The sequence below is a fragment of the Microbacterium sp. C23T genome, from assembly GCF_053345975.1.
The window spans coordinates 1-56,469 of record NZ_JBKFBD010000019.1 but is presented as its reverse complement, the minus strand read 5'-3'; the positions used below and the strand labels follow the sequence as shown (position 1 = coordinate 56,469).

52 protein-coding genes and 1 pseudogene (1 of these 53 only partly in view) are annotated in these 56,469 nt (G+C 70.4%); 21 read left to right on the top strand and 32 right to left on the bottom strand.

Features of this window, described 5'->3' with window-relative positions:
- Both ACLBXX_RS12240 and ACLBXX_RS12235 read left to right on the top strand, forming a co-directional pair.
- On the top strand, window positions 1-92 hold the 3' end of the coding sequence (locus tag ACLBXX_RS12240) for a transposase (RefSeq protein ID WP_447658238.1). Its footprint begins 748 nt before the window's first position; only the last 92 of its 840 coding nucleotides appear in the window; the start codon falls outside the window, past its left edge; it ends in the stop codon at window positions 90-92.
- Between the two features lie 75 nt (window positions 93-167).
- Window positions 168-965: a GTP pyrophosphokinase gene (locus ACLBXX_RS12235; RefSeq protein ID WP_447658237.1), complete on the top strand. Its 798-nt coding sequence runs from the start codon at window positions 168-170 to the stop codon at window positions 963-965.
- Window positions 966-994: 29 nt separating this feature from the next.
- On the opposite strand, the gene ACLBXX_RS12230 is transcribed toward ACLBXX_RS12235, so the two are convergent.
- Window positions 995-1,585, bottom strand: a complete 591-nt coding sequence (locus ACLBXX_RS12230; protein ID WP_447658236.1) for a TetR/AcrR family transcriptional regulator — start codon at window positions 1,583-1,585, stop codon at window positions 995-997.
- Between the two features lie 65 nt (window positions 1,586-1,650).
- Here ACLBXX_RS12230 and ACLBXX_RS12225 point away from each other — a divergent pair, with 65 nt between their 5' ends.
- The 5 genes from ACLBXX_RS12225 (at window position 1,651) to ACLBXX_RS12205 (ending at window position 6,698) form a co-directional block, all read left to right on the top strand.
- On the top strand, window positions 1,651-2,799 hold the full coding sequence (locus ACLBXX_RS12225) for a hypothetical protein (protein WP_447658235.1): 1,149 nt from the start codon (window positions 1,651-1,653) through the stop codon (window positions 2,797-2,799).
- 115 nt (window positions 2,800-2,914) lie between these two features.
- Entirely contained in the window at window positions 2,915-4,114 is a 1,200-nt protein-coding gene (locus ACLBXX_RS12220; RefSeq protein ID WP_447658234.1) for a lipase family protein, read from the top strand.
- 31 nt (window positions 4,115-4,145) lie between these two features.
- Complete coding sequence (locus tag ACLBXX_RS12215; RefSeq protein WP_447658269.1) at window positions 4,146-5,339, top strand: cation:proton antiporter; 1,194 nt, start codon at window positions 4,146-4,148, stop codon at window positions 5,337-5,339.
- Window positions 5,336-5,821, top strand: a complete 486-nt coding sequence (locus ACLBXX_RS12210) for a glutaminase (protein ID WP_447658233.1) — start codon at window positions 5,336-5,338, stop codon at window positions 5,819-5,821. The genes ACLBXX_RS12215 and ACLBXX_RS12210 overlap by 4 nt, the downstream gene beginning before the upstream one ends.
- Window positions 5,822-5,897: 76 nt before the next feature.
- Window positions 5,898-6,698: a tryptophan-rich sensory protein gene (locus ACLBXX_RS12205; protein WP_447658232.1), complete on the top strand. Its 801-nt coding sequence runs from the start codon at window positions 5,898-5,900 to the stop codon at window positions 6,696-6,698.
- Here ACLBXX_RS12205 and ACLBXX_RS12200 read toward each other — a convergent pair whose 3' ends face one another.
- A complete protein-coding gene (locus ACLBXX_RS12200; RefSeq protein ID WP_447658231.1) occupies window positions 6,699-7,442 on the bottom strand; it encodes a glutamine amidotransferase-related protein in 744 nt (247 codons plus the stop codon).
- A 124-nt stretch (window positions 7,443-7,566) separates the two neighbouring features.
- Between ACLBXX_RS12200 and ACLBXX_RS12195 the strand changes: the two genes are divergently transcribed.
- The 4 genes from ACLBXX_RS12195 (at window position 7,567) to ACLBXX_RS12180 (ending at window position 13,243) form a co-directional block, all read left to right on the top strand.
- Complete coding sequence (locus ACLBXX_RS12195; RefSeq protein ID WP_045301345.1) at window positions 7,567-8,184, top strand: RNA polymerase sigma factor; 618 nt, start codon at window positions 7,567-7,569, stop codon at window positions 8,182-8,184.
- Window positions 8,174-8,641, top strand: a complete 468-nt coding sequence (locus ACLBXX_RS12190; RefSeq protein ID WP_056372401.1) for a hypothetical protein — start codon at window positions 8,174-8,176, stop codon at window positions 8,639-8,641. The genes ACLBXX_RS12195 and ACLBXX_RS12190 overlap by 11 nt, the downstream gene beginning before the upstream one ends.
- 74 nt (window positions 8,642-8,715) lie before the next feature.
- A complete protein-coding gene (locus ACLBXX_RS12185; protein WP_447658230.1) occupies window positions 8,716-10,680 on the top strand; it encodes a S8 family peptidase in 1,965 nt (654 codons plus the stop codon).
- Window positions 10,681-10,753: 73 nt separating this feature from the next.
- On the top strand, window positions 10,754-13,243 hold the full coding sequence (locus ACLBXX_RS12180; RefSeq protein WP_447658229.1) for a CHAT domain-containing protein: 2,490 nt from the start codon (window positions 10,754-10,756) through the stop codon (window positions 13,241-13,243).
- Between the two features lie 210 nt (window positions 13,244-13,453).
- On the opposite strand, the gene ACLBXX_RS12175 is transcribed toward ACLBXX_RS12180, so the two are convergent.
- A complete protein-coding gene (locus ACLBXX_RS12175) occupies window positions 13,454-14,212 on the bottom strand; it encodes a LysR substrate-binding domain-containing protein (protein ID WP_447658228.1) in 759 nt (252 codons plus the stop codon).
- Between the two features lie 35 nt (window positions 14,213-14,247).
- On the opposite strand from ACLBXX_RS12175, the gene ACLBXX_RS12170 reads away from it, so the two are divergent.
- Window positions 14,248-14,646, top strand: a complete 399-nt coding sequence (locus ACLBXX_RS12170; protein WP_447658227.1) for a DUF1304 domain-containing protein — start codon at window positions 14,248-14,250, stop codon at window positions 14,644-14,646.
- 21 nt (window positions 14,647-14,667) lie between these two features.
- Here ACLBXX_RS12170 and ACLBXX_RS12165 read toward each other — a convergent pair whose 3' ends face one another.
- The 4 genes from ACLBXX_RS12165 to ACLBXX_RS12150 all read right to left on the bottom strand — a co-directional run bounded on the left by ACLBXX_RS12165 (window position 14,668) and on the right by ACLBXX_RS12150 (window position 18,848).
- Window positions 14,668-15,234: a thermonuclease family protein gene (locus tag ACLBXX_RS12165; RefSeq protein WP_447658226.1), complete on the bottom strand. Its 567-nt coding sequence runs from the start codon at window positions 15,232-15,234 to the stop codon at window positions 14,668-14,670.
- A gap of 42 nt (window positions 15,235-15,276) precedes the next feature.
- Window positions 15,277-15,684: a transferase gene (locus ACLBXX_RS12160; RefSeq protein ID WP_056372272.1), complete on the bottom strand. Its 408-nt coding sequence runs from the start codon at window positions 15,682-15,684 to the stop codon at window positions 15,277-15,279.
- 146 nt (window positions 15,685-15,830) lie between these two features.
- Entirely contained in the window at window positions 15,831-17,213 is a 1,383-nt protein-coding gene (locus tag ACLBXX_RS12155) for an aminotransferase class III-fold pyridoxal phosphate-dependent enzyme (protein WP_447658225.1), read from the bottom strand.
- Between the two features lie 81 nt (window positions 17,214-17,294).
- Entirely contained in the window at window positions 17,295-18,848 is a 1,554-nt protein-coding gene (locus ACLBXX_RS12150; protein WP_447658224.1) for a CoA-acylating methylmalonate-semialdehyde dehydrogenase, read from the bottom strand.
- Window positions 18,849-19,016: 168 nt separating this feature from the next.
- Between ACLBXX_RS12150 and ACLBXX_RS12145 the strand changes: the two genes are divergently transcribed.
- Window positions 19,017-20,600: a PucR family transcriptional regulator gene (locus ACLBXX_RS12145; protein WP_447658223.1), complete on the top strand. Its 1,584-nt coding sequence runs from the start codon at window positions 19,017-19,019 to the stop codon at window positions 20,598-20,600.
- A gap of 5 nt (window positions 20,601-20,605) precedes the next feature.
- On the opposite strand, the gene ACLBXX_RS12140 is transcribed toward ACLBXX_RS12145, so the two are convergent.
- Both ACLBXX_RS12140 and ACLBXX_RS12135 read right to left on the bottom strand, forming a co-directional pair.
- Complete coding sequence (locus tag ACLBXX_RS12140; RefSeq protein ID WP_447658222.1) at window positions 20,606-21,019, bottom strand: PIN domain-containing protein; 414 nt, start codon at window positions 21,017-21,019, stop codon at window positions 20,606-20,608.
- Window positions 21,016-21,240 carry a FitA-like ribbon-helix-helix domain-containing protein gene (locus ACLBXX_RS12135; RefSeq protein ID WP_447658221.1) on the bottom strand — a complete coding sequence of 75 codons (225 nt, stop codon included), beginning with the start codon at window positions 21,238-21,240 and terminating at the stop codon, window positions 21,016-21,018. Before ACLBXX_RS12135 ends, ACLBXX_RS12140 begins: the two co-directional genes overlap by 4 nt.
- Before the next feature lie 67 nt (window positions 21,241-21,307).
- On the opposite strand from ACLBXX_RS12135, the gene ACLBXX_RS12130 reads away from it, so the two are divergent.
- Entirely contained in the window at window positions 21,308-21,658 is a 351-nt protein-coding gene (locus tag ACLBXX_RS12130; RefSeq protein ID WP_447658220.1) for a DUF2695 domain-containing protein, read from the top strand.
- An 8-nt stretch (window positions 21,659-21,666) separates the two neighbouring features.
- Here the strand turns inward: ACLBXX_RS12130 and ACLBXX_RS12125 are convergent, their stop codons facing one another.
- The 9 genes from ACLBXX_RS12125 to ACLBXX_RS12085 form a co-directional block, all read right to left on the bottom strand.
- Window positions 21,667-22,008 (bottom strand): cupin domain-containing protein, encoded by a 342-nt coding sequence (locus tag ACLBXX_RS12125; protein ID WP_447658219.1) that lies wholly within the window; start codon window positions 22,006-22,008, stop codon window positions 21,667-21,669.
- The gene (locus ACLBXX_RS12120; RefSeq protein WP_447658218.1) at window positions 22,005-23,435 is read right to left on the bottom strand and encodes an NAD(P)/FAD-dependent oxidoreductase; all 1,431 of its coding nucleotides are present in this window, start codon (window positions 23,433-23,435) and stop codon (window positions 22,005-22,007) included. The genes ACLBXX_RS12125 and ACLBXX_RS12120 overlap by 4 nt, the downstream gene beginning before the upstream one ends.
- A gap of 112 nt (window positions 23,436-23,547) precedes the next feature.
- Window positions 23,548-24,105 carry a cysteine hydrolase family protein gene (locus ACLBXX_RS12115; RefSeq protein ID WP_447658217.1) on the bottom strand — a complete coding sequence of 186 codons (558 nt, stop codon included), beginning with the start codon at window positions 24,103-24,105 and terminating at the stop codon, window positions 23,548-23,550.
- Window positions 24,106-24,133: 28 nt separating this feature from the next.
- Entirely contained in the window at window positions 24,134-25,054 is a 921-nt protein-coding gene (locus ACLBXX_RS12110) for an ABC transporter permease (protein WP_447658216.1), read from the bottom strand.
- Window positions 25,051-26,001 carry an ABC transporter permease gene (locus ACLBXX_RS12105; RefSeq protein WP_447658215.1) on the bottom strand — a complete coding sequence of 317 codons (951 nt, stop codon included), beginning with the start codon at window positions 25,999-26,001 and terminating at the stop codon, window positions 25,051-25,053. Before ACLBXX_RS12105 ends, ACLBXX_RS12110 begins: the two co-directional genes overlap by 4 nt.
- Complete coding sequence (locus ACLBXX_RS12100) at window positions 25,994-27,178, bottom strand: ABC transporter substrate-binding protein (protein ID WP_447658214.1); 1,185 nt, start codon at window positions 27,176-27,178, stop codon at window positions 25,994-25,996. The genes ACLBXX_RS12105 and ACLBXX_RS12100 overlap by 8 nt, the downstream gene beginning before the upstream one ends.
- A 110-nt stretch (window positions 27,179-27,288) precedes the next feature.
- A complete protein-coding gene (locus tag ACLBXX_RS12095; protein WP_447658268.1) occupies window positions 27,289-28,485 on the bottom strand; it encodes an ABC transporter ATP-binding protein in 1,197 nt (398 codons plus the stop codon).
- A 307-nt stretch (window positions 28,486-28,792) separates the two neighbouring features.
- Entirely contained in the window at window positions 28,793-29,581 is a 789-nt protein-coding gene (locus ACLBXX_RS12090) for a DNA-formamidopyrimidine glycosylase family protein (RefSeq protein WP_447658213.1), read from the bottom strand.
- Window positions 29,574-34,415, bottom strand: a complete 4,842-nt coding sequence (locus ACLBXX_RS12085) for a DNA glycosylase AlkZ-like family protein (RefSeq protein WP_447658212.1) — start codon at window positions 34,413-34,415, stop codon at window positions 29,574-29,576. The genes ACLBXX_RS12090 and ACLBXX_RS12085 overlap by 8 nt, the downstream gene beginning before the upstream one ends.
- 111 nt (window positions 34,416-34,526) lie before the next feature.
- Here ACLBXX_RS12085 and ACLBXX_RS12080 point away from each other — a divergent pair, with 111 nt between their 5' ends.
- Window positions 34,527-34,994 (top strand): hypothetical protein, encoded by a 468-nt coding sequence (locus ACLBXX_RS12080; RefSeq protein ID WP_447658211.1) that lies wholly within the window; start codon window positions 34,527-34,529, stop codon window positions 34,992-34,994.
- Window positions 34,995-35,106: 112 nt separating this feature from the next.
- Window positions 35,107-36,120 carry a hypothetical protein gene (locus tag ACLBXX_RS12075; protein WP_447658210.1) on the top strand — a complete coding sequence of 338 codons (1,014 nt, stop codon included), beginning with the start codon at window positions 35,107-35,109 and terminating at the stop codon, window positions 36,118-36,120.
- A 9-nt stretch (window positions 36,121-36,129) separates the two neighbouring features.
- Here ACLBXX_RS12075 and ACLBXX_RS12070 read toward each other — a convergent pair whose 3' ends face one another.
- From ACLBXX_RS12070 to ACLBXX_RS12055, 4 genes are all read right to left on the bottom strand, one after another.
- Window positions 36,130-36,312, bottom strand: a complete 183-nt coding sequence (locus ACLBXX_RS12070; protein WP_310288204.1) for a PspC domain-containing protein — start codon at window positions 36,310-36,312, stop codon at window positions 36,130-36,132.
- A 39-nt stretch (window positions 36,313-36,351) separates the two neighbouring features.
- The gene (locus tag ACLBXX_RS12065; protein WP_387144863.1) at window positions 36,352-36,534 is read right to left on the bottom strand and encodes a PspC domain-containing protein; all 183 of its coding nucleotides are present in this window, start codon (window positions 36,532-36,534) and stop codon (window positions 36,352-36,354) included.
- 115 nt (window positions 36,535-36,649) lie between these two features.
- Entirely contained in the window at window positions 36,650-38,305 is a 1,656-nt protein-coding gene (locus ACLBXX_RS12060; protein WP_447658209.1) for an ABC-F family ATP-binding cassette domain-containing protein, read from the bottom strand.
- 251 nt (window positions 38,306-38,556) lie between these two features.
- Entirely contained in the window at window positions 38,557-39,225 is a 669-nt protein-coding gene (locus tag ACLBXX_RS12055) for an alpha/beta hydrolase (RefSeq protein ID WP_447658208.1), read from the bottom strand.
- Window positions 39,226-39,313: 88 nt separating this feature from the next.
- Between ACLBXX_RS12055 and ACLBXX_RS12050 the strand changes: the two genes are divergently transcribed.
- From ACLBXX_RS12050 to ACLBXX_RS12040, 3 genes are all read left to right on the top strand, one after another.
- Window positions 39,314-39,901, top strand: coding sequence for an NUDIX hydrolase family protein (locus tag ACLBXX_RS12050; protein ID WP_056372309.1), 588 nt, complete (start codon window positions 39,314-39,316; stop codon window positions 39,899-39,901).
- 62 nt (window positions 39,902-39,963) lie between these two features.
- On the top strand, window positions 39,964-41,877 hold the full coding sequence (locus ACLBXX_RS12045) for a M3 family metallopeptidase (RefSeq protein ID WP_447658207.1): 1,914 nt from the start codon (window positions 39,964-39,966) through the stop codon (window positions 41,875-41,877).
- 215 nt (window positions 41,878-42,092) lie between these two features.
- The gene (locus ACLBXX_RS12040) at window positions 42,093-43,718 is read left to right on the top strand and encodes a hypothetical protein (protein WP_447658206.1); all 1,626 of its coding nucleotides are present in this window, start codon (window positions 42,093-42,095) and stop codon (window positions 43,716-43,718) included.
- Window positions 43,719-43,932: 214 nt separating this feature from the next.
- On the opposite strand, the gene ACLBXX_RS12035 is transcribed toward ACLBXX_RS12040, so the two are convergent.
- From ACLBXX_RS12035 to ACLBXX_RS12025, 3 genes are all read right to left on the bottom strand, one after another.
- Complete coding sequence (locus ACLBXX_RS12035) at window positions 43,933-45,003, bottom strand: threonine aldolase family protein (RefSeq protein ID WP_447658205.1); 1,071 nt, start codon at window positions 45,001-45,003, stop codon at window positions 43,933-43,935.
- A 41-nt stretch (window positions 45,004-45,044) separates the two neighbouring features.
- On the bottom strand, window positions 45,045-45,758 hold the full coding sequence (locus ACLBXX_RS12030) for an SDR family NAD(P)-dependent oxidoreductase (protein ID WP_447658204.1): 714 nt from the start codon (window positions 45,756-45,758) through the stop codon (window positions 45,045-45,047).
- 74 nt (window positions 45,759-45,832) lie between these two features.
- Complete coding sequence (locus tag ACLBXX_RS12025; RefSeq protein WP_447658203.1) at window positions 45,833-47,266, bottom strand: DUF6421 family protein; 1,434 nt, start codon at window positions 47,264-47,266, stop codon at window positions 45,833-45,835.
- A gap of 108 nt (window positions 47,267-47,374) precedes the next feature.
- On the opposite strand from ACLBXX_RS12025, the gene ACLBXX_RS12020 reads away from it, so the two are divergent.
- Together ACLBXX_RS12020 and ACLBXX_RS12015 are read left to right on the top strand one after the other, a co-directional pair.
- Window positions 47,375-47,830 carry an Lrp/AsnC family transcriptional regulator gene (locus ACLBXX_RS12020; protein ID WP_447658202.1) on the top strand — a complete coding sequence of 152 codons (456 nt, stop codon included), beginning with the start codon at window positions 47,375-47,377 and terminating at the stop codon, window positions 47,828-47,830.
- A 101-nt stretch (window positions 47,831-47,931) separates the two neighbouring features.
- The gene (locus ACLBXX_RS12015; protein WP_447658201.1) at window positions 47,932-48,900 is read left to right on the top strand and encodes a diacylglycerol/lipid kinase family protein; all 969 of its coding nucleotides are present in this window, start codon (window positions 47,932-47,934) and stop codon (window positions 48,898-48,900) included.
- A gap of 118 nt (window positions 48,901-49,018) precedes the next feature.
- Here ACLBXX_RS12015 and ACLBXX_RS12010 read toward each other — a convergent pair whose 3' ends face one another.
- From ACLBXX_RS12010 to ACLBXX_RS11980, 7 genes and pseudogenes are all read right to left on the bottom strand, one after another.
- Window positions 49,019-50,536 carry a CoA-acylating methylmalonate-semialdehyde dehydrogenase gene (locus ACLBXX_RS12010; RefSeq protein ID WP_056372320.1) on the bottom strand — a complete coding sequence of 506 codons (1,518 nt, stop codon included), beginning with the start codon at window positions 50,534-50,536 and terminating at the stop codon, window positions 49,019-49,021.
- Window positions 50,537-50,582: 46 nt separating this feature from the next.
- Window positions 50,583-51,917, bottom strand: coding sequence for an aminotransferase class III-fold pyridoxal phosphate-dependent enzyme (locus tag ACLBXX_RS12005; protein WP_447658200.1), 1,335 nt, complete (start codon window positions 51,915-51,917; stop codon window positions 50,583-50,585).
- Window positions 51,918-51,986: 69 nt separating this feature from the next.
- On the bottom strand, window positions 51,987-53,165 hold the full coding sequence (locus tag ACLBXX_RS12000; RefSeq protein WP_387144821.1) for an ABC transporter substrate-binding protein: 1,179 nt from the start codon (window positions 53,163-53,165) through the stop codon (window positions 51,987-51,989).
- 51 nt (window positions 53,166-53,216) lie between these two features.
- Window positions 53,217-53,990, bottom strand: coding sequence for an ABC transporter permease (locus ACLBXX_RS11995; protein WP_447658199.1), 774 nt, complete (start codon window positions 53,988-53,990; stop codon window positions 53,217-53,219).
- A 62-nt stretch (window positions 53,991-54,052) separates the two neighbouring features.
- On the bottom strand, window positions 54,053-54,895 hold the full coding sequence (locus tag ACLBXX_RS11990) for an ABC transporter ATP-binding protein (protein ID WP_447658198.1): 843 nt from the start codon (window positions 54,893-54,895) through the stop codon (window positions 54,053-54,055).
- Window positions 54,892-55,821, bottom strand: coding sequence for an ABC transporter permease (locus ACLBXX_RS11985; protein WP_447658197.1), 930 nt, complete (start codon window positions 55,819-55,821; stop codon window positions 54,892-54,894). Before ACLBXX_RS11985 ends, ACLBXX_RS11990 begins: the two co-directional genes overlap by 4 nt.
- A gap of 10 nt (window positions 55,822-55,831) precedes the next feature.
- Window positions 55,832-56,275 (bottom strand): annotated as a pseudogene (locus ACLBXX_RS11980) (LLM class flavin-dependent oxidoreductase); the annotation flags it as partial.
- Window positions 56,276-56,469 lie beyond the last annotated feature (194 nt).

Genomic DNA, 56,469 nt, shown 5'->3' with positions numbered 1-56,469 from the left:
CGGTCGAGGACGAACGGTCGGTTGCGGCGGCGAAGGCCCGCGACGCCGCGCAGGCGAACGAGCGTGCCCAGCGCGCCCTCGACGACGCCTGACCCTCCTGCCGCGCCGCAGGCGCAGCATCCAGTCCTCACAGGACTCTCGTAGAACCGCCGCCTAGCGTGAACGGCATGGCGACTCCTGCACCTCTGGTGCCCGCGACGGCGTCCGACGAGGGTGAGATCACGGTCTCCCCGAGCGAGCTCCGGGAGCTCCGGGACGAGCTGCAGCGCTTCATGATGGAGTACCGGTTCGGCCTGCAGGAGGTCGAGACGAAGATCGGCATCCTGCGCGACGAGTTCCTGCTGACCCACGACTACAACCCGATCGAGCACGTCTCGAGCCGCGTGAAGTCGCCCGACAGCCTCGTCGAGAAGGTGCAGCGCAAGGGCATCGACGGGGACTTCGCCTCGATCCGCCGGAGCATCACCGACATCGCGGGCATCCGCATCACGTGCAGCTTCACGGCCGACGTGTACCGCCTCTTCGACCTGCTGACCGCGCAGGACGACGTGCGGGTCCTGCAGGTCAAGGACTACATCGCGTCGCCGAAGTCAAACGGCTACAAGAGCCTGCACGCGATCCTCGAGGTGCCGGTGTTCCTATCGACCGGGCGCATCGAGGTGCCCGTCGAGGTGCAGTTCCGCACCATCGCGATGGACTTCTGGGCGAGCCTCGAGCACAAGATCTACTACAAGTACGCGACGCGCGTGCCCGACGAGCTGCTCGAGAGCCTCAAGGACGCCGCCGAGACCGCGGCCGAGCTCGACGCCCGCATGGAGCGCCTGCACCGGCAGATCCGAGGCGGCGGCGCGGGCCAGACCGCACCCGTGGCTGTGCGCGAGATCATGGCCCCGCTCGCTCCCGCCGAGTCGTCGACGGATGCTGCGCCCCGCCCCGGCGACGACTCCGAGGTCCGTGCCGTCTGACGTGGGGCGGGTCCGACGGGAGAGCGCGGTCAGACCTCCAGGATCGTCGCGGCTCCCGCGAGATACTCGGCGGGCTCGCGGGGTCCGAACACCGCCGTGTGCGCGATGTAGCCCTGCGCCAATGCCGCGATCGAGCGGGCGAGATCTTCGGCTCGCGCCTCGGCGGCGGCATCGGAGTCGGTTCGTCCACGAACCCACGGCGTGATCGCGGTCGCGAGCGACGAACGCAGCTGTGCGACGGTGCGCAGCATCGATTCGTGGAGGTCGGAGTCGACCATCGCCTCCGCCCAGAACTGCAGGATGAGTCCGGGGGAGAGACCGACCTCGCCGATCACCGTGAGCATCCGCTGCAGCACGTCGCGGGGTGAGATCACGACACCGCGCGCCCCGGTCGCCTCGAGGGCGTCGATCCGAGGCAGGAGGAACCTGCCGGCGACATAGCGTGCCAGTTCCGCCTTGTTCGAAAAGTGGGAGTAGATCGCACCCGTCGACAGACCCGACTCCTCGACGATGTCGGCGATCGACGTGTCGCGTACGCCCTTGCGCTCGAGGCAGCGCACGGCGGCACGGGCGATCTCGTCGCGGCGGGCTTCGCGGTACTCCTTCGTCACCTTGGGCATGGAAAGAGAATAGCCGTTCTGTTATTCTTACAAACAGAACAGACATTCTCTTTAAGGAGGCCGCGATGTCACTCCATCGCGAAAACCCGGACGCACCCGTGCGTCCCACCCGCTGGATCGTCGCGGCGGGGTTCGGCATCATCGGCTCGCTGATCGTCGCCGTCATCGTGATGGCGTTCGTGTGGCCCGCCGCCACGTCGCAGCCGCAGAACCTGCCGGTCGGCATCTCCGGCCCCGAAGCCGCCGTCACCGCCGTCGAAGACAAGCTCGCCGAGCAGGACCCCGCGCCGTTCGATCTCCACGAGGTCGACTCGCGCGACGACGCCGTGTCGCAGATCGAATCGCGGGAGCTCTACGGCGCGATCCTCCTCGGCGACGAGCCCGAGGTGCTCATCGCGACGGCGGCGAGCCCGGCCGCCGCACAGGCCCTGCGCGCCGTCGCGACCCAGCTGCAGTCGCAGATCGACACCGCCGCCAAGACCGCGCTCACCGATCAGCTCACTGCGATCGTCGGCGCGCTGAAGTCCGGGCAGATGCCCCAGCTCCCCGAGGGGGCGGCCGGCGGTGCGCCTGAGATCCCGACCGTCACGGTCAGCGACATCGTGCCGCTCGCCGACGGCGACAGCACGGGCGCGGGGCTCGCGGCATCCGTGTTCCCGATGGTGCTGGGCGGCATGCTCGGCGGCATCCTGCTGACGCTCCTCGTGCAGGGCGTGGTGCGCCGACTGGTCGGGCTCGTCGTCTTCGGCATCGCCGCCGGCGCGCTGATCGCCCTCGTGATGCAGACGTGGTTCGGCATCCTCACCGGTGACTGGCTGCTCAACGCCGCCGTGCTCGGCCTCGGCGTGAGCGCGACGTCGGCGCTCATCATCGGGCTCGCGGCGCTGATGGGCCCTCCCGGCATCGCGGTCGGTGCCGTCATCACCATGTTCATCGCCAACCCGATCGCCGGTGCCGCCCTGCCGCCGCAATTCCTGCCGGAGCCCTGGGGTGCGATCGGCCAGTTCTTCGTGCCGGGTGCGTCGGCGAATCTGCTGCGATCGGTGATGTACTTCCCGGATGCCTCCACCTGGGCGCAGTGGACGATCCTGGGCGCGTGGCTGGTCGGCGGCGTGGTCCTCGCGCTCATCGGCCACCAGCGCACCCGGGCCGAACTGACGCCTCCGGCGCGTCAACTCGACCCCGCGCCTGATCGCGAGGCCGCGCTGGCCTGACCGGGCCGAGGAACCGCGAAAGGGTGGGTTCGAGCGCGCTGCACCGCGCGGAAATCCGCCCTTCTGCGATTCGGAGCGCCGCGCGCTCGACGCGGGACGCGATACGGTCGCAGCAATGGGGATCTCGACGCGCCGCGCGCGCCGGCAGCGATTCGTCTTCGCCTTCGTGGCGGCGACGCTCGCCGTCGTGGGCGGAGTCGTCGCGGCCGAGGAGGTCCGGCTCGTCGGTGACGCGCTCGAGCGCCCCGGAATCGACGCGTTCTACGCCCAGCCCGACGACGCCGCCGACGGCGACCCGGGCTCGCTCGTGAAGGTCGATGCGCTCCTCGGCGCTCCGCTCGCCGCGCGGGCGTGGCGGATCATGTATCGCACCACCGACGTGCACGGCGATGCGGCGGTCGCAACCGGCGTGCTCGTCGCGCCCCTGACGCCGGCGCCGTCGTCGGGGCGCACCGTCGTGTCGTGGGGGCATCCCACGACCGGGGCGGCCCGGGACTGCGCGCCGTCGTACGGCTTCGACCCGTTCGTCGGCATCGAGGGGCTGAGGTTCCTGCTCGACCGCGGGTACGCGGTCGTCGCGACCGACTACGTCGGCATGGGCACGGCCGGTGTCGACTCGTACCTCGTCGGCGTCACCGGCGGCAACGCCGTGCTCGACGCCGTGCGGGCCGCCCGTGCCGTCCCGGACGCCCGCGCGAGCGAGCGGGTCGTGCTGTGGGGCCACTCGCAGGGTGGTCAGGCGGTGCTCTTCGCCGCTCAGCAGGCGGCCGACTACGCGCCCGAGCTCGACATCCAGGCCGTCGCCGCCGCGGCGCCGGCGGCAGACCTGCCGGGCCTCATGAGCGCACACCTCGACGACATCTCGGGGGTCACGATCGGGTCCTACGCCTTCACGGCCTACGCGGACGTCTACCCCGAAGCATCCCTCGACGCCATCCTCACGCCGGCCGCGCAGGAGATCGTGCCGCGCATGAACCAGCTGTGCCTGCTCACCAACATCCCGAAGCTCCACGAGATCGGCCAGCCGCTCGTGGGCGACTTCACCACGAGCGATCCCACGAAGACCGAACCGTGGGCGAGCCTGCTGGAAGCGAACTCGGCGGGGGCGACCGCGTTCGACGCTCCGCTGTTCCTGGCCCAGGGGCTCGCGGACGAGCTCGTCGTGCCGTCGGACACGACGGAGTTCGCGCAGCACGAGGTGGACCTCGGCATGGACGTGACGTACCACGAGATCCCGTTCGCGACCCATGGGACGGTGGCCTATCTGGCACTGCCGGCGATGCTCCGCTGGCTCGACGGGGTCTCGGCGGGGTGACCTAGCTGGCTAGTCTGTTCGCGTGGACGGTATGACACCCTCGACGCTCCTGCTGATCCCGCTGATGGCCGTGCTCGCGCCCCTGCTCGCGCGCGGGATCGGCCATTGGGTGCGGGTTCCGGTGGTGGTGTTCGAGCTGTTGCTCGGCATCCTGATCGGCCCGGCGGTGCTGGGATGGACGGGGCCCAACGCCTTCGTCGACACACTCGCGAACTTCGGCCTGGCGATGCTGTTCTTCGTCGCCGGCACCGAGATCGAGTTCGGGTCGTTCCGCGGGCGGCTCGGCGTGCGCGCGTCGCTCGGCTGGCTCATCAGCCTCGCAGCCGGCGTCGCGGCGGGATGGCTGCTCGCCCCCGGCGAGGCCGCCATCGTGATCGGCGTGGCGCTGTGCTCGACGGCGCTCGGCACCCTCCTGCCGATCCTGCGGGATGCCGGCGAGCTCCCCACCCCGTTCGGCAAGGCGGTCGCGGCGATCGGCGCCGTCGGCGAGTTCGGGCCCCTCATCGCGATCTCGATCTTCCTCGGCGGACGCGAGCCGGGTCTGTCGACGATCGTGCTCGCACTCTTCGCCGTGTTCGCCGGCCTCGCTCTCTGGCTCGCCTTCCGCGTGCCCCGCGGCGCCATGCACTCGTTCGTCAACTCCACGCTGCACACGTCGGGGCAGTTCGCGATCCGCGTCGTGTTCGTGATCCTCGCCGCGCTCGTCGCGCTGAGCGTCATCCTCGACCTCGACATGCTGCTCGGCGCCTTCACCGCCGGCATCATCTGGCGCCTGCTGATGCGCGACGCTTCCGAGCACGACCGCCACGCCGTCGAGAGCAAGATCGAGGGCGTCGCGTTCGGGTTCCTCGTGCCCATCTTCTTCGTGTACACCGGCATCACATTCGACCTGCAGGGGCTGCTCGACGACCCGGCCCTCTTCTGGCTGGTGCCGCTGGTGCTCGTCGCGCTGTTCGTGGTCCGCGGTCTGCCGTCGACGCTCGCGGCGCCGGCAGGATCCACACGCCGTGAGCGGCTGTCCGTCGCCCTGCTCGGGGCGACGGGGCTTCCGATCATCGTCGCCGTGACCCAGATCGGCGTCGACGAGAAGATCCTCGACACGACGCAGCAGACCGTGCTCGTCGCGGGCGGCATGCTGTCGGTGCTGCTCTTCCCGCTGGTGGGCATGGCGCTGCGCGGCGAGAGGCTGAAGGCCAGCCCCTCACTCCTGGACGACATGGCGTGACCGCCCTCGACCTGCTCGACGCCGCGCGCTCGCGGCTCGCCGATGCGCCCAGGGAGGCGCTCGGCGAACTGATCGTGCCCAAGCGTTTCCTAGGGGTGGCACGCGCTCCCCGCATCGAACGGCGCGGGGAGGCTTGGCACCTGGGAGTGCTGCTCCTCACCGACGATGCGGTCTTCGCGACCGGCGACATCCTCCGCGCGCGCCACGAGGCCCGGCGCGGCTACACCGCCGAGTCCCAGCGGCAGCGCGCCGAGCTCGCCGCCGCCGCACGTCGCGGCGGTTTCGCGGAGGGCGAGACCGTGCACATCGGATGGCGGATGCTGCAGCCCGGCGCGGTCGACAGGGGCGAGGCATCCGCCCCGCTCTTCTCCTCCGACGGCGTGCCCGGCGTGCGGTGGAGCACCGCCGGAGGGCTCATGCCGCTCGAGACGTATCTCTCGGAGCGGGTCGCCCTGCTGCTCGATCCGCCGGGCGGCGCATGAGAGCGCTCGATATCCGCCGTGGGACGGGATGTCAAGAGCCCTCGTGGCGGGGTGACGCGCGCCCTACCGTGTGAGCATGACCGCCAAGGACCTCGCCCGGCAGATCATCGTCATCAGCGCGTTCTGCTTCATGATCGTGGCCGCCATGGTCGGAACCGGCCTGTTCGGCGGCACGCCGGTGCAGGCGCTGCAGGACGGCGCGCTCGACCAGGACGGCTCGTACCTCGCGCCGGCGCGACCGGCGTTCTCGATCTGGACTGCGATCTACGTCGGCCTGTTCGCCTACACGGTGTGGCAGGCGCTGCCGAGACAGCGCGCCAGCGAGCGGCAGCGGGCGCTCGGGTACCTCATCGCCGGCACGATGGCGCTCAACGGGCTGTGGCTCGTGACGGCGCAGTTCGGCTCGCTCGCGCTGACGGTGCTCGCGATCATCGTGCTGCTCGCGCTCCTGGGCGTCACGTTCAGCCGCACCGTGATCGAGCCCGCCGACGGCTGGGCCGATCGGCTGCTGGTCGACGGGGTCACGGGCCTCCACCTCGGCTGGGTGACGCTCGCCACCGTCGCGAACGTCGCGGCCTGGCTGACCTCGATCGGATCGCCCGAGTGGGAGGCCTCGGCGGACCTGTGGGGCGTGGTCGTCCTCATCGCCGTCGCCGTCATCGGACTCGGAATCGAGGTCGCGAGCCGCTGGCGCCTCGGGCCGGCGCTCGCGCTCGCGTGGGGGCTGATCTGGCTCGCGGTCGGCCGGCTCGAGGGCGAGCCGCACAGCACCGCGATCGGGGTGACGGCGATCGTCGTCGCCGCGCTGATCCTCGGCACGGCGCTCATCGGCACCGCGGCGCGCGAGCTGACCGCCGTCCGCAACGCCGAGGTGTGATCACGCGGGCGCGAAGCGGTCGGCGAACGCCCGCAGCAGACGCGTGGGCTCCGTGACGGATGCCGCGAGCACGCGTCCGGCGATCGCGTCGTAGTCCGCGGAATCGAAGTAGCCGTCGTCGCGGTACACCGCCATGCGCTCTGTGAACGCCTTCGTGGTCGGCTCGGGGTGGAACTGGGTCGCGTAGAGCCGGTCGCCCACGCGGTACGCCTGGACGGGGCATCCGTCGTTCCTCGCCAGGAGGACCGCGCCCTGCGGCAGGCTCTCGGTCCCCTCCTTGTGGGCGGTGAGCGCCGTGAAGCGATTCGCGAGGGCGCCGAACAGCGGGTCGGCCGACGCCTGCTTCGTGAGCGCCACCGCCACGGGGCCGGTGTCCTCGGGGAAGGCACGGCTCACCGTGCCGCCGAGCGTGCGGGTCGCGATGCCGATGCCGTAGCAGGTGAACAGCGCCGCCGGACCGTCGCCGGCCGCGGTGCGTTCGGCGATGCGCGCGAGACCCGCCTCGAGGCGCCGCTGTGCGTCGGTCTTGGTCGACTCAGGGTCGGTGACGTTGAACGGACTGCCGCCGACGAGGAAGCCGGAGTAGCGCTCGAAGGCGTCGTCGGGAAGCGGATCGCGCACCAGGTCGTGGTGGGCGAGGCGGCTCTCGTCGAGGTGCATCGCGCTGCGGAAGGACTCGTATTCGGCGGCCGCCGCACCCAGCTGCGGGCGCACGCAGACATAGAGCAGCGGCGCGGTCGTCATGCAGGAAGTCTAGGTCTCCGCTCCCCGACGCTGCGAGAGGGCCGAAATGGTCGGTATTCGCCAGGTATCCGTGTATCAAATCGCCACTACCGCGCTCGGGCATGGTGTGGACAGAATGGGCGCTATGACGCAGGCTGGCGCCGAACCATCCGTCGACTCCGTGGAGCCGGCGCGATGGGAGCGCGCCGCCGCACTCTTCGTGCGGTGGCGTGAAGGCGACAGCCGTGCGATGGACGAACTCGTCCGCCTGATGACGCCGCCGCTATGGCACGTCGTGAGGGCGTACGGGCTCGATCATTCGTTGGCGCAGGACGTCGTGCAGACGACCTGGCTGACGCTCGTACGCCGTCACGAGACCATCAACGACCCGCTCGCGGTGTCGGGGTGGCTCACGATGTGCGCGCGCCGTGAGGCGTGGCGGGTCGGCAAACAGCATCGGCGTGCCGATGCGACAGAGGCCGAGTCGCTCGAACCGCACCTTCCGGTCCACGAATCCGCCGAGCAGACCGCCGCGCAGGACGACGAGACCCGTCGCCTCTGGACAGCGGTCGGAACGCTCAACGAACGATGCCAGCGCCTGCTGCGGATCGTCGCGTTCGAGGACCGCCCCGACTATGCCCGCATCGCCGAAGACCTCGCGATGCCCATCGGATCGATCGGACCGACCCGCCAGCGCTGCCTCGCGAAGCTACGCGCCGTACTCGAGGGAGACGGATGGAGAGGTGACGACGATGGAAACTGAAGACTTTGCGGCCGACGCCGCGCTCTTCGCACGGATGCGGCGCATGTGGGAGGACGTCGACCCCGTGCCGGCCGACCTGGTGGACCAGATGGTCGCCGCGGTCGCCGTCGAGGATCTGTCGCGGGAGTACGCCCTCCTGACACTCGTCGAGGGGACGTTCGCGGCCGTGCGCGGAGAGACCGACACGGCGACGCTCCAGTTCAGCGACGGCACGACCAGTGTGCTGCTGCACGTGACAGCCACCGAGGGCGGCGACCGGCGCGTGGACGGATGGGTGGATGCCACAGCCCTCGCCATCCGTCTCATCCAGGGCGACCGCGAGTGGTCGGCCGAACCGGGCGAGCACGGACGCTTCGCCTTCGACGAGGTCACGCCCGGGATGGCGCGGCTTCGCCTGGTGGTGCGCGACGCCGACGGCGCGCTGCGCGACTTCCAGACCCCGCAGTTCGAAGTCTGACAACCAGTTCGAGATACGAAGAAACGGATGCCGCGGCCTGGGGGCCGCGGCTCCCATGTGTGTGAGGAGAAGTCATGGCCGAAGATGAGACTGCCGGCGGATCGTGGCGTAAGCGGGTGAAGGCGGGCGCACCGCTCGGCGTTCCGCTCGATCCCAGTCGGGACGTTGTGCCCGGAGTGGAGGCGTTCCCCTCGGCGTACGCGCCAGGCCATCTCGTGATCTCAGGAGAGACCTCCGACGCGAAGGGTGCGCTGCTCGCTGCGGGCCAGGAGCTCGGGTGGGAGGTGGACCTCGATGAGATCCGGCCGTCTGCGGAGGACAAGCCCGCACTCACGAGGGCGCGCATCATCCAGCTTCCGAGCGACAAACGGGACGACGAACCGGTTCCCGCCGTCGACGCATGGCGGCTGCTGCAACACGCGCGTCGAGTGGCCCTCGAGGAAGCCGAATACCAGCGACGGCTGGCCGCTGAGCAGCGGGCCGCTTACGGACAGGCGGGGTCGTCGCAGCGCCCTGAGTCCGCAGCGCGCGGCCTCGCTGAACAAGACGCCACCGGCGAGGTGAGCGAGGAACGCCGTCAGGAGATCCGCCGCGAGGTGCGTCGCGACGTTGCCAAGACAGCGGCGCGGGCTGCGGAACCCATTCGGGCGGAGTCCCGATCGCGGGCCCCTGAGCAGCCGCTGGTGGAGGTGCCGTCCGTCGACATCGATGCACTGCGCAACGTCGGGCTGGATCACGTGCTCACGATCGATCCAGTGGGCGTCAATCCGCACGGCATGACGAACCCCCACGGCATGACGAATCCGCACGGCATGACGAACCCCCACGGCATGACGAACCCGCACGGAATGACCAACCCCAGCGGAACCGCGGGATACGCCTATCCAGGGACGGGCGGCCTCGAGCTCGTGTCGTTCCTGGGGACAGCGCCACGCCGAACTCGTGTCGTCGCCGAAGGTGGTCGCCGGCCGGTCGTCGCCGTCGTGGATACCGGGTGCGGCGTCCACCCGTGGCTCCCGGCCGAGACCACGCCGGGGCACCCGGCCGCGGCCGCGCCGTCGACGCTGGAGCGCTTCGACGACCTCGACGACGAGCCCGAGGATGCGATCGACACCGTCGACCCCGTGATCGTCCGGCGTAGGCTCCCCTGGCCGAGCCGAACTGGGGACGTGATCGGTGTCGAGGATCCGCTCACTGATCCGGAGACCCACGGCGACCAGTCCGGACCTCTCGACGGGTTCCTCGACGCCGCTGCCGGGCACGGCACTTTCGTCTGCGGCATCATCCGTCAGGTCTGCCCGGAGGCGGATCTCATCTCGATCCGTGTCGCCGACAGCAACGGCGCGGTGCTCGAGAGCGAGCTCATCGATGCGCTCGAAGACCTCGCGCTCTGGATGGACTCGGACAAGAAGAACGTTGTCGACGTCGTCAACCTCTCGCTCGGGTACTACCACGAGACTCCCGAGGATGGACGCTTCAGCCTCCGACTCCACAAGGCGCTCGTGGCGCTGCGCGGACGGGGCTGCGTCGTCGTGTGCTCCGCCGGAAACGATGCGACGGAACGACCGGCGTTTCCCGCCGCTCTGTCCAAGGCCGGTGATCCCGAGCTGAAACTCGAGGAGCCGCAGGGGCTTGCCCGGCACATCGCCGTCGGGGCGCTGAATCCTCAGGCGACATCTGTCGCGCTGTACAGCAACATCGGCGATTGGGTGACGACCTTCGCTCCCGGCACCTCTGTCGTGAGCGCGTTCCCGCAGTTCGAGGGTGGCGTGCAGGCCGGCACCCGCGCCGACCGCGACAACCGTCGACGGCAGAGCCTTGACCCGGACGATTTCTCCGGTGGCTACGCGATCTGGAGTGGGACTTCGTTCGCTGCACCATACGTCTCGGGTCGGATCGCACGGGCTCTCGCTCCGTCCCTGATGGATCCCGGTGCGGCCAAGACCGCGGCTCCCGGGCAAGACCCCGTCACAAAGGCGCTCGAATGGGTGAAGGCGCGGGACAAGTCGACACCGCTGCCGGTTCAGACAGCACCCTAGACGCGGAGAGAGGAGTTCGACCGGCCGGGCCCGCCGGTCGCACTCGTCTGCCGGGTGGGTCCATCATGGCTGTGTGGCGGCGACCGGTGAACAGCTCTACCAGCGGGGGTGGCATCTCGCGACCCGAGGGAGCTTCGTAGACGCTCGGCGCGTGCTCGCCGCCGGTGCCGCCCGCGCCGAAGCCGAGGGCGACATCGAGCTCGGTGCGCGTATCGCGGGCACGACGGCCTATGTGCTGGCTCGCCTCGGCGATGTGGATGGTGGCGAGCAGCTGTGCCTGGATGCGCTCGGACGGGACGGTCTGTCGGAGGCCGCGATCGCCCAGTTGCACGGTCAGCTCGGGTCGCTCGCGCTGGAACGCGGGCTGCTCGATGATGCGGCAGCGTGGCTGGACAAGAGCATCCGCGGGCTCAGCGATCAGCCGGTGCGTCAGGCCAACATGCGGATGAACCGCAGTCTCGTCGACATGCAGCGAGGCCGTCTCGACGCGGCGGTATCTGACCTCCACCTTGCGGAGGGCGCCTATCGGGCAGCGGGCATGGACACCGAGGCGAACCTCGCCGTGCACAACCGCGGTTATGCGCTCATGCTCGGCGGGGATCTCGTGGCAGCACTGCAGACGATGCAGTCCGTCCGTGAACCGCTGGACGGGGAGTCAGCGATGTGGGCGGCCGTGAACGAGCTCGACCGCGCGGAAGTGCTCCGCGAAGCGGGCTTGGTGACAGAGGCCGAGCGGAGCCTCGCGGCGGTGTCGGAAGCGTTCGGTCGCCATCGTGCTCCGCGCGACCGTGCCACCGCGGACTACAACCTCGCTCGATCGTTGCTCAGCCACGATCCGGTGCGCGCGGCACAGGTTGCCGCAGCATCGGCTCGGCGTTTCGCCACGATCGGCAGCTCGGGCTGGGCTGTGCGTGCGGAGGCGATCGGTCTGCGTGCCAGGCTCACCGTCGGGCGGGTCGACCGCGCCGGGGGTCCGGTGAGGGCGGGGCAGCGGCTGCCCGCGCGCACGAGAGTGTTGGATGTCACGGCTGGCCTCAAGGCCCACGGGTTCACCTCTGAGGCGGAGGCGCTCCGGCTCACTGACGCGTTGGCGCGCGTCAGGAGCGGCCGAGGCGACGCTCAGCCGGTCACGCGTGTCGGGCGCCGTACTCCGCTGGAAGTCGGACTCCTCGCGCATGAACTGCGCGCTGCACACGCCGCCACCGAGGGCCGCGAGGCCGACACCCGTCGCCACGCTGCCGCCGGGCTCGATCTGTTGGATCGCACGCGCCATGCGGTGGGGAGCCTCGATATACAGGTCTCCGCGGCGATGAAAGGTGCAGGACTGATCACGACCGGGCTCGCCTCGGCCCTCAGGTCAGGCAACCATGCCGCCGTCTTCGAATGGTCTGAGCGCGCACGCTCGGTGATGGGATCCTTCCCTCCGCTGCGCCCGCCGCCAGACCCCGAACTGGCGGCTGATCTCGCCGAGCTGCGGGTGCTGCGCACTGCGGCGCCGGACGGTGAATGGCTGGCCACACCGCGGGCCGCTCTCCTCAGCGACCGCGCGCGTCAGCGGCAGTGGTCGCACACGGCCGCCGGTGAGCTCAGAGTCCGCGCGACGCTCGACGACGCCGTCGCCGAGCTGGGTGACGGCGATGCGCTCGTGTCCTACGTGTTCGACGGAGTCGAGCTCGCTGCACTCGCCATCACACGCGGGAGCAGGGAACTCATCGCGCTGGACTGGAATGCCGTGAGGCTCGCGCTGCGGGGCCTGCGGGCCGATCTCGACATGGCGGCGACGGTGACGACCGGGCCGATGGCGGCGGTCGTCCGCCGAGGGCTCGACGAGCGGCTCGCGACCCTGTCGCGCATCCTCTGCGCTCCCGTTCGTGCGCTCTCGGGCGCGGAACGGATCCTCGTCACGGCCGCGGGGGTCCTCTCCGGTGTCCCGTGGATGATGCTCCCCGCGATCGGCGGCCGGCCCTTGTCGGTGGCGACGTCAGTCACCTCCTGGATCGCACAGCGCTCGAGCGCCGCTCGCGCGCCGAGGTCCGCCGGCTTCGCGGCTGGCCCCCGCGTCGCCCGCGGCGAGGAGGAGGTGTCCGCGGCCTCGACGGCGTGGAGCCGAGCCCAGGTGAGAACCGGCGCCGAAGCGACAGTCACGGAGGTCACCGCTCTGGCCTCCGAGGTCGACGTGCTGCACGTCGCCGCGCACGGCAGGCACGCGCTGGACAATCCGATGTTCTCAGGCCTCGAACTCGCCGACGGCACCCTGTTCGGGTACGACATCGACCTCATCCCGGTCGTTCCCGACACCGTCGTGTTGTCGGCGTGCGAGGTCGGTCGTTCCTCGGTGAGGTGGGGTGAAGAAGCGTTGGGCATGACGAGGGTGTGGCTGCACGCGGGTGTTCGCAACGTCATCGCCGCGCCGGTCATCGTCGCCGACGACGCGGCCTGCGAACTCCTCGCGGCCATGCACGAGGGCCTCGCCGCGGGCGTCGCCCCTTCGGAAGCGCTGGCCGCGGCATCCGTCCGCACCGGCATCGTCGCCCCGTTCCAGGTGCACGGCGCCGGCTTCTGAAGATTCTTCGCGTTCCGTGTATCAGGACGGATGCTGCATGCTCCTGGTCATCGGAACGGCTTGCGCTCGGCCGACGGGGGGTCGGGGGCGCTGACAGAAGACCTTCTTGGGGAACGCAGAATCGGCTGTGGGTCTTCGCCGCCGATCCTCGAGGGGTGCTGCATGGGACTGGGGCGGCACCCCTCAATCCATGCTTCGGCTCAGCCGCGCTCAGCCACGCGATGAGTTGGCCGTGCGCCCGCGCACGATGCCGACGAAGGCCTCGACCGCGGGAGTGGTCCGCTCAGCTGCCCACGCGAGTGCCACCGTCGAGATCGGGCCCCCGCTCAGCGGACGGTATTCGACGTCCTTGCGACGGTGCAGTCGTGCGACCGACATCGGCACCACCACGATCCCGACACCCGCCGCGACGGTGGCGATCGCCTCGCCGGTGTCGGCAGGTGGGGCGAACCGCGGCGCGACGGTGCCGGGGAGCTGGACGGCGAGCACGTCGTCCTGCGGCACGATGAGCACCTCGCCCACGAGGTCCGCCGGGTCGAGCTCGTCCTCGGCAGCGGTCAGGTGCGAGTCCTTCGCGCACACGACGACCGGAAGCTCGTCGTACAGCGGGATGACGTGAAGGCCGTCCTTGTCGAGCGGCAGCCGCACGAGCGCCGCGTCGACTTCGCCGTCGAGGAGCACGCGACGCTGATCGGCGACGATCAGGGGCACGAGCTCGAGGGTGGTCTGCGGCATCCGTTCTTTCCAGGTGTCGATCCACTTGCCGGGCGTCGCGCCCGGGATCGCACCGAGTGTGAAGGTCGCGGGCATGGTGGGCTCGACGGGAGGCGTCGGCGACGGCCCGGGCGACGGCTGCGGCCGCCGCGACTTGGCGGGCTTCGCCTTCGAGGACGATCCGGATGCCGCGCCCGGACGCTTCCCCGATGCGCCGCGTCCTCGTCCGCCTGTGCGCGACCCGCCCTTCGCCATGCTGTTCAGCGTAGTCGGGGCGATATGGTTCGCTCATGGTGGCGATTCTGGCAACGGTCTTCGCGGCGCTCGCCGCGCTGCTGCACGTCTACATCTTCGTGATGGAGAGCGTCCAGTGGACGCAGCCCAAGATCTGGAAACGGTTCGGCGTGGCCGACCAGGCGGCTGCCGACACGACGAAGCCGATGGCGTACAACCAGGGCTTCTACAACCTGTTCCTCGCCATCGGCGTCGTGATCGGGCTCGTGCTGCTCTTCGCGGGAAGCGACACCGCGCCCGTGCACGCGGCGGGGCTGGCGCTCGTGCTGTTCGCCCTGGGCTCGATGGTGGCCGCAGCGCTGGTGCTGCTCACGACCGGCCTGCGGTACCTGCGGGCGGCTCTCATCCAGGGCACGCTGCCGCTCATCGGGTTCGTGCTCTTCCTCTTCGCTTGACCGCCCCACCCGCGTGACGGCTCAGCCGCACGCGCCCCACTGCCCGGAAGCCTCGGCGACGGCCGCGGATTCGAGTGAGCGCAGCAGGGTCTCCTGGCTGCGGTTCGGCGAATAGACCTCGACCCGCGCATCGCCCTGCGCGACGAGCTCGCCGTTCACGAACCGGCCGTCGGGCGTCCAGACGTAGAGCAGTGTTCTGCCGTACTGGTCGTGCACCTCGACGTCGGCGGCGACCCAGATCGTCGATCCCACCGGGACGAGTGACGTCAGCTTCGCCGTCGCCTCCGCACCCCAGCAGTCGAGTTCAGGCGAGATCTCGGGGGTGTCGATGCCCAGCAGGCGGACGCGCGTGGATTCGAGATCGCCGACGACGTCGTTCGGAGTTGAGACGCGGGCGCGCAGCGTGTCGCCGTCGTGGACGCTCTCGACGGTCATCTCGAAGGCGTCCGCCGGGATCGCCGGCATCGTGGCGGACATGCCCGCCGCCGGCTGCGCGACCTCGGCGCCCGCGTCGCGCCCGATGAACCACCAGTAGGCGGTGCCCGCGATGACGAGCAGCAGGATTCCGATGAGGACGCGTCTGAGCACGACGCGAGCCTATGGGGTGGCGCCGACGCGCCACCGCGATGATCAGGCAGCCAGGCGCAGTCCGCGCTTGTCGGTGGCGACGCGCTCGCCGTCGGCGATCGTCTCGTCGTCGCCGATGAGCGAGCCTCCGGCGACACGGGCGTCGTGCCCGACCTGGGTGCGCACGCCGATCTTCGCGCGCGGGCCGATGGCCGCGCGCGGCCCGATGTGGGCGTGCGGTGCGATCTCGGCGTCAGGCCCGATGACGGCATCCGTCTCGACCCATACGCCCCGGCCGACGTGCGCGCCTGCGGCGATCTGCACGCCCGGTTCGACATACGCCCCCGCTTCGACGATGGCGCTGGGGTGCACCTTCGCTCCGTGCGCGATCAGGCCCCGACCGTTGACGTGCTTGCGGTAGCGCAGCATCTCGCCCTGGTCGTTCTCGATGTCGATGTAGTTCTTTCCCACGGTCCCCTCCTGGAGCAGCACATGGTGCTGAGTACAGAAATAACGATGGGGAGGGGTGATTCATTCCCGCGCATCGGAACGATTCGGAGCCCGGCGTGGAGCGGCCCCGCGTCCGGAGTGGACGCGGGGCCGGAAAGGGATGCTGATCAGCGCGTGACGTACTCGTCGGCGGTCGAGAGCGCCCGGTCGATGACGTCGAGGCCACGCACCAGTTCGTCCTCGGTGATCACCAGCGGAGGCGCCACGTGCACGCGGTTGAAGTGCGTGAAGGGCCACACGCCTTCCCGCTTGCACGCCGCGGCGACCGCGGCGATGGGTGCAGCATCCGTCCCGCTCGCGTTGAAGGGGACGAGCTGCTCGCGGGTCTCGCGGTCTTTGACGAGCTCGATCGCCCAGAAGAGGCCCATTCCCCGCACATCCCCGACGGATGGATGCCGCGAAGCGAGGTCGCGCAGACGCGGCTCGACGACGCGCGACCCGAGGTCGCGCACGCGCTCGAGGATGCCGTCGCGTTCGAACACCTCGAACGTGGCGACGCCCGCCGCGCACGCCAGGGGGTGGCCCGAGTACGTGAGCCCGCCGGGGAAGGAGACGGTGTCGAAGTGCGAGGCGATCCGGTCGGAGATGACGACGCCGCCGAGCGGCACGTAGCCCGAGTTCACGCCCTTCGCGAACGTGATGAGGTCGGGGCGCACGTCGAACGCCTGGAACGCGAACCACTCGCCCACGCGACCGAACCCGACCATGACCTCGTCGGCGATGTAGACGATGCCGTAGCGGTCGCACAGCTCGCGCACGCCGGCGAGGTAGCCGGGGGGAGGCACCAGCACGCCGTTCGTGCCCACGATCGTCTCGATGATGATCGCGGCGATCGTCGTGGCGCCCTCGAGCACGATCGTCTGCTCGAGGTGCTCGAGTGCGCGCTGCGTTTCTTCCTCGGCGCTCGACGAGTGGAACGACGAGCGGTACGGGTACGGGCCGAAGAACTTCGCGGTCGAGCCGTCGGCGGGCTCATTCGGCCAGCGGCGGGGGTCGCCGGTCAGCGAGATCGCCGTGGTGGTGTTGCCGTGGTAGCTGCGGTACATCGACAGCACCTTGCGGCGACCGGTCACGAGGCGAGCCATGCGCACGGCGTTCTCGTTCGCGTCGGCGCCGCCGTTCGTGAAGAACACCTTCTCGAAGCCGTCGCCTGCGACCCCGGCGATGCGGCGGGCGAGCTCGCCGCGCACGTCGTTCGCCATGGACGGCTGGATCGTCGCGAGACGACCCGCCTGATCCTGGATCGCCCGGACGAGATCCGGATGCTGATGCCCGAGGTTGAGGTTCACCAGCTGGGAGCTGAAGTCGAGGTAGGCGTTGCCGTTGTAGTCCCAGAAGGTCGACCCCTCACCCGCGGCGATGGGGAGCGGATCGATGAGCGCCTGCGCGCTCCACGAGTGGAACACGTGGCCGCGGTCGTCCGCGCGAACGCGGGCGTCGGCCTCGGGATCGGTGTAGATGGCGGGGGCGGGGATGAGTGTGTCAGTCATTTTGCTCCGGTCGTTGAGCGAGCGAGGAACGAGCGAGACGAAACGCGTCGGCAATCCGGGCGACGCTGATTGCGAGTCGCGTCAGTTGTTCTGGGGGAAGCCGAGGTTGATGCCGCCGTGGGTGGCGGGGTCGAGCCAGCGGGAGGTGATGGCCTTCTCTCGGGTGAAGAAGTCGAAGCCGTGGACGCCGTACGCCTTGGCGTCGCCGAACAGGGACTGCTTCCAGCCGCCGAAGGAGTGGTAGGCGACGGGGACCGGGATGGGCACGTTGATGCCGATCATGCCGACTTCGACCTCGTTCTGGAACCGGCGGGCGGCGCCGCCGTCGTTGGTGAAGATCGCGGTGCCGTTGCCGAACTGGCCACTGTTGATGAGGTCGAGGCCCTCGTCGTACGAGGAGACGCGGACGACGGAGAGCACCGGTCCGAAGATCTCCTCCTGATACGCCCGGCTGGTGGTGGGGATGTCATCGATGAGGGTGGGGCCGAAGAAGAACCCGTCCTCATGCCCGTCCACCGTGTAGCCGCGGCCGTCGACCACGATCTTGGCCCCGTCGGCTTCGGCGATGTCGACGTAGGAGGAGACCTTGTCGCGGTGGACGTCGGTGATCAGCGGACCCATATCGGGCTCGACCCCGTCCACACCGGCCCCGTTGCCGATGCGCAGCTTGCCGATGCGGTCTTGGATCTTCGCGATGAGGTCGTCGGCGACCGGTTCGACGGCGAGGACCACGCTGATGGCCATGCAGCGTTCCCCGGCGGCACCGTACCCGGCGTTCACGGCCTGGTCGGCGACCAGGTCCAGGTCCGCGTCGGGGAGCACCAGCATGTGGTTCTTCGCACCACCGAGCGCCTGCACCCGCTTGCCGTGCTTCGAGGCGGTCTCGTAGATGTACTGCGCGATCGGGGTGGACCCGACGAACGAGATCGACGCGACCTCCGGGGAGGTGAGCAGGCCGTCGACAGCGAGCTTGTCACCCTGCAGCACCGTGAACACCCCATCCGGCAGTCCCGCCTCCTTCCAGAGCTGCGCGAGCCACAGTGCCGCGGACGGGTCCTTCTCGGACGGCTTCAGCACGACGGCGTTGCCGGCGGCGATCGCGATCGGGAAGAACCACATCGGCACCATCGCCGGGAAGTTGAACGGCGAGATGATCCCGACCACCCCGAGCGGCTGCTTGAGCGAGTACACGTCGATCCCGGTCGACGCGTTCTCACTGAACGCGCCCTTGATCAGGTGCGGGAACCCGGTCGCGAGCTCCACGACCTCCTGGCCGCGGAGGATCTCGCCCATCGCGTCGGAGACCACCTTGCCGTGCTCCGCCGTGATGATCTCCGCCAGCTCCCGCTTCCGCGCGTTCAACAGCTCCCGGAACGCGAACAGCACACTCTGCCGCCGCGCGATCGAGTACCCCTTCCACACCTGGAACCCGGCCACCGCCGACGCGATCGCCGCGTCGATCTCCGCCTGATCGGCCAACGCGACCCGGGCCGACACCTGACCGGTCGCCGGGTTGTACACCGGCGCCGTACGCCCTGACGACGACGCACGCTCCGCACCATCGATCCAATGCGAAATCACCCGGACGTCGGCGTCCGTGGTCGCGGGCGCGACGGCGCTCTCGGCAATGCTCATGGGTGGCTCCTTCTCGGTGTCGGACAGATCGTGTGGTGATCCCCTAGGCTTGACGGGTCCCAGCCTGTCAGAGAAGAAGAGGCGGCCACGGTGCCCGACCGTCGCGAAGATCGGACGATCCACACGGATCGTCCGGCAGATCGATCCGCAGATGAGATCCTCCCGACCGTGCGCGAAGTGATCGCGCTCGAAGCGGTCGCGCAGGGCGTTCCCGAAGTGCTCGTCGGCGATGATGCGCTCGATGCGCGCGTGCGCTGGCTGCATGTCTCCGACAGCGCCGGCGTCGCTCGCCTGCTGGACGGCGGCGAGATGCTGCTGTCGACCGGTTCGTCGTGGCCGGTGGAGCCGGGGGACCTGCGCCGGTTCGTCGACGAGCTCGCCGACGCGGGGCTCTCCGGCCTCGTGCTCGAGCTGGGCACCCACTATCGGTACGTCCCCGCGGTGGTCGTCGAAGCCGCCCGCGAGCGCGGCCTCGCGCTGGTCGTGCTCCACCGGGAGCTGAAGTTCGTCACCGTCACCGAGGCCGTCCACAGCCGCATCATCACGGGCCAGACCGACGCGCTGCGTGCCCGTGACGAGGTGCGCGAGCGGTTCACGGCGCTCGTGCTGCGCGGATCGCCTGCGGACTTCATCGTCCACCAGCTCGCGCAGACGCTCGGCGCGCCCATCGTGCTCGAGAACCTCGGCTACGAGGTCGTCGCGGCAGAGGTGCCGCTGGCGATGGAGGAGGAGCTCTTCACCGAGTGGGAGCTGCGATCGCGCTCCGCGCACCGGCGCTCCGAGCAGCGCCGGGAGCGCGGCATCCCTGCCGGAGCGGACGACTGGCTGATCGTCCCGGTCGAGGCACGAGGCATCCGTTGGGGAAATCTCATCGCGCTGCCGGGACCGGAGCACGCGGCCGGACGCACCGCCGTGCTCGAGCAGGGCGCGATCGCCCTCGCGGTCGGCCGTCTCGCGGACGGCGACGCCGACGAATGGGCGCGGATCGGCCGGCGCCGCCTCGTCGACGGGCTGCTCGCCGGACGCTTCGCCGGGGTCGGCGGCGCCGCCGCGCGCCTCGAGGCGGCCGGCCTGCCGCTGCGCGGTGCAAAGCTCCACGGGCTGGTGGTGTCGGGCGCGCCGGTGGCGGTGGAGCGGGCGGATGCTGCCGCCCGCGCCCTGCGAGGGCGCGCGCTGGCGGGGTCGGCGCCGGCGGGCGTCGTGGCGCCGGCGACCACGATGCTGGTGTCGCTGCCGCCGGAGGCCGTGTTCGACGATGCCGCCGTGGTCGCATTCGTGCGTGCCCTCGTCGATGCCGGTGACGTCGAGCGCGTCACCGTATCGGTCGGGCGTAGTGCTGAGGGCATCGATGCTGCGCTCGCCTCGGTGCACGAGGCGGTCGACCTCGCGGGCGGCCGGAGGCGGCGCTCGGGGCGCGGCCCGCACCTGCGGCGCGCCGAGAATCGTCCGCTCGTGCAGTTGGTCACCGCCCTGCGTGATGACCATCGCGTGCTCGAGCATGGCGAACGCATGCTGGCGCCGCTCATCGCCTACGACCTCTCGCGGTCGGGCGACCTGCTCGACGTCCTCGAGGCGATGCTCGCCCACCCGGGCAATCGCACCGCGGCGGCAGGGGCATCCCATTTGTCCCGGTCGGTGTTCTACCAGCGCATCGCGCTCATCGAGGAGCTCCTCGGCGCCGATCTCGACGAAGGCGAAACCCAGACCGCGTTGCATCTGGCGCTGCTCGTGCGGAGGTCGGCAGGACGCTGACGCGCCTACGCGTCCGCGGGCTCCCAGGGGTCGACGAGGTCGATGCCGAGATCCTCGAAGTCCTTCGTGTTGCGCGTCGCAAGCGTCGCACCGTGCGCGGCCGCAATCGCGGCGATCATCCCGTCCTCCACAGACAAGGGGCGTCCGGCGATCCGGCGAGCCTCCTGCAGGCGCGCGTACCTCCGCGCGGCCCGCTCGTCGAATGGCAGCACACGACTCCCCGAGAGGATCGAGTCGATGGCCGCGATCAACCGCTCGCGGCGCGCACCCTCCGGAAGCCGCCGGGCACCGATGAGGAGCTCAGCGACGGTGATCGCGGTGATCGCGGCGTCTGTCTGCGACGTCATCCAGGCGACGACGGCGGTGTCAGGCGTCGAGCGCAGCGGTTCGGACAGCACATTCGTGTCGAGGATGATCACGACACATCGAGCTCGCGGGGGAGGCTGCGCGCGGGCGGTTCGAGGTCGATGGCGAGACTGCTCGCCGCGTCGACCCAATCGACGATCATGATGCTGGGCGACACCGCGCTTGTCAGGATCGCTCGCGCTTCCGCCTCCATCGAGCGGCCGTGCGCGGCTGCTCGCTCCTTGAGACGCTGCTGGACATCGTCGTCGAGGTTGCGGACGGTGATGGCACCCACGGCTGCTCCTTCCGACTGCTGGCAATGCTAGCACTTCGATGTCGGAGCCCGGCGTCATGCTCTCGCCATGGAAACAGCCATCGACCTCCAAGCCGAATCGTTCGTTCGTGAGCTCGCCGCCGCGATCATCTCTCCGCGGGGTGGTGAATGCCTGGCGTGCTATCTCGACCGCGTCCTGCGCGACGCGCCCTGCGACGGCTCGCTGCGCCTTGCGCGCACCTACCGCAATGCGCTGGCGCCGCGTGCCGTCGCCCTCGAGGGTCGTCTCGAGAGCGGCGGCGGCTTCTGCGACTGCGAGGTGCTGATGAACGTCTACTGGTCGAAGACCGACGAGGTGAAGCCCTGCCACGGCGCGAGGCGCGGGTCCACGAAGCCGTGCGACCTCTGGCTGCGTCGCAGACGCGGGGATCGGTGGTGAGCCCGGAGTCAGCCCGCGATGTAGACCTTCCGCAGCGTCTCGCGCACCGTCCACACCGTGCGCATGCCTGCCGTCAGGCGCGCGACCGACCCCGTCCGGAGCTCGATCGGCTCGAGGGCCGGGTCGTCGAATGACACGGTGGCCGAGCCGGACAGCACGACGAAGACCTCGTCGGCCTCGACGTCGGTCGACGCGCCCGGCGTGTGCTCCCACACGCCGAGCTCGATCCCCCCGAACCCGCCGAGTTCGGCGAACCCGGTGGTCGGGGAGCCCTGCACGACCTGGTCGGCGGGCAGCGGCTCGAGGTCGAGCTCAAGGGACGCGGCATCCGTCACAATCGCGGGGTTCACGAGTCGAACCCCAGACCGAGCGCGTCGAGCGTCTTGAGCAGCAGGTTGCGCTTGCCCTTGTTGTGGTCGGCGCGGTCCAGCGACCAGCGGGTCGCGTTGATGCCCATCGACGCCGCAGGCTCGGGAGGGAAGGGGAGCGGGCGCTTGCGCACCATCTCGAGCTGAGTGCGCTCGTTCTCGACGCCGTCGAGCAGGTCGAGCATGACCTCGCCGGCGAAGCGGGTCGACCCGACGCCGAGCCCGGTGAATCCGGCGGCGTACGCGACGCGGCGGTCGCGGGCGGTGCCGAAGAACGCCGTGAACTGGGTCGAGGTGTCGATCGCACCGGCCCACTGGTGCGTGAAGCGCAGCCCCTCGAGCTGCGGGAAGGTGGTGAAGAAGTGGCTCGCGAGCTTGGCCCAGGTCTCCGGCCGGTTCTCGTACTCGGGATCCACCTTGCGGCCGTACCGGTAGATCGCGTCGTATCCGCCGAAGAGGATCCGGTTGTCCTGGGTGATCCGGTAGTAGTGGAACTGGTTCGCCATGTCGCCGATGCCCTGGCGGTCCTGCCAGCCGATCGATGCGAGCTGGATGTCGGTGAGCGGCTCCGTCATGAGCACGTAGTCGTACACGGGAACCGTCATGAGCCGGTTGCGCTTGATGAGCGACGGGAACACGTTGGTGCCGAGCGCGGCACGGGATGCCTCGACCCGGCCGTCGGCGGTCGTCACGACCACGCCCGGTCCGCTCGTGTCGAGGCCGGTGACGTGGGAGCGCTCGAAGATCACGACGCCGCGTTCTTCGCAGACGCGAGCGAGCTCGGCGGCCATGCGTGCGGGATGGACCATGCCGCACGCGTTCTTCTCCCACACCGCAGCGAGGTACGTGGGGGAGTGGACGGATGCCTGGGCCTCGGCCCGGTCGAGATAGACCACGCCTTCCTCGTCCTCGGCGGCCCACTCCTTCAGCCACTCCACCTGGTGCGGCTCGATCGCGGGAGCGAGCTGCCCGGTGCGCTCGAACTGGAAGTCCATGCCGAAGCGGGCCTCGGAGGCCTCGATCGCATCGAGGTTCTCCTGGCCGAGCCGGTCGAGCGTGGGCATCTCCTTCGGCCAGCGGGCCATGCCGTTCTCGTGGCCGTGGGTGAGGCTGGCCTCGCAGAAGCCGCCGTTGCGGCCCGACGCGGCCCAGCCGACGCGCTGCGCCTCGACGACCACGACCTTCGTGTCGGGGTCGCGCTCGGTGGCGAGGAGCGCCGTCCACAGGCCGGTGTATCCGCCACCCACGACGACGAGGTCGGCGCGGTGCGTGCCGACGAGCGCGGGCCGGTCGGGAAGGAGGCTGTCGGGAAGGTCGTCGCGCCAGAACACCGAGTGCTTCGTGTCGGCGAGGGAATGCTGGACGACGGATGCTGCCGGCCGCTGTCGTTCGAAGACGGTCGTGCCCACGGTTATCAACTCCGATGCGGTGTGTGGTGCTCCCATCCTCACCCGTCGGCCGGGTCGATGCAGGGCGTGCGTGTCGGAAGTTGTCCGGCGGGTCGGACAGGTTGTCGCGGACTCAGCCGGCGACGAGCTCTCCCACGAGCGCATCGACGTCGGCGACCCGGGCATACGTGCCGTCGAGCGCCGCCATGAAGGCGAGGTGCACCTGGGCGCCCGGCACCGTACGGCCGTCGTAGGCGAGGTCGGGTGCCGCGCACGCGTCCTGCGCGACGGCGATGGTGAAGCCGAGGTCGGACGCCGCACGCACGGTGGCGTCCACGCACATGCTGGACATCATGCCCGCGACGACGATCTCGTCGGCGTCCGCTGCGCGCAGCAGCGACTCGAGCCCCGTGCCGAGGAACGCGTTCGGCTCGTGCTTGACGATGACGTGCTCCTCGCCGTCGGGTGCGACCCGTGGATCGAACTCCACCCCGGGGGTTCCGGGGGCGAAGAACGCGGCGTCCGGGGCGTCCCACACGTGCTGGACGTGCACGACCCGCTCGCCCGACGTGCGGAATCCGGCGAGGAGTCGCGCAGCGGCATCGGCGGCGGAGTCCGGGTCGACGAGCGGGTGCCGCCCGCCGGGGAAGTAGTCGCGCTGGATGTCGATGAGGAGCAGGAGTCGGGTCACCGGAACAGCATAGGGTCGCACAACCGCATCAGCCGCCTGTCATCGTGCGCGCGATCTGCGTCGCGGAGTCGCCCGCGCGCTTGAGCACGAGCGCCACGAGGGCGAGCGCGACGAGCGTCAGCAGCAGCATGATCGTCGACACGGCCGCGATCTCGGGACGCAGCCCGGTCCGCAGTGCACTGAGCACGTACACGGGCCACGGGGTCGTGCCCGACACCTGCACGAAGGCCGCCACGATCGTGTTGTCGAGACTCAGCGTGAACGCCAGCAGGAAGCCGGCGAGCACCGCGGGCATCGCGAGCGCGAGGGTGATGCGGCGGAACGTCGTGAAGGGCGTGGCGTAGAGATCGGCGGATGCCTCCTCCAGCTGCGCGTCCTGACCCACGAGGCGGGCCCGCACGATGTATGACACGACCGCGGTCGCGAACAGCGACGAGCCGACCGACAGGCGGACGATGCCGTCGTTGAACATCGACAGGCCGAGGTCCTGGCCGAGGAAGACCATGAAGGGGAGCAGCGCGACGGCGTCGACGATCTCGGGCGTGACCGACACGAGCAGAAGGAGTCCCAGGAACCACCACACCCACTTGCCGGGGTGCCGCGCCATCGCGATCCCGGCCAGGGTGCCCAGGACGGTCGCGATGATCGCCGCGATCAGCGCGGTGATGAGCGATACCCGCACGGCGTTCTGAATCGCCGGCTTCACCAGGATCGAGGCGAAGGCGTCGAAGCCGAACCCGTCCCACACCGCCAGCAGGCGGCCGGTGTTGAACGAGTAGACGACGATCACGATGATCGGCAGGAACAGGAACAGCATGACGAGAAGGCCCCAGACGCCGAAGGCGACGTCCGACCATGACCTGCGGGGGCGCCGGCGCGGCGCGGCGCCCGGGTGGGTCGCTCGCGCCTCTGCCTGCAGGATCGCTTCGGTCTCGGTCTGCGTGGTCACGTCGTGGCCTCCAGGATCGCGGCGGGGGCAGCATCCGTCTTCGCGGTCTCGGGAACCGGCCCCAGAACCAGCCGGTTCCGAGAGCGGAACGGCAGCGCGACGAGCCAGATGATCACGGCGCACACCCCGATCGTCACCATGATCAAGAGCATGAGGAGCACCGCCATCGCGGATCCCAGCGCCCAGTTCTGCGCGGTCTGGAACTGTCCGGCGACGAGCTGACCCACCATGTTGCCCTTCGCGCCGCCCAGCACCGTGGCGGTGATGTAGTCGCCCATCAGCGGGATGAAGACCAGCAGCACGCCCGCGATGATGCCCGGCTGCGACAGCGGCAGCGTGACGCGGAAGAAGGTCACGATCTTGCCGGCGCCGAGGTCCTTCGAGGCCTCGCGCAGTGCCGGCCCGACGCGGTCGAAGGCGACGAACAGCGGAAGGACCATCAGAGGCAGGTAGTTGTAGACCACGCCGATGATCACGGCCGCGCGCGTGTAGAGCAGCTCGAGCGGGCCGTCGAGCACGCCGATGCCCTGAAGCACGGTCGACAGCCACCCCTCGGGAGCGAGGATCACCTGCCAGCCGATCGTCCGGACGAGGAAGTTGGTCCAGAACGGCACGAGGACGAGGGCGATGAGGATGCCGCGGCGCTGGGATTTGACCTTGAAGGCCATCCAGTACGCCACCGGGGCCCCGATCGCGAAGCAGAGCACCGTGCCGATGATCCCCACCCACAGGGTGTTCTGGAAGGTCGCGAAGAACGTCGGCGAGATGGCCTCGACGTACCGGTCGAACGACAGGACGTCGTTGGCGTGGGTGCCGAAGACGCCGGGCTTGTAGCCGAAGCTGAACCACACGACCATGGCGACCGGCGCGACGAAGAAGAGGAGCAGCCACGCCCAGGCGGGGACCGCGAGCGCGGGCCCGACCGCACCGGTGGCGCGACTACGCACCGGCGGCAGCCTTCACCTCGTTGTAGATCTCGACGCGGGTGCTCAAGGAGTCGTTGAGCACCTGCTCGTGCATGCTCTCGAGCTGCTCGGGAGTGAAGAAGATCATGTCGAGCCGCTCGACTTCGGCCTCCTCGGCCGCGCCCTGCATGTCTTTGCCGCCGACGTTGTAGCCGACCCATTCGAGGTTCAGCATCTGGTTCTCGGGGGCCATCGCGAAGTTGATGAAGGCGTGGGCGGCCTCGGGATGCGCCGCCCCGGTCGCGATCGCCCAGTTGTCCATCCACAGCTCCGTCTGCGGGCCGGGGAGCACCCACTGCCAGCGGTCGGGGTCGGACGACTCCTGGATGCCGAGTCGCGCGTCGCCGTTCCACGCCATGAGCAGTGCATGCGTGCCCTGGGGGATCGTGTTGGCCCCCGCGGAGGAGTCGAACGCCGCGACGTGCGGGGCGATCTTCTCGACGAGGAAGGCGCGCGCCGCCTCGAGCTCGTCGGCGTCGTCGGTGTTCCAGTCCACGTCGTTCGCCCAGAAGTACGAGCCGACGACGCCGGCGGGATCGTCCGACATGGCGGTCTTCCCGCTCGCCTCGTTCTGCGCGGCGTCGAAGTAGTCGGCCCACGTCGTCAGTTCGCGGGTGATCACGGTCTTGTCGTAGACGTAGCCCGTCGTGCCCCACGCCTTGCAGATCGAGTAGTCGTTGCTCGGATCCCACGCGCGGCCGAGGAAGGCCGGGTCCATGTTCGCGATGTTGGGGAGCAGGTCCTTGTTGAGCTTCTGCAGCAGTCCCTGCTCGATCATCTGGGGGATGAAGACGCCCGTGGGCACCACGATGTCGTAGCCGGACGTCCCCTTCGCCGCGACGAGCTTGGCGATGAGCTCTTCATTCGATCCGTACGAGTCGAGCGTGACCTTCGGCCCGAGCTCGGCGCTGAACGCCTCCACGACCTCGGGCGCGTCGTACTCGGCCCAGGTGTACACCGACAGGCTGTCCTCGAGTGCCCCGCCGGTCGCCTGCGGGGCCGGCGCCCCGCTGCCGCCGGGGGTGCAGGCCGCCAGCACCGTGGCGCCACCGGCGAGTGCGGCGAGGCTCAGGAAGCGGCGGCGCGACAGCTCGCGCGCGATCAGGGGCGCCGCGCCCTCGGGGGCGAGGATGCGGAGCGGCGTACGAGGCTGGATCATCGGTACTCCTGGAGTCGGGTCGGGAGCCGAGACGGATGCTGCGGCTACGGGCGTGCGAAGGGCGTGCAGGTCGTGCGGTGGAGTGTCGGGTGCGGGTCGAGTCGTGTGGGTCAGGCGGTCGGCGGTGCGATGTAGCCGCCCTGCTGCGCGGCGTCCTCGTCGGCGGCGGGGAACAGCAGCACGTGATGCGCGGACCACGTGCAGACGACGGGATCGCCGATCGAGAGGGTCGGCGCGTCCGGCGTCGGCCGCCGCACGATGAGGCTCTGGTCGGCGCCGAGCCGCACCAGGTACTGCATCGTGTCGCCGAGATGCGACACCCCGATCAGCTCGCCGCGGGCCGTGTTCGCGTCCGGAAGGCTCGGGCCTGCGGCCCCGGAGCCCGCCTTCTCGATGCGGATGAACTCGGGCCGCACCGCGGCCTCGCCGAGGTTCGTGGTCGTGAGCACCGGCGAAGCGGCACGCACCAGCGCGTGCGGCGAGGTGATCGCCGCCCCGGCCTCTGCGGCCGGTCCGCGGAAGAAGTTCTGCTGGCCGACGAACGCGGCGACATAGGCCGAGGCCGGTCGCGCGTACACGGTGTCGGCGTCGGCGAGCTGCTCGATGCGGCCGGCCCGCATGATCGCGATGCGGTCGCTCATCGACAGGGCCTCGCCCTGGTCGTGCGTGACGAAGACGAACGTGATGCCCAGGCGGGACTGCAGCAGCTTCAGCTCGAGCTGCATCTCCTCACGCAGCTGGCGGTCCAGCGCGCCGAGCGGCTCGTCGAGCAGGAGCACCGCAGGCCGGTTCACCAGGGCGCGGGCCAGCGCGATGCGCTGCTGCTGCCCGCCCGACAGCTGCGTCGGCTTGCGGTCGCCGTACTGGCGCATCTGCACCATGTCGAGGGCCTGGGTGACGCGATCGCGAACCTCGCTCTTCGGAGTGCGTCGCTGCTGCAGCCCGTAGGCGACGTTCTCCGCGACCGACAGGTGCGGGAACAGGGCGTAGGCCTGGAAGACCGTGTTGACGTCGCGCTTGTACGGCGGTGCGGCGAGCACCGAACGGCCGGAGATGCGGATGTCACCGGCATCGGGGTGCTCGAATCCCGCGATCATCCGCAGCGTGGTGGTCTTGCCGCAGCCCGACGGCCCGAGCAGCGAGATGAACTCGCCGGGCTGGATCTCGAGCGACAGGTCGTCGACAGCGAGCTGCTCGCCGTAGTACTTCGTGATCCCCGACAGGGTGACGGCCCCGCGTGCGCCGTCGCCGTCGGGGGGAACCTGCTCCGCCGAAGCCTGCGCTGCGGTCGCCGTGCCTGTGGACATCGTCACCTCGTGAGGGTCCTTCTGGTGCGGGCCGCGCGACGATGCACGGCCTATCGGGTGTGGGGGTATTCAATATGGCGACGCACACACCCGCAACGGAGCCGCGACCGAACCGGACGATCCGGGCCGGTGCGGACGTCCGGTGGGACAGATCGTCCGGGGTTGTGTGACGGTCAGGAAACCGCGGCGTTTCCGCGGTGGCACGACGCGGGGGAACGGATGCCTCGCCCCGGCGCGACATTTCGTCCGCCGTGCATCGTGATCAAAGCGTGCTGGAACCGGGGTTCAGTGGGGTTGGTACCGAGACTCAGCGCTGGCAGGTGGGGCACCAGAACACGATGCGCTCGCGCGTCGGATCGACGCCCATGCTGCCACCCAGGATGAGAGTGCCGCATCGGCGACATGGGCGGCCTTCGCGCCGATACACCCACGTCGATCGGCCGGCGCGCGCGTCACCCGTGAAGGTGCGTCCTGAACGGTCGCGGTTCGCGCGGATCATGCGGGCTCCGAGATCCACGATGGCCGCAGCATCCGTCTCATTCGCGGGCGTCGTGGGCAGGACGCCGCGCACGAACAGGATCTCGTTCGCGTACTCGTTGCCGAACCCCGCGATGTTGCGCTGGTCCTGCACGGCGACGTGCACCGCGCGGGTGTCGGCCGCCAGTCGACGGGTCGCCTCAGCGGGATCCCACGAGTCGGACAGCGGATCGGGACCGAGATAGCCGACGAGCTGGTCCTCGTCGGCCGTCGGGACGAGCTTGATGTCGGCGAGGTCGAACCCGACGGTCTCCCACTGGACACCGTCGGGCGCCGTCGCCCCGATGATCGCCCGCGCACGGAAGGCGAGAGCGTGCCAGCGCTCACCGCGTCGGTAGACGTGCCATTCGCCCTCCATCTTGAGGTGCGTGTGGAGCGTCCAGGACCCGATGCGGTGGAGCAGGTGCTTGCCGCGCGAGACCACGTCGTGCACCACTTCACCGCGCAGGTCCGTGGTGGCCAGCTGCGGGACCCGCAGCTCGAAGCGCGTCACGGTCGCCCCTGCGAGCGCCGCGTCGAGCCGCCGTGCAGCGCGGTAGACGGTGTCGCCCTCAGGCACGTGCGCCTGTCCTGTCCTCCGGTCCCTGAGCGCCTCCCGGCCCCTGAGCCTGTCGGAGGGCGTCGCCCGCAGTGAGGCGGCGCAGTGTGAGACCGCGCGGCGACTCCACGAAGCCGGCATCGCGAAGCGTCTTGCCCACGTGGGTGCCGTAGACGAACGCACCGTTCACCTGCTCGATGGTGAGGGTGTCGAGGCGCCGCGCGCGAGCGGTCGCCGCGAGGTCGCGCGTGGCGGCGGCCAGCGCCGCTTCGTCGCCCGTGAACGCGAGCGCGGACTTGCCGCCACGCTCGAGGTACAGCGTGAGCGCGCCGTCGACCAGCACGACGAGGGCGCCCGCCTTGCGACCCGGGCGGTGGGAGACGCCCTCCAGCGCCGGCCACGCGAGCGCTGCGCCGTAAGGATTTGCGGGATCGGTCGCCGCCAGCGTCACCGCCCGCAAGGGCGGAGGGTCGGAGAGCCCGGCGAACTCGCGCAGCCGGTCGACGGTCGCCGAGGCCGCGAACTGCGCCGCGCCGAGCTTCTCGATCACGTAACCGCGGCGGCAGTGGCCCGCTTCCTCGAAACCCGCGAGCACGCGATAGGTCTGCGCGAACCCGCCGGGCACGCCCTCCGACTGCACCGCGCCGCGCGTCACCACGCCGTACCGGTCGAGCAGCAGGCTCGCCGTCGCGGTCGCCCGCAGGGCGGCGTCGGGTTCGGCGCTGGGCAGCAGCGACCACCTTCCGCCGATCGCCGGTGGACGAGCGGGAACGGATGCTGCCACCGCGCGCACCGCCGCACCCCGGTAGAGCCGTGCGCGGGGTGTGCGGCGGCTCACCCGATGGGCCTGCGATCCTCCCGACACGAGCGCCCGGACCGGCGCGAACGTGTCGTTGGTCACGAGGCCCGCCCACGTCAGTCGCCACAGCGCGTCGACGACGGACTGCTCGTTCTCGGCGCCGGTGGTCTGCCGCAGCTGCGCGGCGAAGTACGCCCCGCCACCGCCGAGCGCCGCGAGCAGCTGCGCGTCGAGCGAGCCGGGTGCGACCTCTTCCGCCTCGTCGGGGAGTGCCAGCGTGAGCGGCACCGCGTCGGCCGGGTGCAGGGCGATCCAGCCGTCGCGGCCGGGCAGACTGCCGTGGCCCGACCACACCACTTCGCCGGTGGCCGTGAGCTCGTCGAGCATGCCGGACGTGTAGTCCGCGACGCGGGCGGGGAGCACGAGCGACTCCCACGCGCTCGCCGGGATCGGCACGCCCGCGAGCTGCTCGACGACCGCGGCGACGCCGTCGATCCCCTCGAGCGGCCGCGTCACGTGCTGCCACACCGGGAGGAAGCGGGCGTACGCATGCTGCGGCACCGGCTCGACGCTGCCGCGGATCGCCGCGAGCGAGCGCATGCGAAGGCGGCGGAGCACCTCGGTGTCGCACCACTCCGTCTCATCCGCGCGCGTCGCCCCCGCCGCTCCCGAGCCCGTCGAAGGATCGGGAAGGAAGAAGCCGCTGGTGACGCGTCCCTGCGACTCGAGGCGCTGCAGCGTCAGCCGCGCGACGGCCACGCCGATGCCGAGACGGTCGGCCGCGGCATCCGCCGTGAACGGTCCGTGAGTGCGCGCGTACCGCGCCACGAGATCGCCGAGGGGATCGGCGACGGGTTCGAGGAGCGCGGTGGGGATGCCGACGGGCAGCGCCGCGCCGAGGGCATCGCGCAGCCGCCCCGCGTCTTCGATCGCGGCGATGCGCGTGATGCCGGCGATGGTCACCGGGATCGCGCGCCGCGCCGAGACCAGGGCATCGAGGAGAGCGGATGCCTCGGCCTCGGTCGCGTGCGGAGCACCGGCACCGTTCGCCTCGACGGCGGATTCCACGCGGGCTGCGACCTCGGCCGCGTCGAGCGGGCCGAGGAGGCGGAGCAGATCAGCGACACCCTCGAGCCCCCGCGCGCGTCGCTCGGGGTCGACGCGCTGGGCCTCGCGCTCGAACTGGGCGATAACGTCGGGGTCGAGCAACTCCCGCATCTCGACCTTGCCGAGCAGCTCGGAGAGCAGGGCGGGGTCGACGGAGAGCGCCGCGGCGCGACGCTCGGCGAGCGGCGAGTCGCCCTCGTACATGAACGCGCCGACGTAGCCGAAGAGGAGGTCGCGCGCGAACGGCGAGGGCTGTGCGGGCTCGGTCTCGATGAGCCTGATGCGCCGCTCGCCGATCCCGCGCATGAGGCGCAGCAGCGACGGCACGTCGTAGACGTCCTGCAGGACCTCGCGGAGCGTCTCGAGGATGATCGGGAAGGTCGGATAGCGGCGGGCGACCTCGAGCAGCTGCGCGGATCGCTGCCGCTGTTGCCATAGGGGCGTGCGCTTGCCCGGGTTGCGACGCGGCATCAGGAGCGCGCGCGCTGCGCACTCGCGGAACCGGGAGGCGAACAGCGCAGAGCCGCCGACCTCCTCGGTGACGATCTGGTCGAGCTCTTCGGGATCGAAGACGAAGAGGTCCGCGCCCGGCGGCTCGGCGGTGGCATCCGGAATCCGCGCGATGATCCCGTCGTCGCTCGCCACCGCCGATCCGTCGACTCCGAGTCGCTCGCGGATGCGCGCGTTCACCGCGAGGGCCCACGGCGCGTGCACCTGCATGCCGTACGGCGAGTGCAGGATCACGCGCCAGTCCCCGACTTCGTCCCTGCCGCGCTCGACAGTGAGCTGGCGGTCGGTCGGCAGCGTGCCGGTGGCCTCGCGCTGCTCGGCCAGATACGCCAGCAGGTTGTCTTGCGCGAACTCGTCGAGGCCCGCCTCGCGCAGCCGCGACTCGGCCTTGTCGGGCTTCGCCGCCGACACCTCGCGCGAGAACTTGCCGAGCGCCTCGCCGAGCTCGGCGGGACGGCCGATGCCGTCGCCGTGCCAGAACGGCACCTTGCCGGGTTGCCCGAACGCGGGCAGCACGTTGACGCGATCGTGGGTGATCTCGACGATGCGCCAGCTCGTGGTGCCCAGGGTGAAGACGTCGTTGACGCGTGACTCGTAGACCATCTCCTCGTCGAGCTCGCCGACCCGCGCGTTCTGGGATTCGCCCGCGATGAAGACGCCGAAAAGGCCGCGATCGGGGATCGTACCGCCGCTCGTCACCGCGATGTGCTGCGCGCCCGGGCGCCCGGTCAGCACGCCGAGGTCGCGGTCCCAGATGACCCGGGGACGCAGTTCGGCGAATTCATCGGACGGGAACCTGCCGGCGATGAGGTCGAGGGTCGCCTCGTACGCCGAGCGCGGGAGGGAGCGGAAGGGCGCGCTGCGCTTGAGCGTCTCGTACCAGCCCTCGACGTCGACGGGACCGATCGCGGCGGCGGCCACCGTCTGCTGGGCGAGGATGTCGAGTGGGTTCTGGGGGATCGCGATCGCCTCGATCTGCCCCGCGAGCATGCGCTCGGTGACGATCGCGGTGTGGAGCACGTCGCCGCGGTGCTTCGGGAACAGGGCGGCACGGCTCACCTCGCCGACCTGGTGACCGGCGCGGCCGATGCGCTGGAGTCCCGAAGCCGCGCTCGGCGGGGCCTCGACCTGGATCACGAGGTCGACCGCCCCCATGTCGATGCCGAGCTCGAGACTCGAGGTCGCGACCACGCAGCGCAGGATGCCGGACTTCAGCTCTTCCTCGACCTGCGCTCGCTGCTCCTTCGAGACCGATCCATGGTGCGCCTTCGCGAGCACGGGATCGGCCCCCGCCGTCGCACCGGCCTGCGCCATCATCGCGGCGGGCACGGTCGGATCCGGCAGGTCGAGTCCGAGGCGCTCGGAGTAGATCTCGTTCAGCCGGCCGGTCAGCCGTTCGGCGAGGCGACGGGAGTTGCAGAACACGATGGTCGAGCGGTGCAGCAGGATGCGATCGACGATCGCCTCCTCGACGTGCGGCCAGACCGACCCCGTCATCTCGGTCTCGCCGGCCCCGGAGGCCTTCGGTCGCGAGCCCGAGGACTGTCCGTCGGCGAACCAGTCCTCGTCGATCGGCTCGTCCGCCGCGCCCGGCTCGTCCCAGGAGCCGTCGCCGTCAGAGCCGAACGGGCTCGGCGGCGGAGGCGGGTTCAGCATGTCGCCGATGGGCACGACGACCTTCATGTCGAAGGCCTTGCTCGCGCGCGGCGCCACGATCTCGACGGGCTCCGCACCGCCGAGGAACCGTGCCACCTCGTCGATCGGACGCACGGTCGCCGACAGGCCGATGCGCTGCGCGGGCGGAGCATCGGGTGCGAACGAGCGTCGCAGCGCGTCGAGACGCTCCATGCTCACCGCCAGGTGCGCTCCGCGCTTCGTGGCCGCGACGGCGTGCACCTCGTCGACGATCACGGTGTGGACGTCGCGCAGCGTCTCGCCCGCGCGGCTCGTGAGCATGAGGTACAGCGACTCGGGGGTCGTGATGAGGATGTCGGGCGGCGTCTGCACGAGCTTGCGCCGGTCACCCGCGGGGGTGTCACCCGACCGCACGCCGACGGTGACGTCGGGGACGCTGAGGCCCAGGCGCCGCGCGGACTGCCCGATCCCGACGAGTGGCGACCGGAGGTTGCGCTCGACGTCGACGCCGAGCGCCTTGAGGGGGGAGATGTAGAGGATCCGGGTGGCAGGGGCGGCAGCATCCCGTCGCTTCTTCTTGCCCTCGGGAGCCGGCGACGCCGGGGCCTTGTCGTGGAAGACGCGGTCGATCGCCCACAGGAACGCCGACAGCGTCTTGCCCGAACCGGTCGGCGCGACGACGAGCGCATGCTTGCCGGCGGAGATCGCCTCCCACGCGCCCTTCTGCGCGTCGGTCGGGGCATGGAAGGCGCCGCGGAACCAGTCCTGCGTGGCAGGACCGAACCGCTCGAGGACGTCGCCCATCACTCCATCTTCGTCGTGATCGCCGACATCGGGCCAGGTTCCGTCCAGGGCCGTCGCGTAGGCTCCCTGCGTGCGTGCACCCCCGGCACGCGCTCACCGCCGAGGACCGTGATGGAACCGATGCCCTCGAGCGAGCCCACGGCCCCGGCTCCGCTCACCCGCCGCACCAGTCCGGCGCTCGCCCACCGCTCGTGGATGCGCTCCCGCCGCGTGCAGACGTTCGGGCTCGGCGCCCTCTGCGGCGCACTGGGGCTCTCGCTCCTGGTGGTCGTCACCACGATCATCGGAGCGTCGCAGAATCAGGCGCCGCTGGTGCCCGCCGACCCGGCGCCCGTCTCTGAGCCGCGGCCCTCGGCATCCTTTCCCGCCGCCAGGCCGACGCCGTCCTCGACGCCGACGGACGAGCCGGTCGAGGAAGCGGATGCCGAGCCCGAGGCGCCCGTCGAGCAGCCGGTCGTCGCCGATCCGGCTCCGCAGCCGGTGCCCACCGAGACCCAGCCGCCGGGGGACGAGACCGAGTCGACCGACGCCCCCGGCAACAGCGGCAACGCCCCAGGACGCCAGAAGAAGCAGCCCTGAGCGTCGGACACCGCCGGGCTTCGGCTCGGGCCGTGGCCGAATCGTTGTGAGCGCGATGATCGCGTGTGGCCGCGACGTGGATAGAGTCGCTGGACCCCTCGATGGAGATGCCGTGAGACGATCCCTTCCCCTCGCCCTCGCTGCACTGGCAGTGATCGGCTTCCTCACCGCCTGTGCGCCGACGGCCGAGCCCGGCGCGACCTCGACCCCTGGTCCGGTCGCATCGGCCGACCCGACGCCGACGCCGACGCCGACGGTTCAGACCATCGGCGGAGGTCAGGCTCCTCCCGCGGTGTTCGGAGGAGACTGCGCGGTCGCCGTGCCGGCGGCGGAATTGACCGCCGCCACCGGAATCGATGGCATCGAGATCGTTCGCCGCGATCAGACGTGGACACGCACCGTCGACAATGTCGGCGGATTGGTGTGCGAGTGGAAGGGCGGTGGCGTCACCGGGAACGTCACGATCCTCCCGAAGAATGGGCTCGACGGGGCGGCCCTGCCCGACGACGGCGCCGATTTCTACTTCGGCCCATGCGAATGGGAATGCTCCTGGCGGTGGGAGTCTCCGGAGCTCGTGATCATGGGTCATTCGAGCGACCTCGCCGAACGCGGCCGCGTCGAGGCCGACAGGATCGGAGCCCACGTCGGCGCGGGCATCGCCGCTCGGACAGCGGATGCAGGGCTCAGCTGGCAGCGCGATCGCGAGCGCTGGTGGCCCAGGGAGACGTGCGCGGATCTCGCCGTCCAGCTGGGCTCGCGCATGGGCTCGACCGTCACGGCGCAAGAGGCTGGTTACCACGACCCACCCAGCCCCGGGACCGTTCTCGCGGACATCGCCTCCCGCCGTGCGTGGTGCGGATTCGAGACCGCGGGTCATCAGTTCGCGGTCGCGGTCTTCGAGTCGGGTGTCGCCTGGGGCCTTTCCTCCGTGGATCCCGGGCAACCCGTCGATCTCGGCGTGCCCGGCGTGCAGGCGTTCTCCTCTACCCAGGGCGGCGGCTACCTCGGCGAGGAGTATGTAGTGACGGACGGCGTCAACGCGATGAGCGTCGTCATCGCCCCCGACAGCGGATGGGCGCCGCACGAACTCGCCGCTGTCTTCGCGGCCACCTTCGTCGCGCCCTGAGCGCCTGAGTCAGCGCTCGTCGGGCATGAGGATCCAGAACAGCAGGTACATCAGGATCGAGACGCCGAAGAACACGGTCGACCCGACCCACAGCACACGCACCGGCACCACGCTGCAGCCGAAGCGGTCGGCGATGCCCTGGCAGACTCCGGCGATCATGCGCCCTTTTAAGGGGCGGACCAGGCGATGCATGCGTTCATCATGGCCCGGTGGCACCGCCGGCGCCAGAGGTCAGCGCTCGGAGGGCACCAGGATCCACAGCAGGATGTAGATCCACAGCGACAGACCGAAGAAGACGACCGCGATCAGGGTGAGGATGCGCACGAGGGTGACGTTCCACCCGAAGCGGTTGGCGATGGCGGCGCAGACGCCGGCGATCCATCGGCCCTGCTGAGGTCTGACGAGTGCGTTCATGGCTCCATCCTGCTCGTGTCGGTGAGCGCCCGCACGGGTGCGAGCCCCCCGCTTCGCGCGGGGGCCAGGCCGCGGCATCCATCCCTGTTCCGGAGACGGATGCCGCGACCCGGCGTCAGCGTTCGGTGAGCGTGCCGTCGCGGTCGAGCTCGAGCACGAGGCTCACGCCGATCCGTTCGAGGAACGCGTCGTCGTGGCTCACGACGAGCACCGCGCCGCGGTACGCCGCGATCGCGTCGACGAGCTGGTCGACCGTGTCGAGGTCGAGGTTGTTCGTCGGCTCGTCGAACACGAGCAGCTGCGGCGGCGGATCGGCGAGCATGAGCCGCGCGAGCGCCACCCGGAACCGCTCGCCGCCCGACAACGTTCCGACCGGACGTTCCACCGCGGCTCCTCGGATGAGGAACCGCGCGAGCCGGTTGCGCAGCTCGACGATCGTGACGTTCGGCGCCGACGGGGCGACGTTCTCGAGCACGGATGCCGCGTCATCGAGTCCGTCCACGCGCTGCGGGAGGTAGCCGACCCGGTCGGTGTGCAGCGTGCCGCGCACAGAACTCAGGAGGAATCCGGCTACGGCACCTGTTTCCGGGCCGTCGACGACAGGTTCTCCTGAATCCTCCGCATCGGAGCCGACGAGGCGCTCGAGCAGCGTCGTCTTTCCGGCGCCGTTGGGGCCGATCAGCGCGACCCGCTCGGGTCCCTGGATGATCCACGAGCGCTCGCCGTCGCCGAGCATGGCGATGCGGCGCCCGGCCGGAACACCCGGGTCGGGCAGGTCGATCTTCACGATGTCGTCGTCGCGCACACGGCGCTCCGCGGCATCGAGGGCGTCGCGGGCGGATGCCTCGCGATCTGCCTTCTCGCCGCGCAGCTTGCCCGCCGACACCTGGGCGGCCATGCGACGCCCGTTCGCGACGATCTTCGGCACGCGCTTCTCGTCGAAGGCCTTCTGCCCCATCGCGGCGCGGCGCGAGATCGTCGTCTCGGCCTCGATGCGCTGGCGCTTCTCGCGTTTGACGGCCTGGCGCGCGGCGCGCTCGGCATCGCGGGCGGCGCCTTGCTCGGCATCCAGCCACGCCCGCCACTCGGAGTACGGGCCGCCGAAGACCGACAGCGAGTTGGCGTAGAGCTCGGCGGTGTCGTCCATCAGCTCGAGCAGCGACGTGTCGTGGCTGACCACGATCAGCGCACCGCGCCACGAGCGCACCATGTCGTGCAGACGTGAACGCGCCTGGCGGTCGAGGTTGTTGGTGGGCTCGTCGAGCAGCGCGATCGACGCGCCACGCAGCCGGATGCCGGCGATCGCGGTGAGCACCGCCTCGCCGCCCGACAGCTGCCCGACGCTGCGGTCGAGCATGTCGGGGACGAGACCGGCGTCAGCGAGCGCCGCGTGCGCGCGCGCTTCGATGTCCCAGTCGGAGCCGACCGCGTCGAAGTGACGCGGGTCGGCATCGCCGGACTCGATGGCGCGCAGCGCCCGGAGCGTGTCGCCCACGCCGAGCAGGTCGGCGACGGGCCGGTCGACGTCGAGCGTCAGGCGCTGCGGAAGGTATGCAGCATCCGTCGTCCGTGCGATGTGACCGCCCGAGGGCGTGAGCTCGCCGGCGATGAGCCGCATGAGCGTGGACTTGCCGGAGCCGTTGCGGCCGACGAGACCGGTGCTGCCTGTGCCGAACGCTCCGGAGACATCCGAGAGCGCGGCGGTGCCGTCGGGCCAGGCGAACGAGACCCGGTCGAGGACGATGGCAGGGGTGAGGGTGTGAGCGGGCATGAGGCCTCCTGTGTCAGACGTGCGCTGACACCGAGGGGCCGCAGGACCGGCGCCCGGGCATGCCGGAGCGGGGTGAGGAAGCGGCGGATCGACGGCAGCGCGAAGTGGTTCAAGCGCTGGCGCGTCGAGAGTCGACGGAGCAGCGCGATTACAGCGCGGTCGCGTCGATCAGCTTCAAGGGAGTTCCTCACGGAGGGGACAAGGCCGTCAGCCACCATAGCCGATATCCCTGGACAGGGCCAGGGCGGGCGTCAGGACCCGGCCGTCGTGAGGTCTTCGAGCTGCTTGTCGAGGAAGACCCGCACGTCGTCGAGCTCCTGCTCCGACACGCTGTGCGTGAGGCCCGGGTACACGCGACCGCTCAGGTCGACGTGCTCGGGCAGCCATTGCGTCGTGTGCTCGACCAGGAAGCCCGGGATGACGTCGTCGTTGGTGCCCCGGCCCCAGAACACCGGAGGCCTCCGCTCGGCGAGTTCGGCGTCCTTCGGCAGCTCGCCGGGCGTCACGTAGCCCGACAGGTTGGCGGCGAACGCGAACCGCTGGGGGTCGAGACGCACGGCCTGCAGCGAGACCGCTCCGCCCTGCGAGAAACCAAGCAGACCGACGGATGCTGCTCCCCCCGCGTGCGCGTCGACCCAGTCGATCACCGCCTCGGCAGCGCGCGTGACGTGCGAGGGGTCGCGGCCGTCCAGGCCGTCGATCGGGTACCAGGAGCGACCGGGCGCCGGCCACGGCGGAACGAGGGGAGCGGCGAGGCTCGCGACGACGAAGGCGTCGGGAAGGTAGCCGCGCAGGGGATAGAGGTCATGCTCATCGGCGCCGTAGCCGTGCAGGAGAAGGAGGAGGTGGCGTCCTGCGAGGGCCGACCGCTCGGTCGACCACAGCACGGCGTCGGCATCGAGAACGAGCGCTTCCGGCATGCCTTCATCCTGACATGCGACGCCGACACGGCCGAGGCGGGAACAGCGGTCCTCGTCGCGGGTGGGTCGCGCGGGGTATACAAGAGGCATGTCCGTGCGCACTCCCGACCCCGAACCTGCGGGTGACGAGCCGTTCGGCCCGCCGGCCGGCAATGTCTCGAATCCCGCGTGGCTGAGCGACATCGAGCTCGAAGAGGCTCGTCGCCGGCTGCCCATGCTCTACGTCGAGGGCGTTCCGGTGCGCACCGACGGCATGGGTCAGGTCACGCAAGTCGGCATCCTGCTGCGGGCGACCCCCATCGGGGAGATCTCGCGCACCATCGTGTCGGGTCGCGTGCGGTACGGCGAGACCGTCCGCGACGCGCTGTTCCGGCACCTCGAGAACGACCTCGGGCCGATGGCCTTCCCCATGCTGCCGCCGCAGCCGACGCCGTTTACCGTCGCCGAGTACTTCCCGCTCCCGGGCGTCAGCGCCTACCACGACGACCGGCAGCACGCGGTGTCGCTCGCGTTCGTCGTCCCCGTCACCGGCACGTGCGAGCCACGTCAGGACGCGCTCGAGGTGACCTGGCTGACACCGGAGGAGGCGGCATCCGATGCCCTCTCCGCCGAGATGGAGGGCGGCCGCGGCACCCTCGTGCGCATGGCGCTCGCAAGCGTCGGCGCGCTGCGCTGACCCTCGCGCCCGCCCGGATCCCGCCCTCGCGCGGTGTCACCGCCCGCGCATAGGCTCGCAGGGTGACTCTCGCACCCCTGCCCTTCCCGTCCGACGCCGCCGGCTGGGCGGCCTTCGCGACCGCGCGCCCTGCCGAGCGCATCGCCCGCGTGCACGAGATCGACGCCCGCCTGACCTCCGGCGCGGAACTGACGACCGCGGCACGCCTCGAGCTCTGGAACGACGCCGACATCGCCCTCGCCGAGGCGCTGAGCGAGGCCTACGTCGTGAGCGAGGCGCACCCCGACGCCGAGGTGCGCGAGATCGCGGAGTCGCAGGTGCAGGCGGTCGAGTCGCTGTCGGCGGCGCGCCTCTTGAACCGCGATCTGTGGAATTCGTTCGCGGATGCCTCGACCGACGGTCTCGACGCAGACCAGGCGCGTCTGCTCACGCACCTGCTGCGCGACTTCCGCCGCGGTGGCGTCGAGCTGGACGAGGCGGACCGCGAGCGTGCCCGGCAGCTGGCCGACCGCGACACCGAGCTGTCGCTGGCGTTCTCGCGCAACATCCGCGACGGGCGCCGCGAGATCACCGTTCCGGCGGAGGGCCTGGGCGGAATGCCGCAGGACTTCATCGACGCCCACCCCGCCGATGCAGAGGGCCGGGTGACACTGTCGACCGACTACCCCGACCTCATGCCGGTCCGCGACTACGCGCACGACCGTGCGACCCGCGTCGCGTTGGTGACCGCCTACAACGACCTCGCGTGGCCCGAGAACGACGGGATCCTGGCCGAGCTGCTCGACGTGCGCGCCGAGCGCGCCCGTCTGCTCGGGTACGCGGACTGGGCCGACTACGAGACCGAGACCCGCATGATCGGGTCGGGGGCCGAGATCCCGGCGTTCCTCTCCCGGCTCGACGACGCGTCGCGGGCGGCGACGGATGCCGAGTACCCGATCCTGCTCGAACGCCTGCGCCGTGACACCCCCGATGCCGACGTCGTCTCGATCGCCGACTTCTGGTACCTGCTCGGCGCGATCAAGCGCGAGCAGTATGACGTCGACGCACAGCTCGTGCGGTCGTACTTCCCGTTCGAGCGCGTCGTCGCGGGCATTCTCGATGTCACCGGCCGGTTGCTCGACGTCGAGTATGTGCCGGTCGACGCCCCCGCGTGGCACGACGACGTGCAGACCTACGACGTCGTGCGCGACGGCGATCGCCTCGGGCGCATCCACCTCGACCTGCACCCGCGCGAGGGCAAGTTCAGCCACGCCGCTTGCTTCCCGCTCGCGCCCGGCGTCTCCGGACGTGTGCTTCCCGAGGCGGCGCTCCTGTGCAACTTCTCGCGCGGACTGCTCGAGCACGACGAGGTGGTCACGTTCTTCCACGAGTTCGGGCATCTCGTGCACGACATCCTGGGCGGCCGGCAGCGCTTCGCCCGCTTCAGCGGGGTCGCGACCGAGTGGGACTTCGTCGAAGCACCCAGCCAGCTCCTCGAGGAGTGGGCATGGGACGCCGAGGTCCTGGCCTCGTTCAGCGCGAACGCCGACGGCGAGCCGATCCCGGCCGATCTCGTCGAGCGCATGCGCACCGCCGACGCCTTCGGGCGTGCGCTCGAGGTGCGCCGCCAGCTGGGGCATGCCAACGTGTCGTATCACCTGCACGTCGACCGGCCCACCGACCTTCAGGCCGAGACGGAGCGGCTGTACGCAGCATCCAGTCCCGTCCAGCCGCTGGGCGGACTTCATTCGTATGCCGGATTCGGGCACCTCACGGGGTACGGCGCCTGCTACTACACCTACCAATGGAGCCTGGTGATCGCGCGCGACCTGCTGAGCGGGTTCGGGGCGGGATTGATGGACCCCGAAGCCGCCCATCGCTACCGCGCGGAGGTGCTGGAACGGGGCGGATCGCGGGACGCGCGGGACCTCGTCGAAGCGTTCCTGGGGCGCCCTTCGTCGTTCGACGCGTACCGCGAGTGGCTCGCGGGCGAATGACGTTTCGCGCACACAGCGCGGCGTTGTAGGGTTCACCTACCCCCGAAGCGCAGTCACCCGCGACACACCCCCCGGTGTCGTCGAGGACGGTGCGGCCACCGCTGCCCGCGCGCGCGGCGATCCGTTCGCCGGCGCGGCGGGCGCGGTACCGCACGCCTCCGCCGCGAGCACTCGCCGAAGTTGCACCACCCTCGCCACAGAAAGCGGAGATACCGATGTCCGACCACGCCCAGAGCGCCGGAAACACGGGTCAGGACGACCCGACCCCGTTCGACAACCTCATCGGCGACACGGCGACCACCGCGTTCGGATCGGGCTTCACGACGACCTTCCGCGGATACGACAAGGAAGAGGTCGACGCGGCCATCGCCGGGCTCGACGCGCGCATGCGCGCCGCCAGCGACGAGGTCGCACAGCTGAAGCAGCACCAGCGCCGCGCGGGTGCCGCCGTCGCCCAGAGCCGCGCGAAGGCCGAGCGCCTCGAGGCCGAGCTGCAGACGGCCAACGAGCGCCGCCAGGCCGAGATCGATGCGGCGATCGCCGAACGTCAGGCCGAGATCGACGCCACCCTCGTCGCTCGGCAGGAAGAGGTCGAGCGTCTCGAAGCGGCTCTCGCCGAAGCCGAGCAGACGCGCCAGGCCGACCTCGAGCGCGTCGCGGCCGAGGCATCGGCCGCCCGCGAGGAAGAGGGCGACGCCGTCCAGCGGCTGCAGGGCGAGCTCGAACTCGCGAACGCCAAGATCGCCGACGCCGAGCAGCGCGTGCAGACCCTGAGCGACGAGCTCGTCGGCGCGACCACCGAGTCGCCCAACCGTCAGCAGTTCGAAGAGGTGCTGCGCGTCGCCGAGGACCAGGCGAGCCTGCTCATCCGCAATGCCACGATCCAGGGCGACCGCCTGCTCGAGGCCGCGCGCGAAGAGATCGCGAACCGCCGCGCATCCGCGCAGGCCGAGGCTGACGGCATCGTCTCGCAGGCGCAGCACGACGCCCAGCAGATCCAGCTGAAGATCGACACCGAGCTCACCGCGCACGAGGCGCGCCTCGAGCGCGAGGCCGCGCACGCGGCCGAGAAGGTGTCGCAGGCCGAGCGCGAGGCCGCTGCCATCCGTTCCGAGGCCGAGAAGGGCGCGGCCGTGCTGCGCTCGACCGTGGCCCGCGAGACCGCCCGCGACCGCTCGGAGGCCGAAGAAACGGTGCGCGAGCTGCGTCTGCGTGCCCTCGAGTTCGAGGCATCCCTCACCCGCCGCCAGGATGACGCGCACCAGGAGTTCCTCGTGCTGCACAACCAGGCGGTCGCGCACGCCGAGCGCATCACGCAGGACGCCAACGAGCAGGTCGCCGCATCGCTCGAGCACGCCCAGCGTGTGTCGGTGAAGGCCGAGGACTTCGAGCGTCTCATGCGCGCCCAGTCGCAGCAGATCGAGGCCGACGCGCAGCTGCGCGCCCGCGAGCACCTCGACCGCGCACACGTGAAGGCCGAGCGCATCATCGACCTCGTGACGACCCACTCGCAGTCCGTGCTCCGCGACGCCGAGGACCGCACCCGCCAGCTGCGCTGGCAGCAGCACCAGCTGATGAGCTTCATGGCCGAGGTCAAGGAGCTGATCCGCCCCGAGACCCCCCTCACGTCGGCCGAAGACGCCGCCAGCGACGAGATCGAGACGGATGAGACGGATGCTGCCGCCGCCGTGGATGCCGAGGCTGCGGTCGCCGAGACCGAGGTCGACCAGGCTGAGACCGCCGAGGTTGCGGACGGCGAGGGCGCAGGACCCGAGGGTGAGCACGGGGACGGCGAGCAGACCGAGGGCGAGCACGCCGAGGGCGGGCACCACGAAGGCTGACCCCGTCCCCCCGCTCGTTGAGCGGAGCGCGCTCTGGCGCGCGAAGACGAAACGCCCCGGACTTTCCGCAAAGTCCGGGGCGTTTCGTCTCGCTCGTGCCTCGCTCGCTCAACGAGCGAGGAACGAGGTGGCCGAGTTCGGAGATCCCGCGGAAGTCGGACGATCCCGCGGGGATCGGTCCGACTCTCGCCAGAAATCCGAGTTTCGCGGGGAGTCAGGCCGCCGAAGTCTCGCGGGCGATGGCGGCGAGGAAGGCGTCGATGTCGTTCTCGGAGGTGTCGAAGCTGCACATCCAGCGGACCTCGTTCTTCGCAGCATCCCAGTCATAGAACTTGAACGAGGTGCGCAGGCGCTCGGCGACGCCGTCGGGCAGGGTCGCGAAGACGCCGTTCGCCTGCGTCGGCTGCGTGAACTCGATGCCCGAGATCGAGCCGTCGGCGAGCCCCGCCTCGATGCCGTGGCGCAGGCGCTGGGCCATGGCGTTGGAGTGCGAGGCGTTGCGGTGCCACAGGTCGCCCTCGAGGAGAGCGAGCAGCTGCGCCGACACGAAGCGCATCTTCGACGCGAGCTGCATGTCGAGCTTGCGGAGGAACTTGAGTCCTTCCGACGCCGACGGGTTGAGCACGACCACGGCCTCGCCGAGCATCGCACCGTTCTTGGTCCCGCCGAAGCTCAGCACGTCGACGCCCGCGTCGCGTGTGAACGCGCGGAACGGCACATCGAGGGATGCGGCCGCGTTCGAGATGCGTGAGCCGTCCATGTGCACGTGCATGCCGAGGCTGTGCGCGTGGTCCGCGATCGCCGTGATCTCGTCGACCGTGTACAGCGTGCCGAGCTCGGTCGACTGGGTGATCGACACCACGAGCGGCTGCGCGCGGTGCTCGTCGCCCCAGCCCCACGCCTCACGGTCGATGAGCTCGGGGGTGAGCTTGCCGTCGTCCGTCGGGACGGTCAGCAGCTTGATGCCGGCCACGCGCTCGGGCGCGCCGCCCTCGTCGACGTTGATGTGCGCCGTCCCGGCCGAGACCACCGCGCCCCAGCGGGGGAGCATCGACTGCAACCCGACGACGTTCGCACCGGTGCCGTTGAACACCGGGTACGCCTCGACGCCTTCGCCGAAGTGGCGCGCCATCACCGACTGCAGACGCTCGGTGTAGACGTCGTCGCCGTACGCGACCTGGTGGCCGTCGTTGGCGGCGGCGATCGCCGCGAGCACCTCGGGGTGGATGCCGGAGTAGTTGTCGCTGGCGAAGCCGCGCAGGTTCGGGTCGTGGATCGTGGTCACGGGTGTCCAATCTCGTATCGCGTGCGGCCGCACCGCGGCCGTCACAGCGAGGGGTCGGTGAGCTCGACGATGGTGTCGTTGATGTCGGCGGCTTCGGCGATCCAGAGGTCGGCGAACCGGTGCGCGAGGGCCTCTTCGAGTCTGTCGAGGCTCTTCACGCGGAAGATCACGGATGCTGCGGCCTGCGGCTTCCCGGAATCCCGGGCGTCCTTCGCGAAGCCCTGTGCGACGGCGCGGGCCCACGCCTCGGTCGCGGCCTTCACCGCGGCGTAGTTCGCGCCGCCGGCGAGCGGACGCGCCACCGCCGTGGACGACACCACCGCGAGCCGGCCCGCCTCGGAGGCCCGCAGGTCGGCGTCGAACGCACGGCTCACGTGGCGCAGCGCCGTGAGGGAGCCCTCCAGGAAGCGGAAGTCGGCGTCGCTCTGCCCCGCCAGGCCGCCGCCGCCGCGCCATCCGCCCACGAGGTGCAGCACCCCGTCGACCGGGCCGTCCGCTGCGTGGATGCGCTCTGCCAGCTCCGCAACCTGGGCCTCGTCACCCAGGTCGCACACCTCGGTGCGCACGCTTCCTGCGGTGCCTCCGGCCAGGGACGCAGCATCCGTTTCGAGTAACTCGACCAGGCCGCGCAGCTTGCCGGCGTCGCGGCCGACTGCCACCACGCGCGCACCCGCATCGCGCAGTACGCGCGCGGCGGTGAGGCCCGACGCGCTGGTCGCGCCGGCGATGATCACGAGTCTGCCTGAGACGCTCATGCCTCCACCTTCCCACGTCGCGAACGGGCGTTCTCGGCGAGAGGCGAGCCTCGCCGAGAACGCCCGTGTCGGCGTCAGGAATCGCGCCCCGTGATCCCGGCGGTGGACTCGATGACCGGCTTCATCTTCTTGTTGAGCGCCTCGAAGAACATCGACAGCGGGAACTCGTCGTCCAGGACCGCGTCGGTGTAGCCCCTCGGGGCGCCGGCGAGGATCTCGTCGGGGAGGCCCCGCGCCCACCGCGAAGCGGGGTTGGGCGTCAGCGTGGAGCGCACGAGATCGTACGCCGCGAGCCAGTGCGCGGTCTTCGGCCGGTCGATCGAGCGCCAGTACAGCTCGTCGATCGCCTCGCCGAGCGCGATCACCGCCGCGGGCACGTCGTCCCAGTCGAAGGCGAGCGCGGTGTCGGTCCAGTGCAGCACGTCGCGCTGGTGCAGCCACGCGAACAGCAGCTGGCCGCCGAGTCCGTCGTAGTTGCGCACGCGCGAGCCCGTGATCGAGAACCGGAAGATGCGGTCGAAGATCACCGCGTACTGCACGAGCTTCGCGTGCTCGAGCATCTCGGCCTCGGCGGCGTCCAGACTCTCGCCCGCCTCGACCCGCGCCGTCAGGCGTCGCTCGATCGCGACGCACTCGCGGAACGCCGTGAGGTCGCACCGCAGCTCTTCGAGCGAGTACAGGAAGTACGGCATCCGCTGCTTGATCATGAACGGATCGAACGGCAGGTCGCCGCGCATGTGCGTGCGGTCGTGGATGACGTCCCACATCACGAACGTCTTCTCGGTCAGTTCCTGGTCGTCGAGCATGCGCGCGGCGTCGGCGGGGAGGTCGAGCTTCGTGATGCCGGCGGCGGCACGGACGACGCGGCGGTAGCGCGCGGCCTCGCGGTCCTGGAAGATCGCGCCCCACGTGAACGTCGGGATCTCGCGCATCGCGACGGTCTCGGGGAACAGCACCGCGGAGTTCGTGTCGTACCCGGGGGTGAAGTCGACGAACCGCAGCGACACGAACAGCTTGTTGCCGTAGTCGCCGGCCTCGAGCTGCGCGATGAACTCCGGCCAGATCACCTCGACGAGCACGGCCTCGACGTGGCGGTCGCTCGAGCCGTTCTGCGTGTACATCGGGAACACGACGAGATGACGGATGCCGTCGGCCCGGTGCTGCTGCGGCTGGAAGGCTTCGAGCGACTCGAGGAAGTCGGGGACGCCGAACCCCTGGTCCATCCAGCGATCGAAGTCGCGCCCCGACGCGGCGAGATACTCGGCGTCGTGCGGGAAGGCGGGCGCGAGTGCGCGGATGCCGCTCGTGATCTCGGTGACCAGGCCGCGTGCTTCGGCGTGGGCGGCAGCATCCGGAATCGATCCGTCGTGCACCTGGAGGTTCTGGATCGCGGTCGCCGCGGCCTTGAGGCGCAGCCAGGCGTCGCTCGTCTCGGCCACGCGGGCGTCCTCGACGACCTCGGGTTCGCCGACGATCGCCTTCGACGTGTGAAGGGTGCTGCTGGACATGGTGAACCTCCGATCTTCGAGTGCGGTTTCGCTCCTGATTCTAGAGAAGTTCCCTTGGCTCCGAGATTCGGCCGGAAATTTTCCTGTTCGCGCGACTAGTGTCGAATCATGCCCGCCCTGGATGACGCGATCGACGCCGCCATCGTGCGCGAGGTGTCGAAGGACGCCCGCGCCACCCTCGCCGACCTGTCCGCAGCCGTCGGACTGTCGGTGTCCGCCGTGCAGGCGCGATTGCGCCGCCTCGAGAGCCGCGGCGTCATCACGGGCTACCGCACCCTCGTCGACGCCGAGGCCGTCGGAAAGCCGCTCGCCGCGTTCGTCGAGATCACGCCGCTCGACCCCGCCCAGCCCGACAACGCCCCCGAGCTGCTCGAGCACCTCACCGAGATCGAGGCGTGCCATTCGATCGCGGGCGACGCCAGCTACATCCTGCTGGTGCGGGTCGCGTCGCCGCGCCATCTCGAGTCGCTGATCCGCGACATCCGTGCCGCCGCGTCGGTCAACACGCGCACGACCGTGGTGCTGCAGACGTTCTACGAGAACCGGCCGATCCTCCCGGCCTGAGCGTGCCGTACTCGCAGCGCGGGGGTCTCGCTGTTCCGCGCAGATCGCGGGCGCCGGCGCAAGCCCTCGTTCAGCCCTGTCTGCGTCGGTACCCTCGCGGCATGGACCCAAGGACACGCTCCGACGGCCGTGGTCTGCTCATCGTGCGGAACGCGCGATCCGGGTCCGCCGTGATCCGCTCGGATCCAGCGGGCACGTTCGCCGAGCGACTGCCGGCCGCACGGGTGCACGAGCTCGGCGAGGGAGAGGACCTCGCCGAGGTCGTCGATGCGGCGATGAAGACGGATGCCGCACCCGACGTGCTGGGGATCTACGGCGGCGACGGCTCGGTGTCGCGCATGGCGCACCTCGCACGACAGCACGATCGACCGTTGCTGGCCATGCCCGGCGGCACGTTCAACCACTTCGTGCGGGCACTCAGCGTGGAGAGCGTCGACGACGCCATCGATGCTCTCGCGGCCGGCTCGACCGTGGAGGTCGGTGTGGTGGAGGCGACGGCCGACGCCGACGAGACGGTGACCGTCCTCAACGTGGTGTCCATGGGTGCGTACCCGGAACTCATCGAAGAGCGCGAGCGTCGCAGCAGCCTGGGGAAGTGGCTCGGCGGTGCGGTGGCCACAGCGGTCGCGCTGCGGCGCGCCGAGCCGCTGACGATCGTCCGCGGCGGCAGGCGGGCCCGGGTCTGGTCGGTCTTCGTCAGCGTCGGCCGCAATGATCCCGACCGTGTCGCGACGATGCAGCGGCAGGAGACGGATGCCGCCGTGCTGGATGTGCGCATCCACCACGCGCGCGGATCCAAGGTCCGCGCCTTCGCGTCGCTCGCGTTCGGCAAGCGGTCGGCGGCCGTGCTGCGCGCGATCGGGCTGTTCCCCCGCGACGCCGACATCGAGCGGCTCGTGGTGCGGGAGCTCGAACTCCACGTGCGCCCCGAGCCGGGGCATCCGTCCGTCTTCGTCCACGACGGCGAGCTCGAGGAGCGGGCTCGCGGCGGCTTCACGCTGCGGTGCGTCGCCGTGCCGCGAGCGGTGACGGTGTTCGCGCCCGCTCAGCGACCGGACGTCGGTCGCTGAGCCCCAACCAGCCCCTTTGTTCGTTCGTCACGGATGTACGTGGAAAGCCCATAGGGGCGTACATCCGTGACGAACGAACGAAGGAGAGAGTGGCGCGTGCGGGCGGGACGCCGGCCGGTCAGTCGTGCTGGGGGAAGCCCAGGTTGATGCCGCCGTGCGACGGGTCGAGCCAGCGCGAGGTGATCGCCTTCTCGGCCGTGAAGAACTCGAAGCCGTGCGGGCCGTAAGCTTTGGCGTCGCCGAAGAGCGACGCCTTCCAGCCGCCGAAGGAGTGGTACGCCACCGGGACCGGGATCGGCACGTTGATGCCGATCATGCCGACGGTCGCCTCCCGCTGGAAGCGCCGGGCCGCGCCGCCGTCGTTCGTGAAGATGGCCGTGCCGTTGCCGTAGCGGCTCGAGTTGATGATGTCGAGGCCCTCCTCGTAACCCTCGACGCGCACGACCGACAGCACCGGGCCGAAGATCTCGTCGGTGTAGACCGTCGAGGTCGTCGGCACGTTGTCGATCAGGGTCGGTCCGAGCCAGAAGCCGTTCTCGTCTCCGTCGATCTCGACGTCACGTCCGTCGACCACGACCGAGGCGCCGTCGGCCCCGGCGACGTCGAGGTACGACGTCACCTTGTCGCGGTGCTGACCCGTGATGAGCGGACCCATGTCGCAGCCGCGGGTGCCGTCGCCCACCTTGAGCCCCGCCATGCGCTCGGCGACCTTCGCGACGAACGCGTCGGCGACGGTGTCGACGGCGAGCACGACCGAGATCGCCATGCAGCGCTCGCCGGCCGAGCCGAAGCCCGCGTTCACGGCGGCGTCGGCGGCGAGGTCGAGGTCGGCGTCCGGCAGCACCAGCATGTGGTTCTTCGCGCCGCCGAGCGCCTGCACCCGCTTGCCGTGCGAGGTCGCGGTCTCGTACACGTACTTGGCGATCGGCGTCGAGCCTACGAAAGAGATCGCCCGCACGTCGGGGTGCTCGAGGAGCGCGTCGACCGCCTCCTTGTCCCCGTGCACGACGTTGAAGACGCCATCCGGGAGCCCCGCCTCGGTGAGGAGGCCGGCGAGCCAGTTCGCAGCCGTCGGGTCCTTCTCGGAGGGCTTCAAGACCACGGCGTTGCCGGCGGCCAGCGCGATCGAGAAGAACCACAGCGGCACCATGGCCGGGAAGTTGAACGGGCTGATGATGCCCACCACACCCAGCGGCTGGCGCAGCGTGTACACGTCGATGCCGGTCGAGACGTTCTCGGAATACGCGCCCTTGGTCAGGTGCCCGAGGCCGCACGCGAACTCGACGACCTCCATGCCGCGGGCGATCTCGCCGCGCGCGTCGGAGAGCACCTTGCCGTGCTCGGCGGTGAGGATCTCGGCGAGCTCCTCCTTGCGGGCGTTGAGCAGCTCACGGAACGCGAACAGCACGCCCTGGCGCTTGGCGATCGACGCGTCGCGCCACTGCAGCCACGCCGCGGACGCGGCATCCACCGCTTCGCCCACGTCTTCACGCGACGCGAACCGCACCTCCTTCTGGACCGTTCCCAGCGCGGGGTTGAACACCTGGCCGGTGCGCTCGGATGCCCCGGCCCAGGGGGCCCCGTTCACCCAGTGGTCGAGAACCGCCGTCTCGGTGCGCGGCAGGGTGTCAGTCATCGTGTTCCTCCTTCGGAAGCCCTCCTCGTGAGAGGGCGTGCACGTGTCACGCGAGGTCGCCTTCGACCTTCGTCAGAGCTTCATCGTAAATCGACATCGCCTCCTGCACCTCCCCGTCGGTCACCACGCAGGGCGGCACGACGTGGATGCGGTTCTCCGCGGCGAAGGGCAGAAGGCCTCGCGAGGTGAGCTCCTTCTTGAGACGCCCGATCACATCGGCGCCGACCGGCTCACGGGTTTCCCGGTCCGAGACGAGGTCGAGCGCCCAGAACACGCCCTCGCCTCGCACCTCGCCGATGAGCGGGTGCTTCTCGGCCAGCGCGGCCAGTCCGGGGCCGATCGCCTCCTCGCCCACGCGGCGGGCGTTGTCGACGATCCCCTCCGACTCCATCGCGTCGATGGCGGCGATGATGGATGCCGCGGCCAGCGGATGACCGGAATACGTGAGCCCGCCGGGGAAGACCCGATCGTCGAACGTCGCCGAGATCTCGGGCGAGATGATGACGCCGCCCACCGGGACGTAGCCGGAGTTCACGCCCTTGGCGAAGGTGATGAGGTCGGGCACGACGTCGTAGCCCTGGAACGCGAACCAGCGGCCGGTGCGGCCGAACCCCGCCATGACCTCGTCGAGGATGAGGACGATGCCGTACTTGTCGGCCAGCGCACGCACGCCCGCGAGGTATCCCGGCGGCGGGAGCATGATCCCCGCGGTGCCCGGGATCGACTCGAGCAGCAGCGCCGCGATCGTCGAGGGACCCTCGGACTGGATGACCCGCTCCAGGTGCTGCAGCGCCCGCTCGGACTCCTCCTCGGGGGTCGTCGCCCAGAACTCGGTGCGATACAGGAAGGGACCGAAGAAGTGCACGTGCCCGCGGGCGAACTGGTTCGGCATCCGTCGCCAGTCGCCGGTGGCGACGATCGCGGCGCCGGTGTTGCCATGGTACGAGCGGTACGTCGAGAGCACCGTCTCACGGCCCACGTCTCCTCGAGCAGCACAGTGGAGGCGTGCCATGCGGATGGCGTTCTCGATCGCGTCGGCACCGCCGTTGGTGAAGAAGACCTTGGCGAACCCGTCGGGCGCCTTGTCGAGGATGCGCTCTGCCGCCTGCCCGCGGTGCAGATTCGCGGTGGCGGGGCCGATGGTCGCGAGACGCTCGGCCTGCTCGCGGATGGCGGCGACGACGGCAGGATGCTGATGCCCGATGTTGACGTTGACCAGCTGGCTCGAGAAATCGAGCAGCCGGTTGCCGGCGTGGTCCCACACGACGGTGCCCGAGCCGCCGGCGATCACGGGGAGGTCCAGGCCCGCCTGCGCGGACCACGAGTGGAACACGAACTCGCGGTCGAGCTGCTTCGCGAGGGCGTCGAGGTCTTCGGTCATCGCTTCATCCTCCTCGTCGAGGTGCTGGGGCGCCACGCCTGCGCGCGACGCCCCAGCTGGTGGTGGTGCCTACTGCCCGCCCTCGGTGAGGGTGACGTCGATCGGCGTGTACTCGCCGGCGACCTCGACGCCCTCGTCCTTCAGTGCGGCCAGCGCCTTCTCGATGTACTCGTTCGAGTACGCCGAGGCGGCGGGTTCGGTCGTGATGAGCTCGAGGTCGTCCTGGTTCTTCGCCGACAGCGCGCCCGCGACAGTCTTGTCCCAGGCGGCCTTGTCGACCAGGCCGAAGTCGGCGCCGGTCCAGATGAGCTTGTTGACCTCGTTCATCTGCCACTGCTGGTGCACCGGGCCGACCGGGAAGGCCGCCTCGGCGTTGGAGGCGATGTCGTAGACGATCGACGCGGCCTCCTCGGGATTGTCGCGCGCGAAGATCCAGCCCTTGGTGACGGCCTTGAGGAACCGCACCGCGGCGTCGGCGTAGGCGGGGTCATCTTCGAGGCGCTGCGTGTCGGCCCAGATGGCGTCCTGCAGCATGGCACCGTCGGTCTCCTCGTACGAGATGACGTCGAAGTCCTCCGGCTGGTACAGCTCACCGGTCGCCGGGTTCACGACCTCGAGGATCTGCGCCCATTCGTTGTACGTCATCGCCTGGGCGGCGTCCACGTCCTTGTCGAGGAGCGCGTTCATCGAGAAGTCCTGCGTCGTGATCGACACCGTGGTCGAGTCGAGGTCTTCGGCGGCCATCGCCGCGAAGATCTCCCACTCGTTGCCGAAGCCCCACGAGCCGATCCGCTTGCCCTCGAAGTCCGCGACCGATTCGATGCCGTCGCCCTTCCACGACACCTGGAGCGTGCCCGACTTCTGGAACACCTGCGCGATGTCGGTGAGCTCGACGCCCGTGGCCTCGAGCGTGCCCAGCACTTTGGGAACCCACGCGATGGCGAAGTCGACGTCGCCGGCGACGAGCGCGTCCTGCGGCACGATGTCGCCGCCCGACGGGACGATCTCGACGTCGTCGAAGCCCTCCTCCTCGAAGTAGCCCTTCTCCTGGGCGACGTAGTACCCCGCGAACTGCGCCTGCGGCAGCCACTGCAGCTGCAGCTTGATCGACGTGAGCGGCTCGAAGTCCTCGCCCCCGCCCCCTCCGTCGTCGCCGGAGTCACCGGAACCGGCACACGCCGCGAGCGCGAGTGCGGCGACGGTGAACACGGATGCTGCGGCCAGGCCGCGTCTGATGCTGTGTCTCATTGCGTTCCTTTCGTGTGGTGCGTTGTCTTTCCCTCGGTGGTCGGGATTCCGTCAGGCCGACGTCCGCCTCGTCGCCAGCCGCTCCAGGAGCGAGGTCACGAGGAAGAACACGAGGCCGATGATGATGCCGCCGAGCACGTACGCCCAGGCGAGCGCGGCGCGGCCCGATTTCGCATAGGTCGCGATCGCCGTGCCGATGCCGTCGGCGGGGCCGCCGAAGTACTCGGCCACGAGCGCGGCGATCACGGCGAGCGAGCTCGCGATGCGCAGGCCCGTAATGAGGTAGGGCAGCGCCGTCGGAAGCGTCAGGAAGCGGAAGGTCTGCCAGCCGGAGGCCGCGGACGCGCGGAGCAGGTCACGGTGCACGGGGCGGGTCTGCCGGAGTCCTCGCAGCAGGTTGACGAACACGGGGATGAACGCGGCGATCGTCGCGACAGCCTGGCGCCCGAACTGGCTCGATGCGCCGAACATCGTGTTCAGGATCGGCGTCACCGCGACGATCGGGATGACGGCCAGCGCCGACACGAGCGGCGCGAGCATGCCGTCGACGGGCTTGGCGGCCGCGGCGAGACCGGCGAAGAGCAGCGCGAGGAGCGAGCCGACGACGAGGCCGATCAGCGCATTCGTGGCCGTGATCTTCATGTCGTCGAGGATGATCGGGAAGCGCCTCACGAACTCCTCGGCGATCGCGATTGGGCTCGGCAGCATGCGCGGCGCGGTGCCGAGCACATCGACCCAGAAGATCCAGACGGCGAGGATCAGGATGCCCACCACGATGGGCGCCACCCACTTGAGCCAGCCCGGAAGCTCGCGCTCGGCGGGCATCGGCCGCGGCGCCCTGCCGGACGGCTTCGGCGGAGCCGGGAGCATAGTGGTCGCAGCATCCGTCATGATGTCCGGTCCCTGAGGTTGTCGAAGGGCGTGACGGGGGTGCCGTGGAGCGCCTCACGGACCGCGGTGACGCGGTCGAAGAACTCCGGCGACTCCCGCAGCGCCTCGTCGCGCACGTCGCCCAGGCCCGTGTCGATGACGTCGGTGATGCGGCCGGGACGCGGGCTCATCACGACGACGCGGTCGGAGAGGAAGACCGCCTCGGGGATCGAGTGCGTCACGAACACCACTGCGGCGGAGGTCTCGGCGGCGATGCGGGTGAGCTCGGACTGCAGACGCTCGCGCGTCATCTCGTCCAGCGCGCCGAACGGCTCGTCCATGAGGAGGAGCTTCGGCCGCGCCGCGAGCGCCCGTGCGATCGCGACGCGCTGCTGCATGCCGCCGGAGAGCTGGTCGGGGTACCGGTCGACGAAGTCCGAGAGGCCGACGAGTTCGGCGAGCTCGGCGACGCGTGCGGCGCGGTCGGACTTGCCCGTGCCGTGGAGCTCGAGCGGCAGGCCGATGTTCGCGCCGACCGTGCGCCAGGGCAGGAGCCCGGCCTGCTGGAAGGCGATGCCGTAGTCCTGGTCGATGCGCGCGCGCTTGGCGGGCTTGCCGAAGATCTCGAGGGTTCCGCTCGTGGCCTGATCGAGGTCGGCGATGAGGCGCAGCAGCGTGGACTTGCCGCAGCCGGACGGCCCGATGAGCGACACGAACTCTCCGGCCGAGACCTCGAGCTCGACGTCGGTCAGCGCGACGACCTCCCCGGTCTTCGTCGGGAAGACCTTCCCGACGCCGGCGGCGTGGACGGCGAACGGTTCCTGTGCTTCGACAGGCTCAGCAACCGGTCTCGTGGTCATGCGGTCGCTTCTCCTCTGCGGTAGTTGGCGAGTCCGAGGCCGATGAGGGCGACGGAGCCGGCGGCGATGAGGCCCAGGGCGATCGAGCCGAAGGTGGGACCCCACGGCGCCGCGGGGTCCGACGAGGCCTGACCCGCGAGCTGGATGAGCATGCGGCCGATGCCGCCGCGCATGCCGATCGACACCTCGGCGACGACGGCGCCGAGCACCGCGTTCGCGGCCGCGAGCCGCAGTGCGGGGAGGAGGTGGGGGACCGCGGCGGGAAGGCGGAGCCGGAACAGGGTCGCCCAGTAGCCGGCGGCGTAGCTGTTCATGAGGTCGAGGTGGATGCGGTCGGGCGACGCGAGTCCGCGCAGCACGCCGACGGCGACCGGGAAGAACGCGAGGTACGACGCGATGACGGCCACCGACAGCCACTGCGGCCAGGTGCCGCCGCCGCGGTCGATCTGGTTGCCGATCGCGTTGACCACGGGCGCGAACGCGATCAGCGGCACGATCTGGCTCACGACGATCCAGGGGAGAAGCCCCCACTCCAGCAGTCGCCAGCGCTGCATCACGAGACCCAGCACCGCGCCCACGGCGACGCCGATCAGCCATCCGACGGCCGCGATCCCGAGCGTCACGAGCGCCGCGCCCGCCACCGAGACCCACAGCGGCGGGGTGTCGCCGCCGCTCGTCGGGGCGAACAGCCGTGCGGCCATGTCCCACACGTGCGGCATCGCGCGGTCGTGGGTACGGGGGAGCAGCATGACGCCCGAGCCGGACTCTCCCGGCACGGCGCCGACGACGAATCCTTCGCTCGGCCCGGCGAACTTGTACAGCTCCCAGAGCCCCAGCACCGCGAGCACCCCGAGCGCGCCCCATCCTGCCGCGATCCACCCCCGCAGCTCGCCCTGTCGCCGGGCCGACCAGCCGATGGGCCTCATGCGGCCGCCGTCACTTCTTCGCCGTCACGTGGGCCGACAGCGCCGGGATCACCGTCTCGCCGTAGACACGGAGGGTCTCCTCCTTGTTGTCGTGCTGCAGGTAGCCGGCGAACTGCGTCACACCGAGCTCGCGCAGCTGCTCGAGCTTCGCGATGTGCTCGTCGGCCGTGCCGAGGATGCAGAACCGGTCGACGATGTCGTCCGGCACGAAGTCGACGTGATCGTTGTCGGCCTTGCCGTGGGTGTTGTAGTCGTAGCCCTGGCGGCGCTCGATGTAGTCGGTGAGCGCCTCGGGCACCCCCTCGCCGTGATGGCCGTACTTCGCCACGATGTCGGCGACGTGGTTGCCGACCATGCCGCCGAACCAGCGGCACTGCTCGCGCATGTGCTCCCAGTCGTCGCCGATGTACATCGGCGCCGCCCCGCAGGACGCCCCCGACCCGGGGGCGCGGCCGGGGGGGGGGCGCAGGACCCGGGGGGGAGCCCGGGGACGGCGAGCAGCCCGAGGGCGAGCCCGCGGGGGGCGGGCACCACGAAGGCTGACCCCGCCCCCCCGCTCGTTGAGCGGAGCGCGCTCTGGCGCGCGAAGACGAAACGCCCCGGACTTTCCGCAAAGTCCGGGGCGTTTCGTCTCGCTCGTGCCTCGCT

Excerpts from the sequence above, each read along its gene's own strand:
- ACLBXX_RS12220 (WP_447658234.1), top strand. The coding sequence starts at position 2,915 with ATGGGGATCTCGACGCGCCGCGCGCGCCGGCAGCGATTCGTCTTCGCC.
- ACLBXX_RS12150 (WP_447658224.1), bottom strand. The coding sequence starts at position 18,848 with ATGAGCATTGCCGAGAGCGCCGTCGCGCCCGCGACCACGGACGCCGAC.
- ACLBXX_RS12225 (WP_447658235.1), top strand. The coding sequence starts at position 1,651 with ATGTCACTCCATCGCGAAAACCCGGACGCACCCGTGCGTCCCACCCGC.
- ACLBXX_RS12010 (WP_056372320.1), bottom strand. The coding sequence starts at position 50,536 with ATGACTGACACCCTGCCGCGCACCGAGACGGCGGTTCTCGACCACTGG.
- ACLBXX_RS12205 (WP_447658232.1), top strand. The coding sequence starts at position 5,898 with ATGACCGCCAAGGACCTCGCCCGGCAGATCATCGTCATCAGCGCGTTC.
- ACLBXX_RS12050 (WP_056372309.1), top strand. The coding sequence starts at position 39,314 with ATGTCCGTGCGCACTCCCGACCCCGAACCTGCGGGTGACGAGCCGTTC.
- ACLBXX_RS12000 (WP_387144821.1), bottom strand. The coding sequence starts at position 53,165 with ATGAGACACAGCATCAGACGCGGCCTGGCCGCAGCATCCGTGTTCACC.
- ACLBXX_RS12095 (WP_447658268.1), bottom strand. The coding sequence starts at position 28,485 with ATGTCCACAGGCACGGCGACCGCAGCGCAGGCTTCGGCGGAGCAGGTT.
- ACLBXX_RS12170 (WP_447658227.1), top strand. The coding sequence starts at position 14,248 with ATGGTGGCGATTCTGGCAACGGTCTTCGCGGCGCTCGCCGCGCTGCTG.
- ACLBXX_RS12065 (WP_387144863.1), bottom strand. The coding sequence starts at position 36,534 with ATGAACGCACTCGTCAGACCTCAGCAGGGCCGATGGATCGCCGGCGTC.
- ACLBXX_RS12040 (WP_447658206.1), top strand. The coding sequence starts at position 42,093 with ATGTCCGACCACGCCCAGAGCGCCGGAAACACGGGTCAGGACGACCCG.
- ACLBXX_RS12030 (WP_447658204.1), bottom strand. The coding sequence starts at position 45,758 with ATGAGCGTCTCAGGCAGACTCGTGATCATCGCCGGCGCGACCAGCGCG.
- ACLBXX_RS12175 (WP_447658228.1), bottom strand. The coding sequence starts at position 14,212 with ATGGCGAAGGGCGGGTCGCGCACAGGCGGACGAGGACGCGGCGCATCG.
- ACLBXX_RS11995 (WP_447658199.1), bottom strand. The coding sequence starts at position 53,990 with ATGCCCGCCGAGCGCGAGCTTCCGGGCTGGCTCAAGTGGGTGGCGCCC.
- ACLBXX_RS12200 (WP_447658231.1), bottom strand. The coding sequence starts at position 7,442 with ATGACGACCGCGCCGCTGCTCTATGTCTGCGTGCGCCCGCAGCTGGGT.
- ACLBXX_RS11985 (WP_447658197.1), bottom strand. The coding sequence starts at position 55,821 with ATGAGGCCCATCGGCTGGTCGGCCCGGCGACAGGGCGAGCTGCGGGGG.
- ACLBXX_RS12025 (WP_447658203.1), bottom strand. The coding sequence starts at position 47,266 with ATGTCCAGCAGCACCCTTCACACGTCGAAGGCGATCGTCGGCGAACCC.
- ACLBXX_RS12070 (WP_310288204.1), bottom strand. The coding sequence starts at position 36,312 with ATGCATCGCCTGGTCCGCCCCTTAAAAGGGCGCATGATCGCCGGAGTC.
- ACLBXX_RS12100 (WP_447658214.1), bottom strand. The coding sequence starts at position 27,178 with ATGATCCAGCCTCGTACGCCGCTCCGCATCCTCGCCCCCGAGGGCGCG.
- ACLBXX_RS12130 (WP_447658220.1), top strand. The coding sequence starts at position 21,308 with ATGGAAACAGCCATCGACCTCCAAGCCGAATCGTTCGTTCGTGAGCTC.
- ACLBXX_RS12015 (WP_447658201.1), top strand. The coding sequence starts at position 47,932 with ATGGACCCAAGGACACGCTCCGACGGCCGTGGTCTGCTCATCGTGCGG.
- ACLBXX_RS12020 (WP_447658202.1), top strand. The coding sequence starts at position 47,375 with ATGCCCGCCCTGGATGACGCGATCGACGCCGCCATCGTGCGCGAGGTG.
- ACLBXX_RS12190 (WP_056372401.1), top strand. The coding sequence starts at position 8,174 with ATGGAAACTGAAGACTTTGCGGCCGACGCCGCGCTCTTCGCACGGATG.
- ACLBXX_RS12060 (WP_447658209.1), bottom strand. The coding sequence starts at position 38,305 with ATGCCCGCTCACACCCTCACCCCTGCCATCGTCCTCGACCGGGTCTCG.
- ACLBXX_RS12235 (WP_447658237.1), top strand. The coding sequence starts at position 168 with ATGGCGACTCCTGCACCTCTGGTGCCCGCGACGGCGTCCGACGAGGGT.
- ACLBXX_RS12230 (WP_447658236.1), bottom strand. The coding sequence starts at position 1,585 with ATGCCCAAGGTGACGAAGGAGTACCGCGAAGCCCGCCGCGACGAGATC.
- ACLBXX_RS12005 (WP_447658200.1), bottom strand. The coding sequence starts at position 51,917 with ATGACCGAAGACCTCGACGCCCTCGCGAAGCAGCTCGACCGCGAGTTC.
- ACLBXX_RS12055 (WP_447658208.1), bottom strand. The coding sequence starts at position 39,225 with ATGCCGGAAGCGCTCGTTCTCGATGCCGACGCCGTGCTGTGGTCGACC.
- ACLBXX_RS12080 (WP_447658211.1), top strand. The coding sequence starts at position 34,527 with ATGGAACCGATGCCCTCGAGCGAGCCCACGGCCCCGGCTCCGCTCACC.
- ACLBXX_RS12155 (WP_447658225.1), bottom strand. The coding sequence starts at position 17,213 with ATGACTGACACACTCATCCCCGCCCCCGCCATCTACACCGATCCCGAG.
- ACLBXX_RS12215 (WP_447658269.1), top strand. The coding sequence starts at position 4,146 with ATGACACCCTCGACGCTCCTGCTGATCCCGCTGATGGCCGTGCTCGCG.
- ACLBXX_RS11990 (WP_447658198.1), bottom strand. The coding sequence starts at position 54,895 with ATGACCACGAGACCGGTTGCTGAGCCTGTCGAAGCACAGGAACCGTTC.
- ACLBXX_RS12195 (WP_045301345.1), top strand. The coding sequence starts at position 7,567 with ATGACGCAGGCTGGCGCCGAACCATCCGTCGACTCCGTGGAGCCGGCG.
- ACLBXX_RS12085 (WP_447658212.1), bottom strand. The coding sequence starts at position 34,415 with ATGGGCGACGTCCTCGAGCGGTTCGGTCCTGCCACGCAGGACTGGTTC.
- ACLBXX_RS12185 (WP_447658230.1), top strand. The coding sequence starts at position 8,716 with ATGGCCGAAGATGAGACTGCCGGCGGATCGTGGCGTAAGCGGGTGAAG.